Genomic DNA, 57,671 nt, shown 5'->3' with positions numbered 1-57,671 from the left:
CCATCCCACTGTTTATTGATGACGATGACTTTCGGGCGGTCCACGCATGCTGGGACAGCGAGCTCATCGAGAAATTCAAACAAATTCAGGGCGGCGCCTGTATTGATGAAGATTTCCTTCATGCGTCTGCAGCAATCGACTCCTTTGCTGGACAGGTTATGGATACGCTGTTGCGAGGCACGGATTTGCGCCTTCCCCAGGGTATGGCAATAACAGGACGAGACGGATACGTTCGAGAATTTTTCCGAACCAAGTTCTGGGCGGATAACCCGCGCACCTACGCAGATGTTGTATTTCAGCCAGATCCCTTGCCGCCAGAAGTGGCGGGCCGAGCTCTTACAGAGGCCGAGCGCAAGCAGCTGATCAGCTACCCGCTGGATGCACCCCCGGTGTTTGTGGGCCACTACTGGATGGATAGCGAGCCGGCGCCACTGAAATCCAACGTTGCCTGTATTGACTTCAGTGCCGTGAAATACGGCAGGTTGGTGGCGTATCGGATGGACGGCGAAAAGGCACTTTCCCGGGATAAGTTTGTCTGGGTTAATGTGGCGCGGGATCACTACGATTCCCCGGATTACCCCACCAGCGAAGACAGCGTTGCCCGCTAACGTGTGCAACCTTCAGCCGGAATACCCTGTGAGGCGAGTTAGATTGTGTATCGAGTAAAACAGTTGGATACCAGCATAGATCTGAGTGGGTTCAGTCAGTGGTTGAAAGGCCGGGGTGTTCCCCACACGATCAGCGTGGAGAGTGATTTTCAGGTGTTATGGCTGGAAAGCCCCGAACATGCAGAACCTGTTCTTGAGGCTCTGGATCGGTTTCTGGCTGAGCCTGACATTCGGCAGGCCGTAGAGCAGCAGAACCGCTCTCCGGTGTTTGTGGCTGGCCGTTGGCAGCCTTCCCCGCGCCATGCACCGCTGGTGTTGGGAATGATCATTCTGGCTGTATTGATGGCCTGGTTTACCAGTCTGGGGAGCAACCAGTTTACGGCCAATCTATTAATTGTTGATCCCCGGGCATACGATTGGGGCAGCATGGCAGCGCGTCTCGATGCGCTCTCTGCCACGCTTGCCAGTGGCCAAGTTTGGCGGCTATTCACGCCGGACTTCCTGCATTTCAGCTGGACTCACATTATTTTTAATTCTGTGATGCTGTGGTTTCTGGGTAGCCAGATTGAGTGGTTTGACGGCCGTGGCCGGCTGGTTCTGCTTTTTATCATAACCAGCCTTGTCTCTAATGGGCTGCAATATGTCGTTTCCGGACCGTTCTTTGGCGGCCTTTCTGGAGTTGTTTATGGCATTCTTGGCTACTGCTGGCTTAGCCAGCGAACGCTTCCGCGTTTCCAGTTTCCGCCGGCGCTCGTAACCTTTGCCGTGGTGTGGATGGTGATCGGGTTTACACCCTTACCTGAGATGCTGGGCTTGGGGCGCATGGCAAATGAAGCGCACTTGGGAGGCTTTGTCGCCGGCTTGGCTATGGCCGCCATTTTACCAGCCCGGAAAAAACAGCAAGCATAAAAAAACCCCACCAAAAGGTGGGGTATAAAAGAAGCGTATAGCTCCTGATGAGAGAGACCAAATGATACGACCGTCGTCATTTGGTGGAGCAATGATAATCATTATCGTTTATGCCTGTCAAACGATTCCTCTACTTTTATAATGAAGGTTTTTTCAGGAGAACCGGATGACCTACGAAGAACTTATCGAGCGGCTCGACCCTAGTGTTTACCAAAGCCTGCGCCAGTCTATAGCGCTTGGGAAATGGCCTGATGGCCGAAAGCTCACACCGCAGCAGCGCGAGATCAGTCTGGAAGCCGTTATTTATTATGAAAACCTGCACCAGATTCCAGAGCAGGAGCGGGTTGGGTTTCTCGATCGCGGTAGTAAAGCGGGCACAGAGTGCGATCCGTCTGTACGTCGGGGTCAGTTGGGCGGTACCAACGTTGACCCCAGTCAGTTTGATGAGGTTAAGTCTTGAGCAAAACTGTTGATGTAACTGGCCGGCTCAGAAAAATGCCGGCCGATGCGGGTGATCCCGTATCTTATGTTTTGGCCGTGGGCGATGCCCGTGTGCCATTGAACGAGCTGATTGGCAAACCCTTGCGTTTCGATTTTGAGGGAGTAATCCGCTGTATTAACTGTGACCGCATAACTAAAAAGAGCTTTAGCCAGGGTTTCTGTTATCCCTGTTTTCGTAAGCTGGCGGCGTGTGATACTTGCATCATGAGCCCGAGAAGTGCCATTATCATCTGGGCACCTGTCGTGAATCAGAGTGGGGCGAGACCCACTGCATGATTGAACATGTGGTTTATTTGGCCAACTCCTCAGGCTTGAAGGTGGGCATTACCCGAGGCTCTCAGGTACCAACACGCTGGATTGACCAGGGTGCGGTTGATGCAATCCCCATGCTGAGAGTGGCGACCCGATACCTGTCTGGTTTGGTTGAAGTGGCCTGCAAAGCGCACGTTGCCGACCGCACAAACTGGCGTGCCATGCTTAAGGGCGATGTTGCCGAGTTGGATCTGGCGCAGGAGCGTAAAAGAATACTGGCGCTCATCGCAGACGATATAGCTGCGCTGAGGGAAGAGCATGGCCAGGATGCCATCCGCGAAGTGGATGAGCAGGGGCTTGGCCTGAGTTATCCGGTTCACACCTGGCCAGAAAAGATCAAAACCCACAATCTGGATAAAGCGCCAGAAGTGGAGGGAGTTCTAGAGGGTATCAAGGGCCAGTACCTGATCCTCGACACCGGCGTAATCAATATTCGTAAGTTTACCGGTTACGAAGTCCGTTTCCGGGTAATGGATGCTTAAGGCAATCGTTACCCGCCCGTTCTTATAATGCCTGCCTGGCCCACTCGGGACCGGTTGCAGGCTAAGAAATCTGGAGACAATTAATGCGCACCGAACAGCCAAAAACCATCCGCCTCAGCGAATACAAAGTGCCCGCATATCTGGTGGACACGGTGGATCTTCGCTTTGAACTCTTTGACGATGGCGCCAGAGTACACAGCACGCTGTCTGTGCGCCTTAATCCTGAATCCTCGGAGGTATCCGCACCGCTGGCGCTGGATGGCGATAGCCTGAAATTAGAGAAAGTCGCGCTGAACGGCAAAGAGCTTGCGGCGGGCGACTACGAAGAAACCGGTAAGCAGTTAGTGATTGCCAAAGTGCCGGACCAGTTCGAATTAACGGTGGTGACTTGGCTTGAGCCCCAAAACAATACTCGCCTTGAGGGGTTGTATAGATCTTCGGGCATGTTCTGTACCCAGTGCGAGGCCGAAGGCTTCCGCTGCATTACTTATTTCCCGGACCGGCCTGACGTCATGGCCCGTTACCGCACGCGTATTGAAGCCGATAAAAGCGCTTGCCCGGTGTTGCTGTCCAACGGTAACGATGTAGACCAAGGCGATTTGGAGAATGGTCGCCACTTTGTCACCTGGGAAGATCCGTTCCCCAAGCCGAGCTATCTTTTTGCCCTGGTGGCGGGTGACCTGGTGGAAAAGCAGGATACCTTCACAACGTGTTCGGGCCGGGACATAGATTTACGTATCTTTGTTGAGCCGCGTAACGCCACCAAGTGCGAACATGCCATGGATTCCCTTAAGCGCGCCATGCGCTGGGATGAAGAGGTCTATGGCCGCGAATACGATCTGGATATTTTCATGATTGTTGCTGTGGACGACTTCAACATGGGGGCCATGGAAAACAAGGGCCTGAATATTTTTAACTCGTCTTGCGTATTGGCCAGCCAGGAAACGGCAACCGATCTCGCGTTTCAGCGAATTGAATCCATTGTCGCCCATGAGTACTTCCACAACTGGTCGGGTAACCGGGTAACTTGCCGGGATTGGTTTCAGTTAAGCCTGAAGGAAGGCTTTACCGTATTCCGCGATTCCACCTTCTCGGCGGATGTGGGGTCACCCACCGTGAAGCGCATCGAAAATGTAACACTTCTGCGCACTGCCCAGTTTGCGGAAGATGCGGGCCCTATGGCGCACCCGATTCGCCCCGCGTCTTATATGGAAATTACCAACTTCTACACCCTGACCATTTACGAAAAAGGCGCAGAAGTTGTTCGCATGATTCACACATTGCTTGGGCCGGAATTGTTCCGTAAAGGCAGTGATTTGTACTTTGAGCGCCACGACGGCCAGGCAGTCACTACCGACGATTTTGTGAAAGCGATGGAAGATGCCTCCGGCCGGGACCTTACACAGTTCCGGCTCTGGTATGAGCAAGCGGGCACCCCGGTACTGAAAGTGTCGGATGAGTATGATGCGGAGCAGGGTGTATACCGCCTAACGATTCAGCAGTCTATTCCTGATACGCCAGGACAGACTGATAAAAAACCGCAGCATATTCCTTTTGCTCTGGGTTTGCTGGGAGCAGTGGTGAAGCCTTGCCGCTTATTTTTGAAAGCGGTCAGGATGCTGCGAGCTCGCCAACCGAGCGCGTGCTTGAGTTAACACAGGCAAGCCACACATTTGAGTTTTACGGGCTTACACAAAAGCCCGTGCCCTCGCTGTTGCGGCACTTCTCGGCGCCCGTTCGCGTGATATATCCATGGAGTCGCGAGCAACTGGTGTTTTTAATGAGCCACGACCCGGATGGTTTCAACCGGTGGGATGCGGGTCAGCGCCTTGCTGTTGATGTGATTCAGTCGATGGTTGGCTCCCCCGATGCTACGGAGGTTGAGCCGCGACTGGTGGAGGCATATCGCAGCTTGCTTGCTGACTCTGCACTGGATCAGGCGTTGGTGGCAAAAATGCTACAACTGCCCTCCGAAGCCTATTTGATTGAGCTGGCAGATAGCGCCGATGTTGCGGCCATTCATCGCGCCCGTGAGCGGGTGTTAGCCAGCCTTGCAACATCGCTGCGTGATGAGCTGATCGCTTGTTATCATCGAAACGCCGGGGTTGGAACCTACGAGGTTACACCGGAATCTGTTGCTCGCCGAAGCCTGAGAAACACCGCGTTGGCCTGGCTGCTGGTGATTAATGATGAAGCTGGCCGTGACCTGGCTCTTGTTCAGCTAAGCGATGCCGACAACATGACGGATCGCATGGGTGCACTGCGTGCCTTGGTCAACTCTGATTATGCCGCAGAACGAAGCCAGGCCCTGGCTGATTTTTATGAGCGTTTCAAGGACGATCCACAAGTCGTAGAACAATGGTTTTCAGTGCAGACATCCAGCGATCGCGCCGGTCAGCTGCCGCAGATTCATACACTGTTGCAGCATCCTGCCTTCGATTGGAAAAACCCCAATAAAATACGTTCCGTGGTTGGTGTGTTCGCAGGTCAAAATCTGGCTGCTTTCCATAATCCGGATGGCTCAGGCTATGAATTCCTGGCTGATCAGGTGTGCCGCCTCGATGACAGCAACCCGCAGATTGCTGCTCGACTGGTATCACCGCTAACCCGTTGGAAAAAGTTTGCTCCAGCCTACAGCTCGCAGATGCACTCGGCTCTGGAGCGGATCCGGGACAAGTCCGGGCTGTCCGCTGATTTGTACGAAGTGGTGTATAAAAGCCTCGAAGCCTGAGGGCGGGGAAAATAGATCCGGCTGTAATTGAAAGCTCTCAATTACAGCCGGATACAAAATCGCACTTTCGGTCGATAGACAACCTTGACGAATCGGCTAACCTGTCGGAAAGCCTGCCTTCCCAACAGGCAACAATAAAAAGCCTTCTCACAGGCTTCCAGTCGATTTCAGGGTTACATATGAACTATAAAAAGAGTGTGATACTCGGGGGTTTGCTCGCCCTCTCGGTAGCATCATTTTCTTCCTTGGCCGCCGTTTCTTCAAGTGAGGCTTCGCGTCTTGGCCAGGATCTTACACCGTTCGGATCCATCAAGGCCGGCAATGAGGCAGGTACTATCCCGGCGTGGACCGGGGGGCTTACAGAGCCTCCAGCCGGGTATGAGGGGTCGGGGCAACACCATGTTGATCCATTCCCGAACGACGAAGTGCTGTTCACCATTAACGCATCCAATAAAGATCAGTACGCCGAGCATCTTTCGGACGGTGTTCTGGCGATGCTTGAAACCTACCCAACCAGCTTCCGTGTACCGGTGTACAAATCCCGTCGTACTCACGCAGTACCCGACTGGGTTGCTCAGTACACCAAGGAAAATGCGGTAGACGCCGAAATTGTTGGCAAGGGCGAAGGTATCGAGGGCGCGTTTGGTGGCTACCCGTTCCCGATCCTGCACGGAAATAAGGAACAGAAAGCCTGGCAGGTAATCTGGAACCATCTAGTGCGCTGGCGCGGTGTTTCCGTTACCCGTCGTTCAAGTGAGGTTGCGGTACAGACCGATGGGGACTATTCCCTCGTGACCTCTCAGCAGGAAGGCTTTTTCAACTATTACAACCCTGAGGGTGGAGAAGGCGAACTTGATAACATCATTTTCTATTACCTTTCTTTTACCCAGTCCCCGCCTCGTCTCGCGGGTGGCGCTATTCTTATCCATGAAACCCTGAACCAGATTGTTAACCCCAGAAATGGCTGGGGTTATAACGCCGGGCAGCGCCGCGTACGCCGTGCCCCTAATCTGGGATACGATTCACCAATTGCGTCTGCTGAAAACCTCCGTACAGCGGACGATACGGACATGTTCAACGGTGCGCTGGATCGCTACAACTGGACTTATGAAGGTTTGAAGGAAATCTACATTCCTTACAACAACTATCGCATCGGTGAAAAAGGCACGCCTTATTCAGAAATACTTGGCATTTCTCACCTGAATCCAGATCTTACCCGTTGGGAGCTTCAGCGCGTTCACGTGGTGGAGGCGACACTGAAAGACGGCGCGCGCCATATTTATCACAAGCGACGTTTCTATGTGGATGCGGACAGTTGGAACACGGTGTTACTGGATCAGTACGACGGTCGTGGTGAATTGTGGCGTGTAACCATGGGTATCGCCAAAAATTATTATGAACTTCCGGGTGTGTGGACGGTTCTGGACGTTTATCATGATCTACAGGCTCGTCGTTATCACGTGCTCGGCCTGGATACAGAAGAACCCAACACCCGGGTCTTCACGGATGATGTACCAAACAAGCGCTATTTTTCTCCGGCCTCCCTGCGTCGCAGGAGTGTCCGTTAAGGCGGGCACTCTTCCCGTCATTGCCGGCATTGCCGGCCAGAGATTACAGTTCAAACAACATAATAGGCAATCTGAATGGCTAAAAGGTTGACGTGCAAGACAGTGGGGGCAGCCTGCCTCGGGCTTTCCATGGCTTGGTCTTCGCCAGCGGCGTTTGCGCTTGCGGATATCATTGAAACTCCCGCCCGGCAAACCGACCTGGCTACCACAAGTCTTCTGAATGACGCAGTGCTTGCGGGTGATCGCATTGTTGCGGTTGGGGAGAGGGGGCACATCATTTACTCCGATGATGATGGTAAGACTTGGGATCAGGGCAGTGTTCCCGTCTCGGTGACACTGACCGCTGTAGACTTTGGATCCGACACTCACGGCTGGGCCGTTGGTCACAGTGGCGTGGTGCTTCATACCGAGGACGCGGGTGAGAGTTGGAATCTGCAGTTAACTGGTATCGAAGCAACCGAACTGGCCATCGCCGGTAAAGAAGCACAGATTGCTGCAATGGAAGAGCGCGTTGAAGACGCCCCAGAATCTGAAAAGGAGGATCTGGAGTGGGCTATTGACGATGTGGTTTTTACCATGGAAAACATGCAGTCAGATCTGGACATCGGCCCTGTAAATCCATTGTTGAGTGTTTGGTTTAAGGATGACCAGTACGGATTTGTTGTAGGCGCCTATGGCATGATCCTGCGTACGGAAGACGGCGGTGAAACCTGGGAAGACTGGGCATCAAAAATTGAAAATGCGCAGAACTTCCACCTCAACAGCATTGCCAGCATAACGGGAGGCGCGCTGGCCATTGTTGGTGAGGCCGGGCAGATCCACGTTTCTGTAGATGGCGGGGATACCTGGGAGCGTCGTGAAAGCCCGTATCAAGGCTCTTTGTTTGGCGTGATTGGGACTGGCCAGGTCAATGAGATTCTGGCATTTGGACTGCGTGGCAATATGCTGTTCTCTACGGATTTGGGAAAGAGCTGGCGCATGGTTCCGAACAATGCAGGCGCAACGCTTAATGATGGAGTTGTGGCTGACGACGGCCGGATCACGTTAGTAGGTAATGGTGGCACGGTGCTTATGAGCAGCAATGATGCAGATTCATTTCGTGAGCACTTTCGCAGTGACCGGGCTGGCATCATGAGTGTGGTTCCGGTATCTGGAACCAATCTTCTTATCGTGGGCGAAAGCGGCGTAACAATTATCGATGCGCGCGGAAAGAACCTTCAATAACGCCCTGATGTGGCAACAACTGAAAAATAATAGAGGGGCTTTTGAATGTCCAACCCGAACCATGATAAGGGCGAGCACTACCTGACAACGCCCAAGGCGGAGCCTTTTTTGGAACGCCTGATTTTCAACAACCGAGCCGTGATACTTATCGGCTTTCTTCTGTTGACGGTGTTCTTGGGTTATAACGCTGTAAAAATCCAGCCGGATGCAAGTTTCGAGCGAATGATCCCGCTTGAACATCCGTATGTTATCAACATGCTGGAACATCGGAATGACCTGGAGAACCTTGGCAACTTTGTACGTATTGCTGTGGAGACCAAAACCGGCGACATTTTTTCTGCAGAGTACATGGAGACTCTTAAGCAGATCACCGATGAGGTTTTTTATCTTGACGGTGTCGATCGCTCGGGTCTGAAAACCCTGTGGACATCAAACGTTCGGTGGGTGGAAGTAACGGAGCAAGGCTTCCAGGGCGGCACCGTTATTCCAGATGGCTACGACGGCTCGCCTGCAAGCCTGGAGAAGCTACGCCAGAACATCCTCCGGTCAAACGAAGTAGGGCGGCTGGTATCAGATAACTTCCAGTCCACAATTGTGTACGCCCCGCTGTATGAAAAAAACCCGGAAACGGGCGAGCCATTGAATTACGCCACGTTTTCCCGCCAGCTCGAAGAAAAGATACGGAATAAGTACGAAGGGCAAAATCCGAATATCGACATTCATATTGTCGGTTTCGCCAAAAAAGTCGGTGACCTGATTGAAGGTATCGGGTCTATTGCCTGGTTTGCAGGCATTACAATTCTGCTGACCACACTGCTGCTGTTCTGGTATTCCCGGTGTATTACCGGCACGCTGGTGCCTGTATTCACATCGATCGTTGCTGTGTTCTTGCAGCTAGGTGCCTTGAGGCTTCTGGGTTACGGCTTGGATCCATATTCGGTTCTTGTTCCCTTCCTGGTTTTTGCTATTGGTATCAGCCACGGGGTTCAGATTATAAATGCCATGGCTGTTGAGGCCGGCAAGGGCTTTGATGCAGTAACTGCAGCCAGGCTGGCATTCCGTGCGCTCTATATTCCGGGCATGCTGGCACTGATTTCCGATGCCTTCGGTTTCCTTACATTATTCTTTATCGAAATCGACGTTATTCGCGATTTGGCCATCGCGGCCGGCTTGGGTGTGGCTTTCGTTATCCTCACCAATTTAGTGCTTCATGTGCTGATCATGTCCTACCTTGGCATCTCTAAAGGTGGTATTCGTCACGTACAGAACCACGGTGAAAAGCAGGATCGGAAGTGGCGTGTAATGTCGTACTTCGCTCACCCGGGCGTTGCACCGATTTCGCTGCTTATTGCTGTGATTGGTCTGGGTCTTGGTCTTTATTACAAGCAAGACCTGAAGGTGGGAGATCTTGACCAAGGCGCACCGGAGCTTCGTGCGGACTCGCGCTATAATCTGGACAACGCTTATATAATCGATAACTACTCTACCAGTGCTGACGTACTGGTAGTGATGGTCAAAACACCAGTAGAGCAATGTACCCAGTACAATGTTCTGCGCGCCATGGATTCATTGCAGTGGGAGCTACAAAACACGCCAGGCGTACAGTCTTCTGCTTCTCTTGCCGACGTTTCCAAGATCGTGACCAAGGCTCTGAACGAGGGTAACTGGAAGTGGTATGAGATTTCGCGCAACCAGACCATCATCAACGCGTCTATCCGTGAGGCGCCATCCGGGCTTATCAACACCAACTGCAGCCTGACGCCAGTGCTTGTGTTCCTTGAAGACCACAAAGCGGAGACGTTGGAAACCGTGGTCAAGAGGGTTGAAGTGTTTGCCAAGGCTAACAGTGATGACGAACATACTTTCTTGCTAGCGGCTGGCAATGCCGGCGTTGAAGCGGCTACCAATGAGGTTATCGCCAACGCCAAGGATATGATGCTTATCCTGGTATACAGTGTGGTAAGTTTGCTGTGCTTTGCTACCTTCCGGTCCATAAGAGCTGTGCTGTGTATCGTGATTCCGCTGGGCCTGACCTCGGTTCTCGGTGAAGCGATCATGGCGGTATCAGACATTGGTATCAAAGTAGCAACTCTGCCGGTTATTGCGCTTGGTGTGGGTATTGGTGTGGATTACGGCATCTATATTTACAGCAAGCTTGAAAAATACCTGTTGGAAGGCAAGACGCTTCAGGATGCGTATTTCGAGACCCTGCGTTCAACCGGTAAGGCTGTTATGTTTACCGGCGTTACTCTGGGACTTGGCGTGGTGACCTGGATCTTCTCACCAATCAAGTTCCAGGCGGATATGGGCTTCTTGCTGTTCTTCATGTTCCTGTGGAACATGGTTGGCGCAATCTGGTTACTGCCCGCGCTGGCGAGGTTCCTGCTGCGGCCGGACCAGATGATTGCAAAAGCACGCACTGCAAAATAGAGTTTGCAATGAAAACAAAAAAGCCCGAAGAGCGGGCTTTTTTGTTGCTTGTTCAACTGGTTAGCGAGCTAATACATACTTTATTTATAGGGTGAAGTGGTCTATGTTCTATATCGAGCGCGACACTTTCCCGCGAGCTCAGGCGGGCGGTTGATGACAACGATCAAAATAAGGAATAATTCACATGACATTGAAACTTAAAGCCTCCGCATTCGCAGTAGCAGCGGCTGTCAGCCTGGGTGCGGCCTCAACGGCTGTTTCCGCGCAGGAACAACGCTTCGTAACCATCGGGACAGGCGGTGTAACCGGCGTTTATTATCCAGCCGGTGGAGCCATTTGCCGCTTGGTTAACATGGATCGGAAAGAGCATGGAATCCGCTGCTCTGTTGAGAGTACGGGTGGTTCTGTATACAACCTGAATGCCATTCGCCAGAACGAGCTGGATCTGGCGGTTGCGCAATCCGACTGGCAGTACCATGCCTACAATGGCACAAGCCAATTCAAGGACGACGGCCCCAACAAAGATCTGCGGGCTGTATTTTCACTTCACCCAGAACCGTTTACCGTCGTAGCCAGCAAAGGCTCCGGTATCAAGAACTTCGAAGATCTTGCCGGCAAGCGGGTCTCTGTGGGTAATCCAGGGTCTGGCCAGCGTGCTACCGCCGAAGTGCTGATGGACGAAATGGGCTGGACCATGGACAAGTTTTCTCTCGCAGCCGAACTTAAGGCCGCGGAGCAGTCCCAGGCTCTGTGTGATGGCAACATTGATGCGTTCTTCTACACAGTTGGTCACCCATCCGGTGCCATCAAAGAAGCAACCACATCTTGTGACAGTGTTCTGGTAAACGTGAATAACGAGTCGGCCAAAAAGCTGATAGATGACAACCCGTACTACCGGAAAGCTGTGATCCCTGGCGGTATGTATCGTGGTTCTGATGACGATGTAACCACCTTCGGTGTAGCCGCAACGTTTGTATCTTCTACCAACGTACCCGACAAAGTAGTGTACGAAGTGGTCAAAGCTGTGTTCGAAAACTTCGACAGTTTCAAGCGCCTGCACCCAGCCTTTGCTAATCTGAAGAAGGAAGAAATGGTGTCTGATGCCCTGAGTGCGCCACTGCACCCAGGTGCCGCTAAGTATTACAAGGAAGCTGGTCTAATCGATTAATTCGGTTTCCGGCGATTAAATCAGCTGCGGGCAATCTCAGCCCGCAGCTTTAAATTATCTTACCGTTTTCCTCTGACAGGACTCTGCTATGACCAACAGCGACCCTAGTGCCGGGGATCGTATCGATAAGCAGAAGGTTGAGGAGTTTCTTCAGACCGAATCCGGTGGAAGGGCTGCAACCGGGTCTGCTGCGATCATTCTTTTTGTTGTTCCTTTACTCTGGTCTCTTTTCCAGCTTTGGATTGCATCTCCCTTACCGTACATATTCGAATTTGGTGTGTTCAACTCCTCGGAGTCGCGCTCGATTCACCTTGCTTTTGCCTCATTCCTGGCGTTTGCAGCGTTCCCCATGATACGGGGTAAGCACGCAAACGAAGTGCCCATTTATGATTGGGTTCTAGCGTTGGCTGCAGCGTTCACAGCATCATATTTATACGTTTTTTATGATCAGTTGGCCATGCGGCCTGGCTCGCCGAATACGCAGGATCTTATTGTCGCAATGGCCGGGCTAGTATTGCTTTTGGAAGCAACCCGCAGGGCGCTGGGCCTGCCGCTCACGATTGTGGCAGGTGTTTTTATTATCTACTCCTTGGCTGGCCCCTACATGCCAGACGTCATTTCCCACAAAGGGGCAAGTCTGAACAAACTGGCTTCGCACCAGTGGCTAGGTACCGAAGGTGTTTTTGGTGTTGCCCTGGGTGTTTCAACCAGCTTTGTATTCCTGTTTGTGTTGTTTGGCGCGTTGCTTGAGCGTGCGGGTGCTGGGAATTACTTTATTAAGGTTGCCTATGCCCTGTTGGGGCATATGCGCGGTGGCCCTGCAAAAGCTGCGGTGGTGGCCAGTGGTCTTAGCGGTATTATTTCCGGTTCTTCCATTGCCAACGTGGTTACAACAGGCACGTTCACTATTCCGCTGATGAAGCGGGTAGGTTTCCCCGCCACCAAAGCGGGTGCTGTAGAAGTTGCAGCCTCTACTAATGGCCAGCTGACGCCGCCAATCATGGGTGCTGCTGCATTTTTAATGGTCGAGTATGTTGGCATTTCTTACCTTGAGGTGATCAAGCACGCCATTCTGCCGGCGATGATTTCGTACGTGGCTCTCATTTACATTGTTCACCTGGAAGCCTGCAAGATGAACATGAAGGGCGTCGAGCGGCTGAACAAGCCAACCCTGGCCCAGCGTATGCTCGTCTGGGTGATGATGTTGCTAGGGCTAAGTGTGCTTACACTTGCAGTGTATTACGGCGTCGGTTGGATGAAGGACGTGCTTGGTAGTGGGGCTATGTGGGTTCTTACCCCGTTGCTGCTGGCCGCCTACGTTGCGTTGGTAGGCTATGGCTCGCGCTACCCCGAACTGGAAGAAGATGGCCCGGATTCAATAATGGACGAGCTGCCAGAGGTAGGTCCAACGGTAAAAACCGGTCTGTATTTCCTGTTACCTGTTGTGGTGCTTGTGTGGTGCCTTACGGTTGAACGCTTTTCGCCACAGCTGTCAGCCTTTTGGGCCACGGTGTTTATGGTGTTTATCATTATCACCCAGCGCCCTCTGAAAGCGTTTTTTAACGACCGGGGCAATTACTTCAACGGTCTTAAGCAGGGCGGGCTAGACCTTACCTATTCGTTGGTCACCGGCGCTCGCAACATGGTGGGTATTGGTGTGGCCACTGCTACCGCGGGGATTGTTGTGGGTACCGTTACCCTCACCGGCATCGGATTGGTTATGACTCAGTTCGTGGAGTTTATTTCCGGCGGTAACCTACTGCTGATGCTGGGCTTTACCGCTGTTATCAGCCTGATTCTGGGAATGGGGCTGCCCACCACCGCAAACTACATTGTGGTGTCTACCCTGATGGCGCCGGTTATTGTGAGCCTGGGAGCAGAAAACGGCTTGCTGGTGCCGTTAATCGCGGTGCACTTGTTCGTGTTTTACTTCGGCATACTTGCGGATGACACGCCACCTGTGGGGCTGGCGGCTTATGCCGCGGCGGCGATTTCGGGGGCGGACCCGATACGAACAGGTATACAGGGCTTCACCTACGACATCCGAACCGCCATTCTGCCGTTTATGTTCATCTTCAATACTCAGTTATTGTTGATCGGGCTGACCGGCTGGTTCGATTTGTTGGTGACGGTGTTCAGCGCGGTCACCGCCATGCTGGTGTTCTCTGCTGCCACTCAGGGCTTCTGGTTTACCAAAACCCGTTGGTGGGAAACCATAGGTCTGCTGCTTATTACGTTTACTTTGTTCCGTCCGGGCTTCTGGTGGGATGAGATCTACCCACCCACCAACGACCGCCCCGGCGCGGAGTTAATGCAACACGTAGACGAAGTTGCTGCAGACCAGCCTATTGTCCTTCAGGCTTCTGGCATGTCGTTGTCGGGTGATGATGTTTCCAAGTACCTGCAGCTGCCGTTGCCGGCAGGCGATACGCCTGAAAAACGGCTGGCGGCTGCTGGGCTGGAAGTGTCCAAGGCAGGTGACGTAATGAACGTTGAGTTCGTCAACTTTGGCAGTGATGCCGAAAAAGCCGGACTTAGCTTTGGCTGGACCATCGACGTCGTGCAGGTGGCAAATCCACGGCCACCAAAAGAGCTGATGTTCATTCCGGCACTGCTCTTGCTAGGTCTACTAGCCTTCGCACAGTTGCGACGCAGAGCAGGCGAGGGTGAACGTCCGGCTTTTGTGCCTTCGCAGTAATTCGGCGAGCGCAGCACGCAAACTGCCAAGCAAAGCTCTAAACAAACCCCGGCGTTAACTTGCCGGGGTTTTTTCTGTTAAACTGCGCCTCGAAACGGCCCGTGGTTTGTATCACGGAACGCCGTCAACATGTGATCTCTGGTATAGATCACCGCTGAGCAATCAACAGGAGCGCTTCATGCCCGTCATAACTCTGCCAGATGGCAGCCACCGTAGTTTTGCAGAACCCGTTACTGTGCACGACGTCGCCGCCGATATTGGCGCCGGCCTTGCCAAGGCAGCACTTGCCGGTAAGGTAGACGGAAAGCTTGTGGATACGAGCCACCGGATCGAGCAGGATGCAGAGCTGGCCATTATCACAGAGCGTGATGAAGACGGTGTTGACGTTATCCGCCACTCTACCGCCCACCTGCTAGCTATGGCGGTTAAAGAGCTGTTCCCGGAAGCTCAGGTAACCATTGGGCCGGTGATCGATAACGGCTTTTATTACGACTTCAAGTTCGACCGGCCTTTTACCAATGAAGATCTGGCTCGGATCGAGAAGCGCATGGAAGAGCTCGCAAAGCAGGATATTTCCGTATCCCGCTCTGTGCTTTCCCGCAGCGAAGCGGTAAAGCTGTTTGATGAAATGGGCGAAGAATATAAAGTTCGCATTATTGAAGATATTCCGGGCGATGAAGACCTGTCTTTTTACCGGCAGGGCGATTTCATTGATCTTTGTCGTGGCCCTCACGTGCCCAGTACAAGCAAGCTCAAGGCCTTCAAGCTAACTAAGGTGGCCGGTGCATATTGGCGTGGCGATACCAGTAACGAGCAGTTACAGCGGGTGTACGGTACCGCTTGGGGTAACAAAAAAGACCTTAAAGCTTATCTGCACCGCCTGGAAGAAGCGGAAAAGCGTGACCACCGAAAGATTGGCAAAAAGCTAAACCTGTTCCACATGCAGGAAGAGTCGCCGGGAATGGTGTTCTGGCACCCAGACGGCTGGTCGCTTTATCAGGAAATTGAACAGTACATGCGCGGGACTCTGCACCGTCATGGTTATAAAGAGATCAAAACACCTCAGGTGGTTTCCCGCAGCTTGTGGGAGAAGTCCGGCCACTGGGACAAATTCCGTGATGATATGTTTACCACGGAATCCGAAAAGCACGATTTCGCCATCAAGCCCATGAACTGTCCTTGCCATATCCAGGTGTTCAACCAAGGCCTGAAAAGCTACAAGGATCTCCCGTTGCGGCTCGCAGAGTTTGGCTCATGCCACCGCAACGAGGCTTCTGGTGCGTTGCATGGTTTGATGAGGGTGCGAGGGTTCACCCAGGATGATGCCCATATTTTCTGTGAAGAAGATGCGGTTCAGCCAGAAGTCTCTAAGTTTATCGAGCTTCTTCACGAAGTTTACGAAGATTTCGGATTTGATGAAATCCTGTATAAGCTTTCTACCCGCCCGGAAAAGCGAGTGGGCTCTGACGAAGTTTGGGACAAAGCTGAAGCAGCTCTGGAAGAAGCCTTGAACCGTGAAGGCGTCGATTGGGAGTTGTTGCCCGGCGAAGGCGCTTTTTATGGCCCGAAAATTGAGTTTTCTCTCAAGGACTGTATCGGACGGGTGTGGCAGTGTGGCACTATCCAAGTAGATTTTTCCATGCCGGGTCGCCTTGGCGCGCAATATGTCGCGGATAACTCCGAGCGTAAAACGCCGGTGATGTTGCATCGTGCAGTACTTGGCTCGTTTGAGCGGTTTATTGGTATTTTGATTGAGGAGTACGAAGGCGCGTTCCCAACGTGGCTGGCTCCAACTCAGGTCGCAATACTCAATATTACCGATAATCAGCGTGATTATTGTCAGGATCTGGCGAAAAAGTTGGATTCTTTAGGCTTTAGGGTTAATGCTGACTTGAGAAACGAGAAGATCGGCTTTAAAATCCGCGAGCATACTCTTAACAAAGTTCCCTTTCTTGCCGTTATCGGCGATAAAGAAGTCGAGAACAACACCGTTGCGGTGAGAACCCGCAAAGGTGAAGATTTGGGAACCCTATCGCTCGAAGCGTTCGAACAACTTCTGAAAGAAGATGTTGATCGCAAGGGCAGAATCAAGACGGAGATTTGACTATTAAACAGCGAACGAATCGGGGTGGGCGTACTCCTAAGGCGCCGATCAATGAGAATATTGATGCAACTGAAATCCGCCTGATCGATGCCGAAGGCAATCAGGTAGGTGTAGTTCCGATCGCAGACGCCCTCAAGATGGCAGAGGAGGCGACCCTGGATCTGGTTCAGGTTACAGATTCCGATCCGATCGTCTGTAAAATAATGGACTACGGCAAAAAAGTCTTCGACGAGAAAAAAGCGAAGGCTGCTGCCAAGAAGAAGCAGAAACAGACGCAAGTCAAAGAGCTTAAGTTCCGACCAGGAACTGAAGAAGGGGATTATCAGGTAAAACTACGCAACCTGGTACGTTTCCTTGAAGGCGGGGATCGCGGCAAAATCACTATCCGCTTCCGTGGCCGTGAGATGGCACACCAAGAAATTGGTATGAAACTCATGGAGCGAATTGAAGCAGACATTGACGCGCTGGCTCAGGTTGAAATGCGGCCGAAAATGGAAGGCCGTCAAATGACCATGATCGTGGCTCCCCGCAAAAAGAAGTGAATTTGATTCAGTGATGAATCCCCTGCCATAAGCGGGGGTTTTGTCGTTCAGGTTCACATTGATGTCATTAAAAACGAATGCGGAGTTTTAAAAATGCCTAAGATGAAAACGAAAAGCGGAGCGGCCAAGCGGTTCAAGAAAACTGCTACCGGCTTCAAGCACAAGTCAGCCTTCACCAGTCACATCCTGACCAAGAAGAGCCCTAAGCGTAAGCGTCAGCTGCGTGGTACTTCATTGGTTGCCAAGTCTGATGTGGCATCCGTAAAGCGTATGCTCGGTAAGTAACGCAGCAATACACTCACAACGGTTTTAAGGTAGAAGGATTAAGGTATGGCTCGTGTTAAACGTGGCGTGGTTGCACGTCGTCGTCACAAGAAGGTTTTAAAGCAGGCCAAGGGTTACTACGGAGCTCGTAGCCGTGTATTCCGCGTTGCCAAGCAAGCGGTTATCAAAGCCGGTCAATATGCGTATCGCGACCGTCGTAACCGTAAGCGCGCATTCCGCGCACTGTGGATTGCCCGTATCAACGCAGGCGCTCGGGTTAACGGCCTGTCATACAGCCGTTTGATCGCTGGCCTGAAAAAGGCAAACGTTGAAATCGATCGTAAGGTTCTGGCAGATCTGGCCATGAACGAACAGCAGGCATTTGCCGCTGTTGTTGAGAAAGCAAAAGCATCTCTTTGATCGCTTAGCTCTTTCATCGATTACGAATCGATCCGGTGCCAGTTGTTGATAAAGCAACAGGCATTGTTTAATAGGGGAAGGGCACGCTCTTCCCCTATTTTTGTTTAAAGATTTCAATTTTGAAATCCTCACTTCTGGTTTGGAGCAGGGTCAATGGAAAACCTGGAGCAACTGGTTCAGGACGGTTTAACGGCGGTCGAAAAAGCCGACAGCTTGCAGGCGCTTGATCAAATTCGTGTGGAATACCTCGGCAAAAAGGGCATTATTACTCAGCAGGCAAAAACGCTGGGCAAGCTCTCCGCAGAGGAGCGCCCCGCAGCCGGCCAGAAGATTAATGAGGCAAAAGGACAGGTTGAGCAGTCGATTAATGCCAAGCGTAGCTCTCTTGAACGAATTGCCATTGAGCAAAAGCTTGCCAATGAATCCATTGACGTAAGCCTGCCTGGCCGCGGTCAGGATCTTGGTGGCTTGCATCCGGTTACCCGTACACTGCAGCGTATCGAAGAGTTCTTCTCCCGTGCGGGTTACACCGTAGAGCAGGGGCCAGAGATTGAGGACGATTACCACAACTTTGAAGCGCTGAATATTCCAGGCCACCACCCGGCTCGGGCTATGCACGATACCTTCTATTTCAACCCGGGTACGCTGTTGCGCACCCATACCTCCCCGGTTCAGATCCGTACGATGGAAGCGGCAAAGCCTCCATTTCGTATGATTTGCCTGGGCGGGTTTATCGTTGCGACTCTGACATGACCCACACCCCGATGTTTCATCAGGTTGAAGGGTTGTTGGTAGAGAAAAATGTCAGTTTTGCGGATCTGAAAAGTACCGTTGAGGAGTTCCTGCGAGTGTTTTTCGAGCGCGATCTTCAGGTGCGTTTTCGCCCATCTTACTTCCCGTTTACCGAACCCTCTGCCGAGGTGGATATCGAGTGGGGTCGTGAAGCCGATGGAAGCATTAAGTGGCTGGAAATCATGGGGTGCGGCATGGTGCACCCGAAAGTGTTTGGATACTGCGGTATTGATGCCGAGGAATATCGTGGTTTTGCATTTGGCATGGGTGCCGAGCGCCTGGCCATGCTCCGCTATGGCGTAGATGACCTGCGCATGTTCTTTGAGAACGATCTGCGCTTTTTGCGTCAGTTCCGTTAACACAACGTTTACGGCATCCAAATCAACAGTCGAAACCGCATCAGGACAAGGCAATAACCATGAAATTCAGTGAGCAGTGGTTGCGCGAATGGGTTAACCCGGACATCAGCTCTCAGGAGTTGATGGATCAGATTACGATGGCAGGGCTGGAAGTTGATGGCTTCGAGCCCGTGGCCGGCAAGTTTCAGGGTGTGGTCGTTGGGGAGGTTCAATCGGTTGAACCTCATCCAGACGCGGACAAGCTCCGTGTATGTCAGGTGAATGACGGCAGCCAGGTTGTGCAGGTTGTGTGTGGTGCGCCCAACGTACGCCAAGGCTTGAAAGTGCCTTTTGCGGTGATTGGCGCAGTATTGCCCGGCGATTTCAAAATTCGCAAAGCCAAGCTGCGCGGCCAGCCTTCAGAAGGGATGCTGTGTTCTGAATCCGAATTGGGTTTGTCTGAAAGCCATGAAGCTTGATGGAGCTGCCATCCGATGCACCGGTCGGCTCAGCGTTGAGCGATTACCTCAAGCTGAACGATGTGGCCATAGATGTGGACCTGACCCCCAACCGCAGCGACTGCCTCTCTATTAAAGGGATTGCGCGAGAAGTGGGCGTGCTAAACAGCTTGGTTCCAGAAGCACCGCAGATCAATCCTATTGAAGCTGTGCACTCAGAAGTACCTAATATTCGCGTGGATGCACCAGAAGCTTGCCCGCGCTACTTGGGGCGGATTCTTCGCAACGTGAATCTTCAGGTAGAAACACCTCTGTGGATGCGGGAGAAGCTCCGCCGTGCAGGTGTGCGCTCAATTGATGCGGCGGTGGATGTTACCAACTACGTGATGCTGGAGCAGGGCCAGCCTCTGCATGCGTTTGATCGTGATGAGATAAATACCGGTATTGTCGTACGCATGGCCAAGCCAGCGGAAAAGCTGGTGCTATTGGATGGCCAGGAAGTTGAGCTGACCCAAAAGACCCTGGTGATTGCCGATCATGAGAAGGCCATTGCCATTGCGGGCATTATGGGTGGTGAGCACTCGGGCGTTAGCGCAAAAACCCGTGACCTGGTGCTTGAGTCTGCTTATTTTGAGCCGATCTCTCTCGCGGGTAAGGCCCGCCACTATGGCCTGCACACAGATGCGTCCCATCGTTTTGAGCGTGGCGTGGATTACGAGCTTGCTCGCGATGCCATGGAACGCGCTACAAAATTATTGATGGACATAGTAGGTGGTGAGCCTGGCGAGATAATTGAAGTCTCCAGTGCAGAGCATTTGCCAAAACCCCGAGTAATTGATTTGCGGGCAAAGCGCTTGGCGGATGTGTTAGGCCTGGAAATTGACCGTACTACCGTTGAGGAAATCCTGACCCGCCTTGGTTTGCGCGTTGATAAGCTGTTGAAGGATGGCTGGCGTATCCTTGTGCCCAGTTTTCGGCCGGACATTTCGATCGAAGAAGACTTGATCGAAGAGGTGGGGCGTATTTACGGCTACAACAATCTGCCGGTTACTGAGCCAACGGGCTCCTTGGGCCTTCGGCTAAATGACGAGGCGACTCGCCCGTTGTCGGCTATACAGAATTATTTTGTGTCTCACGGCTACCAGGAGGCGATCACCTACAGCTTTGTGGATCCGAAGGTGCAGGCTCAGATCGACCAGAGCGTGAAGGCATAGCCTTGGCGAACCCCATTTCGTCGGATCTGTCAGTCATGCGCACAAATCTCTGGAGTGGCTTGCTGAAAACAGTCGCTCATAACCAGAATCGACAGCAGCCGCGCATCCGCCTGTTCGAAACAGGTTTGCGCTTTCTGCAGGACGACCAGCGTATCGACCAGCAGCCCATGTTGGCAGGCGTGGTTGTTGGTTCACAATATCCTGAAAACTGGGTAAACGGTCGCAGAACGGCCGATTTCTTTGATGTAAAAGGTGAGTTAGAAGGCTTGTTCAGCTTGCTGGGTATTGAAATCGGGTTTGTTGGCAGCCGGCATCCGGCGCTGCACCCCGGCCAGACAGCCGAACTCCTGCGGGATGGTGAGCATGTGGGGTGGCTAGGTACGCTGCACCCACAAGTGCAGAAAAATCTTGAACTTAATGGCACCATCCTGATGTTTGAGCTATCCTTGAATTCGATCGTTACTGGATATGTGCCTAATTTCAAAGAAATTTCGAAATTCCCGGAAGTTCGTCGGGATTTGGCTATTATTATTGGTGGCGAGGTCGCGTTTTCCGACGTAGAGCGTGTAACCCGAAAACACGCCGGTGAGCGCCTGACAGCGTTGCGCGCGTTTGATGTATATGAAGGGGAGAGCTTGGGCGAGGGCAACCGGAGCTTGGCTCTCAGCCTGTTCTGGCAGCATCCCGAGCGTACGTTAAACGAAGATGAAGTGCATTCGCTCTTCAACGGTGTTATCGACGCACTGAAAGATGAGCTGGGAGCAACACTAAGGAGTTGAGACATGGCGGCTTTGACGAAAGCGGAAATGGCAGAGCGCTTGTACGAGGAATTGGGCTTGAACAAACGCGAAGCCAAGGAAATGGTGGAAGCTTTCTTCGATGAGATCAGAGGCGCACTCAGCCATAACGAGCAAGTAAAACTGTCGGGTTTCGGTAACTTCGATCTGCGTGATAAAAAGCAGCGTCCGGGGAGAAACCCAAAAACTGGCGAAGAGATTCCGATAAGCGCACGACGTGTTGTTACGTTTCGCCCGGGACAGAAACTGAAACAGAAAGTAGAAGCGTATGTTGGAACCCAGTCATAACAACGAACTCCCCGCTATTCCCGGGAAGCGCTACTTCACGATAGGTGAGGTAGCGGAACTGTGCGCGGTAAAGGCTCACGTTCTGCGCTATTGGGAGCAGGAATTTTCGCAGCTATCGCCGGTTAAGCGCCGGGGTAATCGCCGCTATTATCAGCGTGCCGATGTGATCACCATCCGCCAGATACGCAGTTTGCTCTACGAGCAGGGTTATACCATTGGTGGCGCCAAGCAAAAGCTGAGTAGCCATGAAGTAAAAGATGACACCACTCAGTACAAGCAGCTTATCCGGCAAATGATCACCGAACTGGAAGAGGTTCTGGACGTACTTAACGCGCCAGCAAAATAGACAACCCCTTCTGACACAAAAAAGCCGAAGTGATTCGTCATCACTTCGGCTTTTTTGTGTCTAGGTTAACTCGTTGCTTTTTAAAGGTTTGTATACCTTGCAGCGAGTAAGAGGGTTACCAGTCAGTGACCGATTTAACTTCCAGGAACTCTTCCAGGCCCCAGACGCCACCTTCCCGGCTGCCATTGCCAGACTGTTTCATGCCGCCGAATGGGAAGCCGGCCGATCCGGATTTACCGTTGACCTCCACCATGCCGGACCTGACTTGCCTGGCGAGCCTGCGAGCCCTGTCTTTATCAGAGGTCTGGATGTAGTTGGTAAGCCCATAGAGGGTGTCGTTAGCCAGCTCTATAGCCTCTTCTTCGGTTTCAAAAGGTGTGATGACCAAGACTGGGCCAAAAATCTCTTCACTCCAGATTGTCATTCCAGGAGCGACATCTGAAAAAACCGTCGGCTTTACGAAATAACCTGTTTCAAAACCTTCCGGCCGCCCTTCGCCGCCGGCAACCAACGTGGCACCTTCTTCTATGCCCTGCTTAATCAGCGCCTGAACCTTCACAAACTGTTGTTCGGAGACCACTGGCCCGATATGTCGGCCCTCTGTGCCTGCATGGCCCACATCAGTTTTGCTGGCAATCATCGCGGCAGTTTCAACGGCCTGCTTGTATACAGACTTTTCCACCAGCATTCGCGTGGGTGCGTTGCAAGACTGGCCTGAGTTAGCAAAGCAGTGGCGTACACCACGAGTCACCGCTTTTTCATCGGCATCCGCAAAAATGATATTGGCGCCTTTGCCGCCTAGCTCCAGACCCACTCGCTTCATGGTATCGGCGGCTGCAAGTGTGATCGCTTTGCCGGCACGGGTAGAGCCGGTAAAACTCACCAGGTCAATATCTGGATGCTTGGAGAGTTGCGAGCCAACACCCGCGCCATCTCCGTTAACCAGGTTGAAAACGCCTTCCGGGAAGCCTGAGCTGTCTATCATCTCAGTAAGAAGCATGGCCGACAGAGGCGATATCTCAGATGGTTTCAGGACTATTGTGCAGCCTGCGGCCAGCGCTGGTGCTACTTTCAACATCACCTGGTTCATCGGCCAGTTCCAGGGTGTGATCAACGCGCAGACACCTACTGGCTCGTGCAGAATGATGTTATCCGGTGCGTGATCACCAAGGGGGTGTTCAAAGCTAAAAGACTTCAAAGCACGGATGGTATTTTTCAAATGGGCTGCACCGGCGCCAACCTGTGCGCTTCTTGCAAGATCAATGGGCGCGCCCATTTCCTGGCTGATGGTTTGCGCCATTTCTTCCGCGCGCGCCTTGTAGGTTTCGAACAGGCGCTCCAGCAGCTCAATACGTTGTTCTTTGGTAGAAGCCGCCCAAGCAGGGAGAGCTTTCTTTGCAGCACTGACAGCGTTATCTGTATCAGCTTGCGTACCCAGAGTAATCGTGGAAAACCCTTTTTCATCAGAAGGGTTGATCACTTCCAGGCGCTGGGATCCGTCAGGCGTGACCCATTTTCCATCAATGTAAAACTTGGTTGCATCCATCATGATTCAGCTCTTGGTTGGAAATTTGGATTATGGTAACAGATTGATGGGGTGTTGCGTCTGGGCAGGCGAATCCGTGAAGTTATTTCATATAAAGTGTGGGTGCGGGTTGAATTGAGCGAGTGTTGCACTGATCTATCAAAGGTAGCCATCAAGAATAGCCAACCAGGAGAATCGCCATGCATGTATTCATTGCAGGAGCCAACGGGCAGATAGGGCAACATTTGTTGCGGGAAATGGCAAACAGTGATCATGAAGCCCGTGCTCTTGTCCGGCACTTGGAACAGGGTCCTGAATTGCAACAACTGGGCGCCACTGAGACCGTGCTGGGGGATCTGGAAAAGGATTGCAGCGAGGCTATGAGAGGCTGTGATACGGTCATCTTCACCGCTGGCTCAGGCCCGCATATCGGGCCGGACAAAACCATTAGTGTAGATCAGGATGGCGCCATCCGGCTGATTGATAGCGCCAAGGCCACCGGCGTAAAGCACTTTATCATGGTGAGCAGTATAGGTGCCGAGGAGCCAGGTAATGGCCCTGAAAAACTTCGCCATTACCTTCAAGCAAAGCACAACGCCGATGAGCATCTGAAAAAGAGCGGTCTGCACTACACCATTGTTCGGCCGGGTCAGCTCACTAGCGATGAGGGCACGGGCAAGATCTCTGTCAGTGCAGAGCAGCAAGGCGGGGGCAAAATTCCACGGCAGGATGTTGCTCGCGTTCTGTTGGCCGCGCTGGAGGCGAATACCACCTCTGACCGGGTTTTTTATGTGGTATCTGGTGATACCCCAGCGAATGAGGCACTGGCAAAACTGTAACGCTATCGAGGTCTGAGCCTGTGTCGCCACCGGGCCTGTGAATTGCTCAGCCTTTCCCCTAAGCTTGAGGTAGTCATTAGCCGAACGAGGCGGTTTGCAAAAGCACATGTCCGACAAAGAGCTCCGTACTAAATCCGATAAACAGTCGATCGACCAGTTTATCCACCAGGTTCGCAAACTTCCCAAAGCGAGCGGTGAGCAGGGGCGGCTGATTTTTGCTCTGGATGCCACTGCCAGCCGGGGTGCTACGTGGGATCAGGCTTGCCACTTGCAAAGTGAGCTTTTCCTGGCGACCAAGGATTTGGGCGGCCTGGCTATCCAGCTATGCTACTACCGAGGTTTTGGGGAGTTCAAGGCCACAGGTTTCGTCAGCAAGACCGGGCAGTTGCTTAACTTGATGAACGGCGTTTCATGTCTGGGCGGACGTACTCAGATTAGCAAGGTGTTAACACACGCCAGGAGCGAAACCCGCGCAAAAGCCGTCAAGGCCGTGGTGTTTATCGGGGATTGTTGTGAGGAGTCTGTGGATGAACTTTGCCATATTGCCGGGGAGTTAGGCATGTTGAAAACCCCGGTGTTTATGTTCCACGAGGGTGCCGATGCACATGCAAAAGCGGTATTCCAACAGGTAAGTAAGCTGTCGGGCGGCGCCTATGCACCCTTTGATCGCAACAGCCCCCAAGCACTTAAGGATCTTATGGCCGCTGTAGCGGTCTATGCTTCCGGGGGAGTCAAAGCCCTGCAGGACTATTCGAGTGGCAGCTCGCCGGAGGTTAAGCGTTTGTCTCAACAGATCAGGTAGCGCTTATGTCAATCAACCAGTGGGCCAATCGGCCCGGAGTATCTGAGTGCCACTAACACTTCTGGTTGTCGTAATGACGGCTATAGCTTGGGTCTGGTTACGTAGCCAGCCACCCAGCCAACGAAAACCGGCTATTCTCAAACTGGCGTTGATAGCCGGTATTTTGATATTGGTTCTTCTGGCCATTACCGGGCGTTTGAGCCTGGTGTTTGCCTTGCTTGTGTTTCTTTTCCCCTTGTTGCGCCGTGTGCTGCCATCTTTGCTATCGGGTCGGATGCCGGGCTCAGGAGGGGATGAGGCAACCGTGAAGCAGGGCAACCAATCTCATGTATCCAGTGATATTCTCAGTATGACGCTGGATCACGATTCTGAAACGATGAGTGGAGATGTACTGAAAGGCCCTATGGCCGGACGAGGCTTGGCGGATCTTGGCGAGAGTGAATTCATTGAGTTATTGCAATACTGTCGGGCCCATGACGAAGATTCCGCGCGGCTCTTGGAAACCTATTTAGATCGCCGCTTTGGAGATTCCTGGCGCACTGACGACCCAGCTGGTGATGACAGCGAGGAGAGTAGTGAGCGTAAAAATCCGGGCCATGGCGGATCTCTGACCGACCGCGAAGCTTTGGATATCCTCGGGCTAGAAGCTGGTGCCAGCCGCGATGAGATTGTTCAAGCTCATCGTAGGGTGATGCAAAAGATACACCCGGACCATGGCGGGAGTAACTACCTTGCCGCCCGTGTGAATGAAGCCAAAGAGCAACTGATGAGCTGAGACGCTTTAGGGTATATTCTGGATCGCCAAAGGATAGCAAAATGCGTGACGAGGAAAACAATCGGAATACCTCCTCCGAGAAGCAAGCTAAGGAGGCCGCAGACGAACAAGAGACTCGCGCTAAGGTTCAGGATCGGGAATCCCGCGAACAGACACCGACGTCGAGCGAGAAGTCACTGACTACGAAAGAACGTAATTCCGTTGCCGAGCATGGCAACCTATCGCCGCTGACTGTTTATTCTATTATCCTGCGCGAGGGCGAAGATGAGCTTCACCGCCCGAAAGTCTCGCTCTGGTGGTCGGGTGTGGCGGCGGGCGTCGGGATTTCGTCCTCGGTTCTTGTAGAGGGAGTTATCCGATCTAATCTTGGTTCGACTCACCCCTACTTAACGTTGATTGAAAGCCTGGGGTATTCGTTCGGGTTTGTCCTGGTCATCCTGTGCCGGCTTCAATTGTTCACCGAGAATACCATTACAGTTGTGCTGCCGGTTTTAGCCGACCCGACGCGCAATCGGTTCTATTGCGCCGCGCGCCTATGGGGTCTTGTACTCGTGGCCAATCTTGTTGGTACGTTTTTAACCGCCGCCATCGGCGTCCACGGCAGTATTTTTCCCGTCGAGACTCTCACAGCTATCCTCGAGATATCACGCCACTTGGCGGAGCTGACCCCGGCTGAGACGTTTTTGCGTGGTATTCCCTCAGGCTTTTTCATAGCGGCAATGGTGTGGATGTTGCCTTCGGCGAAGGGATCCGAAGTACTGGTAATTGTGATGTTTACCTGGCTGATCGCGGCGGGTGATTTTACCCATGTGATTGCCGGGTCAAACGAAATTTTCACTCTGGTGCTCAATGGGGAAATGAATATCTTTACCGGCTTGATCTACCATATTTCACCGGTGCTTCTCGGCAACATTCTCGGCGGTACCGGCTTGTTCGCAATGCTAGCCTATGGTCAGGTGCATGAAGAAATGTGATGTTCTGCCCGGGCCAAAAATTCTCCGATATGCTCGAACGCTTCTTCCGCCTCTGGTAACAGGGGCGTAAAAAGGTGCCACACATGAACCATGTCGGGCCAGGTTTCCATTTCTACCGGTGAGCCAGCTGCCTGGGCTTTTGCAACGTACCTTTGGGCGTTTTCCAGCAGTAGCTCCGATTCACTGGCGTGAATGAGTGTTGGAGGGAGATTATGGAGGTCTCCTCGCAGCGGAGATGCCATTTTACTGGTGGGCAATACTCGCATACCCAAAACCGTCCCCCACCACAGTAGCGGTAGGGGTATGCGCGCCAGTTTCTCAATGGTTGGTCCTAGCATGACATCGGTGTTGAGGTTAGATCGCCTGCCCAGAGATGTGAGCATGAGTTCAGTAGAGGGCGACAGGGCAATAGCGGCAGTTGGTGGCTGCAGCCCTTGGTCCCGTACCCAGGCAATCAGCCCTAAGGTGTGGCTGCCGCCAGCGGAGTCCCCGGCGATCACCACAAATTTGGCCGGTGCCTTTCCATCTGGGCCGTTCTCAAGCATCCAGAGGTAAGCCCGCTGGCAGTCAATAATGCCATCCAGATAGCGGTTTTCGGGCATTAGCCGGTAATCAATGGCGAACACACAGGCGTTGGCCAGCCTCGACAACCGGTCAGTGATAGCGCGATGACTTTTGGGGCTGCCGGCGATCCAGGAACCACCGTGAATGTAGAGAATCCGGCGATCGGGTTCTGAGCCCGGTGCAATCACCCATTCCCCTTTGGGGGCGCCGTTTGCAGAGGGGCGAATTTCCGAGACGTACTCTAGACCGTCATTCATGCTATCCATGTAGCCCCGCAGAGCCTTCACACGAGCCCGGCCACGGAGGCCTTCGGCCGCGGCGTGCATCCCTTTTATTGTTTCAAGCACTTGCTGGCGAGCTTCGTTTTGTGGCTGACGGGTGGCCGCTTTGTTTTTACTCCCGGCCTCGCGTTTTCGACGCAGTACAAATATCACGGTGGCTGCCAGCGCGACTGTCATCAGGCCAAACCACATCATCGAGAACCATGCGATTCCGAAAATCATGTGTAATCCCTTTGTGATGTAAGGTCACCTCGCCTATGAGCCTACCACGCTGGTCGATTCATGGCGCTCACGTTTGTTGTGGTCGGTGCAGGAGGTCGGGCCAACCGATGTGATGCCCACAATCTGAGAGTTAAACCTCGAATCTACCTGAGTCACTTTTAGATTTGGGTAACTCGGGTAGCTAACGCCGTAAGTGGCGGTGTTGGCATCATGCCTGCGTTAGATGGCTCTCTGACTGATCTGCAGATCACGGTGGTGGCGCATTACGTTGAAAGGCGGCGTCAAAAAAACAGCCTGTAACAGGTGACGTCTGTTTTCCAGAAACAAAAAAGCTCGGACCTTGCGGCACCGAGCTTAAATGTTGAAATATGGTCGGGACGGAAGGATTTGAACCTTCGACCCCTTGCACCCCATGCAAGTGCGCTACCAAGCTGCGCTACGCCCCGATTTGCTAATTTTGCCTTTTCAAAGCCTAGCTTTGATGGCTAGTACCAAGGAGACTTAAAGAGGAATCTCAGTGGCTTAGCGGGAGCGAAGTCTACACTAGCCCAGATCAAAAATAAATAGGTTTTGGTGGTTTCGCTCCCACATAGTTTACCGAAGCTTTGTTTCTCTAAGTTGCTGAACGAATTCTGGCGGGTCAAAGCTATCGGGTTGTGATTCGGCCCAGTATTTATCGAAGACCGCCATTCCGGTCTTGCCTTCAAGTAGGGAGCCGGGGGCCAGGAAAGGGAACAGGTCGATGTACGAGTGTACTTCGGTTTTTGATACCCGGCGTACAATGTGTTCTGGGCCCAGTTCGCCAGGGTGACGTAGCCCCGAGGCTTCCAGCAGGTTCTGTAGGGCGTCCAGGGTGTTTCTGTGGAAGTTATATACCCTATTGCTCTTATCTTCTACGTCGAGCTTGCTGCTTCGTCTGGGGTCCTGAGTTGCAACACCGCTGGGGCAGCGGCCGGTATGGCAGTTCAGGGCTTGAATGCAGCCTAGTGAGAACATATAGCCGCGTGCGGCGTTGCACCAGTCGGCACCCAGCGCCAGAGTGCGCGCAATGTTAAATGCCGAGGTGATTTTGCCCGCTGCACCAATGGATATATCTTCCCTGAGGTTGGTGCCCACCAGTGTGTTGTGCACCAGAAGGAGTGCTTCCGTCATGGGTGTGCCAATGCGGTTAATAAACTCCAATGGTGCGGCTCCTGTACCGCCTTCACCGCCATCTATCACAATGAAATCCGGTTTGAGGCCGGTTTTAAGCATCGCTTTAACAATCGCAAACCACTCCCAAGGATGGCCAATAGCCAGCTTGAAGCCCACCGGCTTGCCGCCAGACAACTCGCGGAGCTGATCGAGGAATTCAAGCATCTCAATGGGTGTGGAAAAGGCAGAATGCTGTGCAGGAGAAATGCAATCTTCGCCTATAGAAACACCTCGGGCTTCGGCAATTTCCGGTGTTACTTTGGCGCCAGGAAGAATGCCTCCGTGGCCGGGTTTTGCCCCTTGAGATAGTTTGACCTCTATCATTTTTACTTGGTCGAGGGTGGCGTTTTTCTCGAACATGTCAGGGTTGAATGATCCGTCTTTGTTACGACAGCCGAAGTAGCCGGAACCAATCTCCCAAACCAGGTCGCCGCCGGGCTGCCTGTGATAACGAGAAATGGAGCCTTCCCCTGTGTCGTGATAGAAGCCGCCCATTTTTGCACCGGTGTTCAGGCTTAGAATGGCGTTCGCAGAAAGTGAACCAAAACTCATGGCTGAAATGTTGAAAACACTTGCACTGTAGGGCTTGGCGCAACGCGAGCCGATCTGCACGCGGAAGTTGCTGTCGGGAATTTTAGAAGGCTTCAGTGAGTGATTGATCCACTCAAAACCCTCGTCGTACATCTTTAGCTGCGAGCCGAAGGGGCGTTTATCCAGCACATTCTTGGCGCGCTGATAAATGATGGTGCGCTGATCCCGGGAAAACGGCTGTTCGTCGTTATCAGACTGAATAAAGTACTGCCGAATCTCGGCCCTATGGATTCGAACAGGTAACGGAAGTGCACCATGATGGGGTAATTACGACTGATGGTGTGTGTGGTTTGCAGAACGTCGTAGGTCCCCAGAATGACTAAGGCGCCGAATAGGCCCGGTATCAGATACCAGGTTTCGTAGTGCAGGCTCAGAGCCAGCGAGGCAATAAAGCCGGTAATACTAATAACGTAAGCTGAGTAGCGCATCGGGAAAGTGGTTGTTTTCTCCATGAATATCTCGTGTGGCTCCGTGGATGTGGTGCGTGGTTTGCTTCATTTTTTTAGCGCCTAGTATATCGATACGGCGCCTGACTGATATCTGATTGCTTGGGTTTTTGGCTTTGGGGCACCGACGTTGGTCTATGCTAAGTGTCGATGCATTAAATTATTGCGCTTTTGATGTTTTGAGTTCAAAACATTATTATGGCGCGCTTGTAACGTTTTGACCCAGATTGCGAAGGGTTTTTCGGTATTAAATTCAGAACTAGGAGGCGCCAACACGTGGGCGACGTAATTAAAGACGAGTATCAAACGGATTACGTAGCTGGCCAGGATAATATCAGACCATTCGGGCTGGATCTGCACGCACCGGTATTTCCGATTACGGCAATATTGGTGGTGGTGTTTGTTATTGGGACGTTGATGTTTCCGACAGTAGCTAAAGACTTGTTGGACGGCGCCAAGAACGACATTATCGAAACTTTTGATTGGTTCTTTCTGCTAAGCGCCAATGTTTTTGTCATCGTGTGTATTGCGTTGATTTTTATGCCAGTAGGTAAGATTCGCTTGGGTGGCATGGATGCGAAGCCCGAGTTTTCCACCATCTCCTGGTTTGCGATGCTTTTCGCAGCCGGCATGGGTATTGGCCTGATGTTCTGGGCTGTGGCAGAACCGGTGGCATATTACACGGGCTGGTTCGGCACACCGTTTGGCGTAGAGGCGAATACGCCAGAGGCGCGTAACCTTGCCATGGGTGGCACCATGTATCACTGGGGCCTTCATCCGTGGGCTGTGTACTCGATTGTTGCGCTTTCTTTGGCCTTCTTTGCGTACAACAAGAACATGCCGCTAACCATCCGCTCGGCGTTCTTCCCGCTGCTAAAAGACAAAGTGTGGGGCTGGCCTGGTCATATCATCGATAGCTTGGCGGTTGTGGCCACCATTTTTGGTCTGGCGACTTCGCTCGGGTTTGGCGCGCAGCAAGCAGCTTCAGGCCTTGATTATCTGTTTGGCATGGGCTCAGGCATCAACGTACAAATGGCTATCATTGTTGGTGTAACAGCTGTTGCGCTTCTCTCAGTGCTACGAGGCCTTGATGGTGGCGTTAAGGTGCTGAGTAACATCAACATGTCGCTGGCAGGCATTCTGTTGTTCTTCGTTATTTTTGCCGGCCCCACCATGAGCATACTGGAAAACCTGTGGGTGACGAGCACCAGCTATGTAACCAACGTTGTGGCATTTAGTAATCCGTTTGGTCGTGAAGATGAAGCCTGGATGCGCGGCTGGACTGTATTCTATTGGGCCTGGTGGATTTCCTGGTCACCGTTTGTAGGTATGTTTATTGCGCGAGTTTCCAAGGGCAGAACGGTTCGTGAGTTCATATTGGCGGTTCTTATTATCCCGACTGTGATTACTGCGGTATGGATGAGCTCCTTTGGTGGCGCGGCACTTGAGCAGATCGACCAGGGTGTTGGGGCGCTTGCGGAAGATGGCATCACTGAGGTTTCTCTGGCGACCTTCCAGATGTTTGCAAACCTTCCAATGACTGAGATCCTTTCGTTTATTGGTATTGTGCTGGTATTGGTATTTTTTATAACCTCTTCGGATTCGGGCTCTCTGGTTATCGACAGCATAACTGCGGGTGGTAAAACCGATGCGCCCACCGCACAACGTGTGTTCTGGGTTGTTATGGAGGGGGCTATTGCGGCTGCGCTGATCTTTGGTGGCGGCACCGATGCTCTGGGTGCTATCCAGCGACTGCAGTGAGTGCAGGCTTGCCATTTACGGTGATACTGCTGGTTATGACTTGGGGCTTGCTGAAAGGCCTGACCCATGAGCGGAAGCTGCTGATCGCCAGGGGCGAGATGACTTAAAGCAGTGGAGCATAAAAAAACCGGAGCTTTGGCTCCGGTTTTTTTATGCTCGTTACTTAGTAATTTAGTAATACGGAAAATCTAACGCAGGTATAACTGAGCCTTCCGTCCTAGAGCTTAGCGAAAGTTTCCATGGCGTAGTTTGCACGCTCTGCGGGAGTGAAGTGAGGGCGTTTTAAGCCTCAACCGCACGCAATCTTGGCAGCAGGCCACGGCCGTTAGCCATTTGGATGGCCAAGCCAGGCCGGGCGTTAAGCTCAAGCAGAAGTGGGCCTTCGTTGGCATCGACCACAATATCTACGCCCATATAGCCCAGACCCGTTGCTTCATAACAACGCGAAGCCATTTCAAGCATCTCACCCCAGGCATCAATATTTATATTTCCCAATGCCAGGCCGGTATCCGGGTGGAGTGTGATCGGCCTGTTGAACTGCACAGCGTTCAGGCTTTTGCCCGTACTTATGTCCAAGCCTACGCCTACCGCACCTTGGTGCAGGTTAGCTTTGCCATCAGAGGCGGTAGTCGCAAGCCTCAACATGGCCATAACAGGGTAGCCCTGGAACACAACGATGCGTATGTCGGGCACGCCCTGATGGGAATAGCGGGCCAGTGACGGCGACGATTCCACCAGGTTTTCCACAATGGCTACATCGGGTGTGCCGGCCAAGGAATAAAGGCCGGCCAGAATGTTGGTTAAGTGCCGCTCCAGCACAGGTGCACCCACGCGGGCCCCGGATGCTTTTACAAAGAAGTCCTCATCCCGGCCGGTGATCACAGTAATGCCTTTGCCACCTGAGCCTTTTGCGGGCTTGATGGCAAAGCCTGCAAGCTCTTCAGCCATTTCCCTGAAACGGGAAATCTCGTGCTGTTGTTTTACAACCTGCAAGAGCTTTGGCGTTTTTACGCCATATTCGGCAACAACCAGCTTCGTTTTGAGCTTGTTATCTACCAGCGGGTAGGACGCGCGCTCGTTATAGCGCGCTATGTAGTCTACATTGCGCCGGTTCATGTTCAGCATGCCCAGCCGCTTTAATGAGCGTGGAGAGATCCAATCCATATCAGTCGTAGGCCTTCATTGGCGTGAAGCGTTTAAGCTCGGTGAGCTTATAGCCGGTGTATTGGCCCATCAGAAGAATCAGTCCCAAGACTGCAAAGTGCAGTTCTGGGAAGTTGAACGTCAGGTGGCCCGCCAACGGAGCACTCATCAACAAGTAGGCACAGATGGCAACGAACAGGCTGCCAGAACCTTGAATCAGAACTTCTTGGCCGCTTTCTTCTTCCCAAAGAATGGACATGCGCTCAATCGTCCAAGCGATGATGACCATAGGGAAAAAGGTAACGGTCATGCCTGTGTTAAAGCCCATCTGGTAACCGAAGATACTCAGGCCTGCAGTAATGAAAATAACCAGAATAATGAGGGCTGATATTCGCGATACCAGGAGGAGGTTCAGGCTTGAGAGGTATCCCCGCATCATCAGGCCGATTGAGACCACGGACAAAAAGGCTATCAGCCCGGGTATCAAGGTGGTTTGCACAAAGGCGACTGCAATCAACACAGGCATGAAGGTACCGGAAGTTCGAATGCCAATCACGATGCGCATAAACGCAACCACAAGCGCCCCAAGCGGCAGCAACAGTAGCATGCGGAACATACTCTGCTCTTCAATGGGGAGTTCGTAAAAGCTCAGGAAGCCCAAACCATTTCCTTTAGACTGCATGGCCGCAAGCTGAAGCGCGGGCACCGTCTGGCGAAGCATGGAGAAACTGATCTCGGAATTGTCGCCACCAACAACGTCAAGTAGCGATTCCGGGCCTTGTCGCCAAAGCAGAATATCGTCTGGAACCCCTTGGGCAGCCGTTTTCGGGTTAAGCGTGAGCCACTGCTCGCCATTATAGATCTGTAGAAAAGGGGTCAGCTGTTGCCGCCGGCGGGCATCTTCAAGCTTTAGGCCATCGGCCGTTCTTGCGGGGATACCTGAATGGTTAAGCATGTTAACCAGCAGTTGCAGATAGTTCTCCTCGGAAACGAGAAGCGTCGTGTTCTGCACCCGAGTGTCTGGCTGCATCAGGCGGATCAGCTCCCGTGTCATGCTTTCTGGAGTGCTTGAGCGAGCTTCAGCTTGAGCCAGAATTTCCCGCACCGCGGTTGCCTGAGGCTCTTCCCAGAACAATCGCTTGGTTTCGGGTGGCTGAGCTGGAGGGGTTGGCTCTGCGCCTGGGTCGGGTACGAACTGGGCTTTGAAATAGAGAGTTTGTGGGCCTGATACTTCTCGCTTGGTCCACTCTGCGCGCCGGCTGCCAGCTTTATCGATAATCGAAAAGCCATAGCCAGGTGATGCGGCTTGTTCTGTCAAAATACTAAACCCAGGTGGTTGCCCGGGTACGTTCAGGCTCGCTACAACGGGGTCACTTGCGCCATCAAAATCAACGCGGGCTTCCACCATCCAAACCGGGCGCTGGTCGCCGGTGAGCCAAGGAATACCAAGTTCTATGTGTCGCCATACGGCGAGGGAAATGCCTGCTGCAATGAGAAGGAAAACAGCGATATAAAACGGTAGGCGGGATGGGCTGGTCACTATTATTTCCCGTTGTCATTGTCGGTGCGGATGGATTCAGGCAATTCTGTTGCATACTCTTTACCGACATCAATCAACATGACATCCCGGAGTACGTTTCGGCCAATGAGGGCTTGGTAAGTAAGGTTGCTTCGGTCTGAAAGGGTAAATTCCGCCACTTGCTCATGGTCGCCAATAGAGAACTGAAGCTCTACCACAACTCGCCGCTCGGCCTCGTCTGTGCTGGCTTGAATCACTTTCACGCGTCGCGAAATTTCTTTCTCAAGGGTGACGAAGTCTTCTGTGCCGGGTACAGGTACATCGAAGCGCACCCAGTTGCTTCCATCACGTTCAAAGCGGGTAATCTTGCGGGCGTCGATGGATGAGGTTTCGGCACCACTATCAATCCGTGCTTTGTAGACGAGCTCCGGCCCTGCCAGGTAAAAGTTTTCAACCTCACCAACAACCACTTTTCCTTTGAGCCGGTCAGCCCGGCCTTGGGTTTTCTCAGAAGCGGGACAGGCCTTCTGAGCGGGCATGGGTGGGCAAGAGGGCTTTGCAACCTGGGTAGTGATCGCATTCAGCACTTTTTGTGTAACCGCTTCGTTCTGCCTCAGAATCGTTTCATGCCGAACTGTGGCGTTGTTCTCCATGGCGACCAATGTTGCACGCTGGCTCTGAGACGACGCGTTCAGATCGCTCAGGTCGGACTTGGGAACCATGAAATACCTGTCTGCCGAGCACCCCGTCAGCAGAACTGTGCCTGCAATAACCATGATGGAGAACGTCGAAAGACCAGCTCGCAATCGTTTAGAATACATGAAAAACCCCTGAGCCGGTTGCCGGTCACATACAGAATAAAATAGATGTGACGGTCTAAAAGTGTATGACGGAGAATATCTGGAGCGGAAGTATACAACAATCCAGCTGTGTATTTGTTTTACAGTTGGTTAAGGGGTGATTTTTATACGTGTTTTTTGCCTATATGTAGCGCGGTAGGAAATGGCTTGTCCCAAGAATCTCGTGTGAGCGCAGGTATTCCTGAATCACTGGGGAGCAGTTCAGGTATAGCAGCAACAATTCCCGTTGTATGTCCTGATCCTGAATTCGGGCTGCAAAGACAATCAAGTCGCGTACAGCATCATCACTGCTGGCCTCGACTGCCACTGTGCTCCTGCCATATCGGCTGTTGAGCAGGGACGTTAGCCGTTGCAAATGAAACTCACCGGTGTGAGTGATATGAGGAAGAATCCTAAAATCGGCTGAACCATATAATCCAGACGTGCTTTCTCTGCACTCACTATAAGAGCTGTCAGCCTGGAGGAAATCTGAGCCTAGCTTTCGCCAGAGTTCTTTCAGCATGGTCAATTGTCCGTTTTAGCTCTATGTCGACCCGAAAGCCGTTAAAAAAGCGTAATGCCATTAATCGCGGGTGACCTTTACTCTTTTAATAGATATTACGTTGCGCGTCCAGAGTCGGATTCGATCGCATTACCAAATTGCCAAACAGTCGTGATACAGGCTGTGCTTGCGTCTCATGGCAAAACGGCCGGCGAAAAGGCCGTTATGTTCCTATAGAATGTAATGCGTGGGTAAGCTCACGTTAATCCAAATAAATACTGAAAACCCAGAGGAGTGTTGCCTGTGCCTGAGGCCGTCAGCGAATTTATGGTTTCCCGGCCGGAAGTGGTGGTGGCATTGGTTGCTCTGCTGTTAGTTATCACGGCTGTGATTACGGGGCTGCTGGCAAAGTCCAGGGGAGACAGCCGGGCTGCAGGCCTGCAATCTGATGTGGCAGCGCACAGCCGGCGGATCGAAGAATTGATAGAAGAGCGCACAAGCCAACGAGTGAAGGTTGATGAGCTGGCAACTGAGCTGAGCGAGGCCCGTGCTGTGCTGCGGGAACAGCAGGTGATGCTGAAAGAAGAACGGCGCTCGGCTGCAGAGAAGCTCGCACTGCTGGAACACAATCGGGATGCCTTGAAACAAGAGTTCGAAAATCTCGCCAATCGAATTTTTGAGCAAAAAAGTGAACGCTTCACCGAGCAGACCCGCACAAGCCTGGATTCTTTGCTTAACCCCTTTCGGGATCAACTGCAGGATTTTCGCAAACGGGTGGAAGATGTGTACACCACAGAAACCCGAGACCGACAGGCACTTCGTAGTGAGATAAAATCCCTTCAGGATCTGAATCGGCAGATCACTGAAGAGGCAGCCAATCTTACCCGGGCTCTAAAGGGTGATAAGAAGATCCAGGGAAACTGGGGTGAATTGATTCTTGAGCGGGTACTGGAGAAATCCGGGCTACGCAAAGGCGTTGAGTATGAAACCCAGGGCAGTTACAGAGACAGTGAAAATCAGTTGTTGAGGCCAGATGTAGTAGTGAATCTGCCCGACAGCCGCAATCTGGTGATCGATTCAAAAGTATCGCTGCTGGCTTACCAGAAGTGGGTTACGGAAGAAGATGACGGCGCCCGGGAGCAGGCCCTTAAAGATCACGTGGACGCTGTACGCAATCACATTCGCACCCTTAGCGAGAAAGACTATAGCCAATTAGGTGGCCTGCACTCGCCAGATTTTGTGTTTCTGTTTATGCCCATAGAACCGGCATTTGTGGCAGCTTTTCAGCAAGACGAGACCCTTTTCTCAGAAGCCTTCGAGCGAAAGATTATTGTAGTAACACCCACAACACTGCTGGCAACCCTGCGCACGGTTGAAAACATCTGGCGCTATGAACGCCAGAGCCAAAACGCGCGGTTGATAGCAGAGCGCGCAAGCGCGGTTTATGACAAACTAAGAGTGTTTGTAGAGGCCATGGAGCGTCTTGGCGGGCAGCTTCACACTGCCCAGGTTACCTACGACTCGGCTATGAACACCCTGACGAGAGGGCGAGGTAACCTTATTTCCCAGGCTAACCGGTTTGTTGAGCTTGGAGTACGGGTAAAAAAAGAACTGCCGAAAGCTGTTACAGATCAGGCAGAGGTAGATTCTGATGAAGAAGTACAGAACAACGAACCGGATTTCGAAAAACAGGCAATTGGTGCAGCTAACGAGCAGGAGTAGGTGCCATGGCAATATGTTTTGGGGAAAGCCGTTTATCGGCCTGGAAATTAAAAGGCCGCCAGCTGGCCCGGGTGGCCATTGTCACTTCGGCGCTGATAGCAGGGCAGGCTGCCGCACTGGCGCCGGAGCACGAAACCCGCCGGTTGATGCTGGCTACTGAAGAGGCGGTAACTGCTGAAAACTGGGGCGAAGCCAGCGAGTACCTTAATCGCCTGCAACATCTGGACGTGGAAAAGCCCGCCGATTACCACTATTACCGTGGCCGAGTGATGCTTCAGTCTTCTCATTTCAATGAAGCCCAAGCGGCACTTGAAGCCTACGTGACCAAGGCCGGTGCGGAAGGCGATCATTATCAGAATGCCCTGAAGCTGATCACCGAGATTGAGCGAGCAAGAAAAGAGAAGGCTGTGGCGCCACAGGTTGGCGACGAGGCAAAAATTGCCGTGATTGAGCCTGCGGGTGATAGGCGAGTCGCTTCTTTACGTAAGCTGTATCTGGCAGATACTGATCGTGAAGCCCTTGTTTTGCATCTTAACAGCCTGCTTGGGGTTGCAGGATGGAGGCAAGACCAGGCAATTGTGCGTCTCGATCAACCCGCAGACATAGAATACCGCCTGACAAGCGGCAGTGACGCTATTTCAATACAGGAAATCAAGCGTGACAGTTCAAGTGGTGTTACTCGTAAAACCGCGCAGATTCCGGTTTTTGGTGTAAACCCCCAAGTAGAGTGGGGGTGTGAAACGGCTGTGGCTGCCTGCTGGGTATACGACCCACGAGATGGCTCGCGCCTGTTCCAGCTGTCGCCGAACCGAAGCCAAACTGAAGAAATAGCGCAAACTCTGGGCAAGCTGATTCGCAATTTGCAGGCCCCGCCGGGCTCCTAGCGTTCAGTTTTCAGGTTACCCCGCTCGCCTTCGCGATAGGCGCCCGGGGTAACTCCTGTCCACTTCTTAAAAGCCCGGTGAAAAGTAGAGGGCTCTGTAAACCCAACTTTTTCGGCAATGTCGTTAATAGACAGTTCCTGCCGGCCCAGGTAGTAAATCGCCATATCCCTGCGTAGTAAATCTTTGATCTCCTGAAACGACGTGTTTTCCTGCTTCAACCTGCGGCGCAGTGTTTGTGGACTTGTGTGCAGTTCGCTGGCAATCCATTCAAAATCGGGCAGGGGCTGTGAAAAATCCCGACCAATGAGTGCCCGAATTTTTCCGGTAAAGGTATTGCTCTCGTCTGGACGGGATAACAGATCTGCCGGTGAGGTCTTCAGAAACTGAAGCATTTCCGGCCTGTCTCTGATAACAGGTGCCGACAGAAAACGTTTATCGAACGTCAACGCTGTGCAATCAGAATCAAACTCCAAAGGGCAATGAAAAATGTGGCGGTACTCATCGCCATGAACCGGTCGGGGATAATGGAACTCAGCTTTTTCAAGTTCTACCGGCTGCCCCACCAGCCAGCACCCTAGCCGGTGCCAGATAACCAGAATGCTCTCGCGCAGAAAATAATTGGGGTCATGGATATCGCCTTCCATACGCGTAACCAGTCGAGCCTTTTGCTTGTCGGTTTCCAGTTCCATGGCAGCCATAGGGTCAAACAGCCGGGAAAACTGATAGGCTCGGCGATAAACCGCCTCCAGCGTTGGGCAGTCGATAACCAGGGCACACATAGTGGCAAACGTGCCGGCCGGGCTCGCCGTGGCCCCATGCCCAAGAATTCATCATCCATGCGGTTCCAGGCAATCTGTAGCAACAAGCTGAACTGATCGCTGTTCACCCTCGCCATCTCAATGCGCAGAAGATCGGGAGATATGCCTGCGTCCTTGAGCATTTCTGAGGTATCGAGCCCCAAATGTTCAGCGCCAGACAGGGCGGCCTGCACAAAGTGCCTTGAAACTGTCAGATCAGACATTTATCTCGCCATCCCGTAAAAACCAGACCCATCATAAAACCCCCAAGCCACAATGCAACCGAAGCTACTGTAACAATCGGCTAATTGTAATGGCGTAACAGGCAGTTGGCCCTATAGGCAAAACCGTGCAGCATGGGGCGAGCAAGAACAACACATCACACACAAGGAGAACACCATGGCAGGTCCGTTGACCTCAATGAAAATTCTGGATTTCAGCACCCTGCTTCCCGGGCCATACGCCACCATGCTTTTAGCCGACATGGGCGCGGAAGTATTGAGAGTTGAGGCGCCAGACCGGGTAGACCTCACCCGTGTGATGCCGCCTCACGATGCGGGTGTGAGCACGGCCCATGGGTTTCTTAACCGGGGCAAGCAGTCTCTTGCGCTGAACCTGAAAAAGGAAGGCAGTAAGGAAAAAATTCTGGAGCTGATAAAGGATTACGACATTGTGATCGAACAGTTCCGCCCCGGTGTGATGGATCGGCTTGGCATTGGCTATGACACCCTGAAAGCGATCAACCCAAAGCTTATCTACTGCGCCATTACCGGCTACGGCCAAACTGGCCCATACAAAGACCGGGCAGGGCACGACATAAATTACCTCTCCATAGCCGGCGTAAGCAGCCATTGCGGCCGTGAAGAAAGCGGCCCCCCGCCTGTGGGTATCCAGATTGCAGATGTGGCAGGCGGTTCTCACCATGCGGTAATGGGCATACTCGCAGCGGTGATTCATCGCCAGCAAACTGGAGAAGGGCAGTTTGTTGATATCAGCATGACCGACGCCGCGTTTGCACTTAATGGCATGGCCGGCGCTGCTTGCCTGGCCGGTGGCCAAGAGCAAAAGCCGGAAACCAGCCTGCTGAATGGCGGATCTTTCTATGATTACTACCAGACCCAGGACAACCGCTGGCTTTCTGTAGGAAGCCTGGAGCCCCAGTTCTCCGCTAGGCTGTGCGACATCCTCGAGCTGGCCGATATGAAGAGCTTTGCTCTGAGCCAGAACCCGGAGCACCAGAAAGCCTTTAAAGCCGCGCTCGTTGAAAAAATACAGCAGAAAACGCTAGAGCAGTGGCAGGTCATTTTTGCTGATGCGGACGCTTGCGTGGAGCCGGTTTTGGGCATTGCTGAGGCGGCGGAGCACCCACAGCTAAAAGCCAGGGATATGGTGATTGGAGTTGATCGGGGTGATGGCACACTGCAGAGGCAGATCGGGTTTCCGATTAAGTTTGAAAAGACGGCTTGTGGTACTTCTTTTATTGGGAAGGGGTTAGGGGTTGATAAAGATATTGTTGGGTAGGCGGATTGGTTCATACCTCAGTGTCTGTTCACAAAAAAACCTCGCCGGTCTGGCGAGGTTTTTTTGTGAACAGAACTCCGGAAGACCGAGGTTCTGTTCATGTGCAATAACACTCCATATTGTAGTTGCTTAATTAATCTGGATTAGTTGGATCACCGTCGACTACCACAGGTGCGGCCCCCGCGAAACCAATGCTTTCACCGTTCGAACCAAAGAACGAGATTATATTGGCAGCCATATCAGCAAACACGGCCGTTTGTGTCAGGCCTTCTGGCTTGATGATAGTGGTATGGGTTCCTGCGCTGAAACGCACAGCGATATTGCCACCTACCGCCCCGTCGACACTATAGGCAGTGGTATTTAGCAAGTCGAGTAATGGCTCAGTACCTGATAGAGGCGCGGGTTTGGCCATGCCCAGTGGGCGCGTGTAGTCACCTGCATAGAGTTCATCTGCCGCAACAGGAATCGTTTGATCCTGGGTTGCACGTGAGGATCCATCCCCGAAGATCTCGTTTGCATAAACTGGAGTTGGTAGCTCCGCTAAGCCCTGAGCAAAGTTAATTGAGTCTGAAGAATCCAGGGTGGCTTGAGCAACATTCAAGTAAATCTCAAAAGACGAGGTACCTTGTGCCACACCTTTTTTCGCTAGGCCACCAAGAACTGTCGGCCCGATGTTCGGAGAATTCTCGAGAAGTCGCGCAATGCCGCCGCCAGATGTGACTAAAGCCGTTGCGTTAATGGCATTTAGCGCTGTGTTACTGTCATTAGCTACTGCTTTGTTGTTGGTGGCAACAAAAGCCGTACCGATGATTCCACCCAGTGAGTGCCCTACAAAGTAAACCTTGGAAGGGTCAAGATCCGGAGTGCCATCACCATCGAAGTCAATGTCTGCAATCGATGCGTTCAGGTTCATCAAGTCAACAACAGCCTGCCGCGCGGCGTCACGTGGTAAAGGCAAAACTCCAAGGTTCAGGTAATTTGCTCCTGAGGTACCGTTGGCATTGGCTCCATAGTTGATGGGGGTAATTTCGCCTTTTGCGTTTGTAGCATATCCGAAATGACGCTCTTTAAGATCTTTAAAAGTCGGGATCGCTTTAAAGGCAGGCTTATTGTCCGCAGTGTCGGCATTGTAATCAACGCTCAATCCCAGCAGTGGGTTTGCGGACTGGTCGCTTGCTAGCAGCGGTGCAACGCCATGCATTGGTAGATCTATGGCAAGAGTTGCGTAGCTTGGGCCTGAGGTTGGGTTCGCAAGTTGATTGCCTAAAGACAGAGAATGGCCGCGTTCGCCAAAGATGCCGTGCAGGTAGATAACAACTGGTAATCCGTTGGGTGTTCCACCGGCCAAAGTTCCTGCGCCAGATGGAGTTTGTAAAAGAACTGGAGTCTGAACGGTTGTGCCACCAGTTGTGCCACCAGGGAACGGATAGCGGTACGTCACCTTGTTCGTAGGTGGTGTAGTGCCGGCATCGTTGCCCTGACCACCATCAATAGCACCGCCTATGATTTCGTTGGCCTGCCAAGCAGTTGTCAGAGCGGATGGTGCGTTGGCATCTGAGCTGGGCACCTGAAGATAGTAAGGAAGTTCAATTTGACCTAGGTGAATATCGGCCGGGTTGGGCTGGCCAAATTCTGTTGCAGGTTTAGAGTTGCCTCCAGCTGTATAGAAAGCTGTGTCACGACTTTCTGGCTGAGGAAGCAAGGTCTCCAGATCGTCCTCTGTAACTCCTGCTGTTTGGGCAAAGGTTACGCTGTTGTCACAGTCGTAGCCCCCAACATCAGCATTCGTAATAAGACCTTGACCGATCATCTCGCTAACGGCAGCTACAGTTAGTTGTGCCTTAGCCTTCAGGGCGTTTTCGGGCAGTTGCGCAAAATTAGTTATGTCTGCGTCATAGCTGGGAGCGCCAGGTGTTAATTCCGGAATGAATGAAGCCTTGCTTGAATCTGTGACGGCCCCAATGAGAGCAGTGTTTAAGCAGCGATTCTCGGGCGTTACCTGGTTGTTGGGGTAAGCACCACCAACCTCCATTGCTGAAAGAGTTAGCTGGCCTGTGACCAACTTATATATGGCGTCTTGTTTGGCTTTGGTTACTAGCCTTTCTCAAAGAAAGAGGCCGGGTTTGCAATGCTGTCTAGCACCGTGCTGGTGCCGCCCGTGGTTGCAGTGTAGGCCAATGCTACGTTAGTTCGATCAATGGCAGGCAGGCCCTGAGCTTGGCGAGCTAGGTTAGTGGCGCCATTGAAGTAGGCTTCAGCCAATGACTGCCAGCCCAGCGCCGCATCCCGAACCGGCGCGAGAGAACTGGGGTTCCCCAGAACAGCATCTTTGTCCGAGACCGTAGCGAATAATGGATCTTTGATGATTTTTTCAGCATTGAGGTCTGTAATACTGTCAGTAACGACTACTAAGTAGCGTGTTTGCGGCTTAAGAGGTTTTAGCGGTGTAATGCGCAGATAGTTTGCAGTTCCACCGTCAAGTCCTATAACTTCGGCTCGAAAATCAACGGGAGTAGCTCCCGTAGAAAGGGCTGGAATCGGAATTTCTACGCTCTTGGTTTGCGGCAGCTTAGTTGATGGATTTATTCTGGCCTCACTTTTAAGCGGAGTCAGTTCATCACTGCTAATGCCATCAGCGTAATCTGCTGACTCTAAACCGTCTTTGACGAATAGACTGGTTGAACTTACGGCATCACCGCCCGGATAAGCGAGTTCGAGTAAAAATACGTTCTGTTCCGCATTAGGAACCCCAACAGCAACAAACTGAGTATCATTTACTGTTGACTCTTTGATTGAGCCTTCAAACGGAATGTCGATTGGTGCGACTGTCGAAATGCCGTCTAAAAAACCAAGAGCGTATTCTACAGCGTTAGGGTCGGAAGACGTGCTGTCAGAAAAAGTCCCGTCTGCTTTTGTTGGTGTATCCCCAGCATTGCTGGTTTGCTGGAACAATAAGTCGCTTGGGATTGGCAATTGCTTTGTGACCGGATTGAAACGCGGCCACGTTTTTCCGTCAATGTCTGGGTTAGAAATATTATATTCCGGATTAGCATTCGACCCCTCGTCAGCGCCACTAAGGCAGCCTGTTAGCCCAAGGGAAGACGCCACGGCAAGACTTATTAGAGTTTTCTTGAACATGGGTGGAACCTTTTCCTGTTGTTGTATCGTTATGTTCGGCAACTAACGGGGCCGGTCTGGTGCGGTAAACCCGATGTCAGTGGCCTGTTCTGCTTAAACTGTTGTTTGAAATTGTAGCCAGCGCTTGAAGCCAATTTCTATACCTATGACTATAGCGCCACTATAGTCAGTGTTGATCAGCCAAAAGTGTGATTTTTGCGGTTTGGATCCTCCATGCTCAACAGAGCTCGGCCTCAATGAAAACTAGTCGGCTGGTAGGCGTTTGTCGAGCCCAAGCTAAAGATATGCAGGGGTTTTTACAAATCGTATCAATTGCCCGCCGGAGTATGTTCCTCGGCGGGCGGGCGAATTATTTGAAGCCCGAGAAGTCCGGTTTGCGTTTTTGCATAAACGCTTGGAAGGCTTCTGCCGCTTCTGGCGATTTTAGGCGCTCTGCAAAGAGTGCCCCTTCAGCCAGCATGGTGGTGGTAAGTTCTTCGTGAGTCGGGCCGCTTAATAGCTTTTTGGTAGCCCTGATGGCAGCCGGTGGTTGGCTGGCGAGCTTCTGACAGGCTTCTAGTGCTGTTTTTTCTGTCTCGGCGGGCTCACACACACGGTTGATCAGCCCCAGGCGATAGGCATCGTCTGCACTAAAGGCGCCACCCAGCATTAGTAGTTCTGCTGCGCGCACCCGGCCAATCCAGGAGGGCAATAACAGGCTTGAGCCGCCCTCCGGGCACAAACCCAAGTTGGCGAACGGCATCTGAAAGCGCGCGTTGGTGCCTGCGAACACCATATCGCAGTGCAGCAGCATGGTGGTTCCAATACCTACGGCCGCACCGTTCACAGAGGCGACCACTGGTTTGGTCGCATTAGCCAGGAGCAGTAAAAAGCGACCCACGGGGGTTTCTTTGAAATCTCCCGGCAAGCCACTGGCAAATTCCCCCAGGTCGTTGCCGGCGGTAAAGCACTCTTCGCTGCCAGTAAACAGTACGCAACGAATGTCGGCATCTGTATTGGCCTGTTCAAGCGCATCGCCCAGGGCCGTATACATAGCGTGGGTAAGGGCGTTTTTGCGCTCTGGGCGATTGATGCGAACGGTCAAAACCCGGTTGTTGATTTTGGTTTGAATAAAGTCTGCCACGGTCTCTCCTAAGGTGCTTGCTGCGGTGTTTTTATCATTTCGTTAGGATGATACCTTTTTTGCAGCGCTTGTTAAGAAAAGCTTCCCCTTTTGCCGACTCCCTCGCGCTCGCGAATTTCTGGTAAACTGTGCCTCCTGTTTTTTTGACGATTCCATCATAACGAGACCAACCTGATGAGGCGCCTATGACCACCGTAATCCGCCAGGATGACCTGATTGAAAGTGTAGCGGACGCGCTGCAGTTTATTTCTTACTATCACCCGAAAGATTTTATTCAGGCTGTTCACGAGGCCTATCAGCGGGAAGAGTCGCAGGCGGCCAAGGATGCCATGGCGCAAATTCTGATTAACTCACGCATGTGCGCCGAGGGCCACAGGCCTCTGTGTCAGGACACCGGGATTGTTACGGTATTCGTGAATGTCGGCATGAACATTCAGTGGGATTGTGAGATGGCGTTGGACGACGTGATCAATGAAGGCGTCCGTCGTGCCTATACCCAGCCAGACAACGTGCTGCGGGCATCGATTTTGGCTGATCCGGATGGTAAGCGTCAGAACACCGGAGACAACACGCCGGCAATCATTCACTACAAGATTGTTCCGGGCGATACGGTTGAAGTGCATGTGGCTGCCAAGGGTGGTGGTTCTGAAGCCAAATCCAAATTTGCCATGCTGAACCCGTCGGATTCCGTGGTCGACTGGGTTTTGAAAATGATTCCGCAGATGGGTGCTGGCTGGTGTCCGCCCGGAATGCTGGGCATTGGCATTGGCGGCACGGCTGAGAAGGCGATGCAGCTGGCAAAAGAATCGCTGCTGGATCCGATTGATATCCACGAACTACAGGCGCGCGGTGCGTCCAACCGTGCCGAAGAGCTGCGCCTTGAGCTGTTCGATAAAGTGAATGATCTGGGCATTGGTGCTCAAGGCCTTGGCGGCCTGACAACCGTGCTGGATGTGAAGATAAAAGACTATCCAACCCACGCTGCAAACAAGCCGGTGGCGATTATTCCGAACTGTGCGGCTACTCGCCATGCGCATTTCACACTGGATGGCACTGGCCCCTCTCTGCAAACCCCACCAAGCCTGGACGACTGGCCGGAAATTACCTGGGAAGTAGGCGAAGGCGTGCGCCGGGTAAACCTGAATACGGTTACGCCGGAAGATGTAAAAGACTGGCAGCCGGGTGAAACGGTTCTGTTATCCGGCAAGATGCTGACCGGTCGCGACGCCGCGCATAAAAAGATGGTGGATATGATCAACAACGGCGAGGAGCTGCCGGTGGATCTGAAAGGTCGCTTCATCTATTACGTGGGCCCGGTCGATCCGGTACGTGAAGAAGTGGTTGGCCCTGCAGGCCCCACTACCGCTACACGTATGGACAAGTTTACCCATACCATGCTGGCGAAAACCGGCCTCACCGGAATGATCGGCAAAGCCGAGCGCGGTCAGGCGGGCATTGATGCGATTCGTGAATTTGGTGCGGTGTATCTGATGGCAGTGGGCGGCGCTGCGTACCTGGTGTCAAAAGCCATCAAGCATGCCGAGGTGGTGGCCTTCCCGGAATTGGGTATGGAAGCCATTTACGAGTTTGATGTGGAAGACATGCCGGTCACCGTCGCGGTGGACTCCCGTGGTTCTTCCGTGCACCAGACTGGCCCTGCTGAGTGGCACGAGAAAATCATTGCTGCCAAGGCAGTCTGAGGATACTTGAGCTAGTAAACCAAGGGCCAGGCTTTCAGCTTTGGTCCTTGGTTTAACCTTCCTGCTTCTTCTTCGTTAGCTTGAGCAGCTGATACTGATGTGTTTGCCCCAGTCCGGCGGCAGTGCAGCGTATTTTTCATGTTCCGGCTGCTCGTCATACGGCCTTTCCAGAACCTTGATCAGTTCCTTCATGGGCTCGTAATCACCGTTCTGCGCTTCCAGAATCACTTGCTGGGCCAGATAGTTTCGCAAGATATATTTAGGGTTTGCTCGGCGCATTTCGTGTTCCCGCTCATCATGGGTGCGGGTTTCGTTTTCAAGCCGCTGCGCATAGCGCTCCAACCATTTATCCGCCACGTCACGATCCACAAACAGATCTCTCACTGGTGCATGCCCGTGCGTGTTGAGATTCGAAAGTGCTCGGAAAAAAGCCGTGTAGTCGGTGTGCTGCTGGTTGAGCATGCTGAAGGTGTCCATAACCAAGCTAAGATCACCCTCGTTTTCCTGCACCAATCCAAGCTTGCTCCGCATGTTCTGTAAAAAGCGCCCATTGTAGGCGGCTTCGTAGCGCTGCAAACCCTTGCGAATGGTGTCCTCTTGCATTACCGGCAGTAGGGCATTGGCAAGGTATTGGCAGTTCTCAAAGCCAGCCTGGGGCTGGCGGTTATAGGCATAGCGGCCGCCTTGGTCGGTGTGATTACAGATATACCCGGCATCAAAATCATCGAGAAACGCGAAAGGGCCGTAATCGAACGTATCGCCGATGATCGACATATTATCGCTGTTCATCACGCCATGGCAGAAACCAACCGCCTGCCAATCGGCAATCAAGCGCGCGGTACGTTCCACCACTTCTTCAAACCAGCGGGCGTTGCGTTCCTCCTCCGCCAGGTTCGCCAGCTGTGGAAAGTGAAGTTCGACAACGTGTTCCAGCAGTGTTTTTACTGTTTCTGGGCCCTCATGGTGCGCAGCAAACTCAAAATGGCCAAAGCGGATATGGCTCTGGGCCACACGCACCAGTGCCGCTGCCGTTTCAATGGATTCCCTGCGTATGGGGTCGCGGGCACTGACCATAAACAGGGCGCGGGTGGTTGGAATGCCCAGTCCGTTCATGGCCTCGCTGCACAGGTATTCGCGAATGGTTGAGCGCAGAACCGCCCGGCCATCACCAAAGCGGGAGTAGGGCGTCATCCCAGCGCCTTTCAGGTGCCAGTCCCAGCGGCGGCCATCGGGGCCTATGGTTTCCCACAACAGAAGGCCGCGGCCATCACCCAGGTCGGGGTTGTAGCCACCAAACTGATGGCCGGTGTATTTCATAGCGACGGGGTCCATGCCCTCGAGCAATTCTGTGCCACCGCCAATTTTCGCCCAGTCGGCTTCATTGGTGGTGTGAAAGCCCATGTCCTGTGCCAGCTTGTGATTGAAACACGCCATTTTTGCGTTTTTAAGCGGGGTAGGCTGCACGCGGGTGTAGAAGCTGTCCGGGAGTTCCAGGTAGCGATGCTCTACACGAAAATCGTTGCTACTCATAAGCTGCTCGTACTCCCAATAGAAAATTACGCAGGCAAGCTTGTGCCCTGACAAGAAAAACGTCACGCCAAATTACCATTTTTGCATTACCCAGCCATGAAAGCATACACCCTTACAACCGCCCAGAGAGTTGGGGTATCCTGATGAGATATTCCGAGTGCTGAGATATAAAAACATGATGAAAGCGATCAAGGTAACCGGCGATTCCCTTAGCTGGGAAGACTGCGCGAGCTATGAAGAATTGCCTGCAGATCACGTTGAAATCGATGTTGTCTGGAGTGCCGTTAACCGTGCCGATCTGTCCCAGCGGGCTGGCGTGTACCCCCCACCTCCGGGCGCGTCCGACATTCTTGGCCTGGAAGTGAGTGGCCGCATTGCCGCGATAGGCTCGACCGTTTCGGGCTTTAATGTAGGCGATGAAGTGTGTGCTCTGCTTACCGGGGGAGGCTACGCAACCAAGGTTGTGGTTCCTGCCGCTCAGGTGTTGCCGGTACCGAAAGGGTTTTCATTGAAAAAAGCTGCGGCTATTCCTGAAGTGTTTGCGACAGCTTGGCTGAACCTATACCAGGAAGCCGACCTGCAGCCTGGTGAAAGGGTATTGCTGCACGCAGCAGCCAGCGGCTTGGGCACTGCGGTTATCCAGATTGCTACGGCTTTTGGTAACCCGGTTTTTGCAACCGCCGGCGATGACCAAAAGCTGGAAATTTGCCGCAAACTGGGTGCAACTGGCACCTGGAACCGCAAAAACGGTTCGTTTGTGGATGCGGTGAAGAGTTGGGGTGGCGTGGATATGGTGCTGGATCCGGTCGGGGGAAGCTACATTAAAGAGAACCAGAAAGTTCTGGGCGCCGACGGTCGGATTGTTCTGATTGGCCTCATGGGTGGGCGGACAGCGGAAATTGATCTGGGCCTTATGCTAATGAAACGTCACAGGCTGATCGGCTCTACACTGAGGTCCCGTTCTGTCGCCGACAAGGGGCGCGTATTGCAGGAGCTTTACCGTCACGTTTGGCCGCTGCTGGTAGCCGGGCAGATTGAACCTATGATCGACAGTACCTGGCCCATCGAGCAGGCTGAAGAAGCCATGGCGCATGTGGCGGCCAATAAAAATACCGGGAAGGTGCTCCTCAAAATAGGGGCGTAGCCTTCCCGGCGTTAGTCGCCATTTTGCGTTAGTCGGCGATATGCACCAGTTGCTTGCCGAAGTTTTTGCCGTTCAGCATGCCTTTGAAGGCCTCAACTGCGTTTTCGAGGCCTTCAGCAACCGTTTCACGGTATTTGATCTGCCTGATGCAATACGGCTGGTAAGGATGTCGGTAATCTCCTGGTGCTTGTCCTGCCACTCGGTTACCAAGAAAAAGCGGTGCTCCGGAACCGGATCCAGGCGCTTGAGAATATCGAACGGCGTCTCTACGTTGTCGGTACTCTTGGCATTATAGGCCGAGACAAAACCGCAAATAGGTACCCGTGCGCCAGCGTTCAATAACGGCGCAACGGCTCGGGTAACGTCGCCACCCACGTTCTCATAGTAAATATCGATGCCATCCGGGCAGGCGGCTTTCAGATCAGCTTCCAGGTTGCCTGCTTTGTAATCCACGCAAGCATCAAAACCTAGTTCATCAACCACATAGCTGCACTTTTCCGGGCCCCCGGCAACGCCGACGACGCGGCAACCGTTTGTTTTGGCGGTTTGGCCAACAACTGTACCCACGGGGCCTGATGCCGCAGAAACCACAACAGTCTCTCCTGACTTGGGTTTGCCCAAGTAGGTCAAGCCGCAGTAGCCGGTGCGGCCTGGCATGCCGGCAACACCGAGATATGTTTGCAGTGGAACGCCGTCTTTTTGATGGATTTTGTAAACCATCGGCGCGTCTGCCGGGAAGGTTACGTACTCCTGCCAGCCAGAGTAACAAGTGACCAGATCGCCAACTTTAAGCTTGTCTGACCGGGACTCGACAACCCTCGCCACGCTTTCGCCTACGATGGGTTCATCAATCTTGATGGGATCCATATATCCTTTGGCATCGTTCATGCGCGGGCGCATGTACGGATCCAGGGAAAGCCAAAGGATTTGCGCAACAACTTCGCCTTCTTCGGGGCTGCGCACTGAGCGCTCTTCCATAACCAGATCACCCTCTTGAATTTCTCCATTGGGGCGCTGCTTCAGCACAATGGCGCGATTTTGATATTGGCTCATGGTGTTCCTCTCTATCTGCAGTGAGGTGGTATGGGGCAGTTTAGCCCATTAGGTTGCGTAACGAAACCAGATTAGCGTGCAGCAGATTGCTCTTGTGGTCAACCTCTCATGTTTTAAGCGGTTCGGCGCAACGGGGTTACATTCCGGAACTTGGAGGTTATAATCTGGTTCCGGCTCAGGATGAGCACGAATAACACACTAATCTTCAGGGATCGAAGATATGCTCCAGACAAGCGGACTGCAGTTTACCGCCCGTGTTGGCGAACTCCCCTCTGATCTATTTTCCGTTGTTGGCTTTACGCTGACTGAGCGGCTATCCGAGCTGTTTCATGGCCGCCTTGAGCTGGCTAGCACCGATCCGAGCATCGATGCATCTGAGCTTTTGGAGCAATCGGTGGACCTGGTGGTTTGGCAAGATGGCACCCCTCTTCGCCGATTCACAGGCGTAGTGAACGAGTATGCCCGTGGCGACACCGGCCATCGACGCACCTGCTACGAATTAATCATTCAGCCGCCTTTGTGGCGCTTAGGGCTGATGCACAACAGCCGCATCTTCCAGACCCAGGCCACAGACACCATTGTGCGCACGTTGCTGGAAGAACGGGGCATTGTGAATTCGGTGTTTGATCTCAAACGTGCGCCCCAGAAGCGGGAATACTGCGTACAGCACCGGGAAAGCGATCTGGCATTTGTTGAACGGCTAGCTGGAGAGGAAGGTTGGCATTACCGTTTCGAACACGGCAGCGAACAGCCCGGATTGATCCTTGCCGATCACCATGGCGATGCGCCCCGGCTGGAAGCCGCCGAATACAACGGCAAAGCCGGCGGCAGCACCAAACAACCGGCCGTGTTCCGCTTCCGCTACGAAGAACGGGTGCGTGCCGCCTCTGTAGCCACCAAGGACTACACCTTCAAAAACCCGTCCTACGCCCTGATGCACGAACGCAGCGCAGCCAGCGCGAGCCAGCGCCAAGACTATCAGCACTTCGACTACCCAGCCGTTTCAAAGCCGACGCCAGCGGTCAGCCGTTTACCGAAGCAAGGTTGGATGCCCTCAGAAACGACGCCAGCACTGCCAACGGCGAAAGTAACCGTGCAGACTTTACCTGCGGCGCCAAAGCCGAACTTACCGAGCACGACAACCCCAGCTTGAATCGGGACTGGCTGCTGACCGCTGTCACCCACACCGGCAAACAACCCCAGGCCATGGAAGAAGAGGGCGGTTCTGAACCCACCACCTATCACAATACCTTCAGTGCCGTACCCGCCGACAAAACATGGCGCCCGAACATCACCCACCGCCCACTCATGGACGGCCCGCAGATTGCCATTGTCACCGGCCCCGAAGGGGAAGAAATCCACTGCGACGAATTTGGCCGGGTAAAAGTGCGTTTCCCCTGGGACAGATACAGCAAGAACGACGAACACAGCAGCGCTTGGCTGCGCGTAAGCCAGGGCTGGGCTGGCGGCCAGTATGGCTTTATGGCCCTGCCCAGAATCGGTAACGAAGTCATCGTCTCCTTCCTCGACGGCGACCCGGATCAGCCCATCATTACTGGCCGTACTTATCACGTTACCAATACACCGCCGTACGCGCTGCCAGAACACAAAACCCGCACCACTCTGAAAACCCAGACGCACAAGGGCGAGGGCAGTAACGAACTGCGGTTTGAGGATGAAGCGGACAAAGAGCAGGTATACATACACGCCCAGAAAGATCTGGACTTGCTCACCGAGAACAACCGCACCGAAGTCGTAAAAAACGACAGCCACCAGACCGTTGAAAATGACCGCTTCAGCCATGTAAAGAGCAACGACCATCTCACCGTTGACGGCGAAAAACGCCACAGCATCGGAGCCGATTGCAGCCAGAGCATCGGCGGCACCCTGCACCAGAAATCCGGCAGCGCGACACTGTGCGAGGCTGGGAGTGAAGTGCACCACAAAGCCGGTGCCAAAGTTGTGCTGGATGCAGGAGCTGAAATCACCATTTCCGGTGGCGGCAGTTTTATTAAGTTGGATCCCAGTGGGGTGACGTTGAGTGGGCCGGGGATCAAGATTAATTCTGGTGGGGCGCCGGGAAGCGGGAGTGGACAGGGTGTTGTCATGGCGGGAATGCCGCAGTCTATTGATGGCGACCAGCCTACAGCGCCCTCGAACGCGATATTGGCGGAAGTGGAGCAGCGAGAAAGCGCCCAGGCAATTAACGTGGAGTCTCAGGTGGCTGCGCTCAGGAAAGGCAATGCAACATGTCCTGTCTGTGAGGAACAGAACTTATGAGCCTGGAATCTATACCGATTTATGATTCGCCGTTCGATAAGCTTCACTGGCCTGATTATTGCGCAGTTGCACTTGTTTTGGATGGAACCTCAATTCCAGAGCTTGGTAAACAGATTTATCAGTGGGCTGGCGATCAGCCGATCAGTGCTGAGTGCTTGTACGTTGGAACTCGCTGGGAGGTAGTTTCGGATCTGTCTCCCTGGCTTGTATGGTTGAACGGGCCTGATGACCCGGTACTGGAAGGCTTCCTGGAGCAGGGGCCGATGCAAGAGCATGGCTATTTTCTGGTTTCTGCCACAGATCGCACTGCGTTGTCCCGTTGGATGCGGTCTCATCTACAAATCGAAACGGTGCCCGGCTATGAAGAGTTGATGCGGATTGCTCATCCGGCGCTGGCCCGGTCGGTTATCGGGAACAATCTGACTTGCTCTTCCAACAGTGTCGTCGATCGACTGATCGTTCCGGATCGTATCAGCGAGCAGTGGCATCTGGTTGAGCCGCCGGTTACCCGGCCACGCTCAACAATAGATCAACCTGAAAAAAAGATCGCCTCTCCAGAGCTAAAGGAGGCTTTCGAGGTTTTCAATCGGCGCAAAGACGCTCTGCAAATATGGAGTAAGCTTGAGGAGCCAGTACGCAAACAGTTAGGTGGCTCTCAATTGCCTGATGCCTATCCTGCACTCACGAAAACACTGGATGAGGCACTTGGTGATGGGTGCCGCAGTTTGCGAGAGGTGATGCAGTTCCTGTTCGCAACATTGTCCAGCCAAGCAGGCGGCGATGCCGCCACTGAACCCGCATTCCCGACGGATCGAGGATGAATGATGGCAAGGAAACAACGCCCCACTAATGACCGAGCAAACAACGATCTGTTGTGCTGGGAACAGCCAGGCACCCCTATTGATGAACCAGCCTCGTGTCCATTGCTAAAATCCGTTCACTTGCTGCCTATCCGCTACGGCAGAGTGGAGGCGGCTCCTGTCGATACCGACCCAGGTTATCCTTATTCGTTGACGTCCCGTCCCGTTGGTTATCGCCTTTTGAGGGATGGCTATATTTATATACTGGATGCCAATACGGAAGAGCTTCACGAATATCGACATGAAGACGGTAAATTGACGGGGGATAATGACGGCAAGCTGCAGTACCCAGCGTCTCACGCACTGTATGTGGCGTTTTCGGAGATGGCGTGGACGACGAAGAAAAAAGCGCAGGTATTGGATGATCCGGAAGAGCGCGATGCACTGTTGCAGAGGGTTGATCTTGCAGGTGCCTCGCCGTTGAATGGGGGTGAATTTTTACTCACTCCAGACCAGGCGAGGGTACGGGTAGCCGAATTTTCTGAAGACAATACTCCGGAGCCAGTCGGGGGTGGCCACCCTCAGGAAAGTGAACCCTATCACTGGGAAAATCAACCTTATTACCATAGAAGCCGGTTCGGCAAGCTGATAAAGCAACAAGGCATCGACGATACCTCTAACTGTCTCTGCCTCGTCTTAAGAGACGATATAGGCGTTATGCTCGATCTCGCCCAACATCAGGATGATGTAGTGGGGTGGATTGAGAGCTGGACAGAAGAAGGAAACAGTGAGCGAGACTATGTTCTTGGCTCGCTGATTGAATCCATGACCTTGTTGGATGAGCAGGGCTTGGATTCCATGATGGCCAGTTCGAACCATCCTGCCATTGCTTCCATGCAGCAGGATCTGGAGGCTATGTCGGAAAATGATCGTTCAGATACCCAGTCGGCCTTGCTGACCGCCTTGAGGCAGTTGGAAGATGAGCTCCGACCCGGCCCTAACGATGCCTCACTTCCTGCTGAGGTTAAATCCAGAGTGGAAGAGATTCGGAGCACAGCCAATAGGACAAATGCCTACGGCATTCTTCCCAAAATGCAGAGGGCGGTAGACGAGTGGTATCTGCGACAAGCCATGGATGGGGCGAAGCCGGATTTCGTGGACTCCCATATCGACGGTATCGTCGCATTGGAGAAGAACCACCGCGACCACCTGAAGACAATTCTGGAAGGGCAAGGCTTCGGTCACCGTGGGGTCAATGATCTCATTGATCGTGAAGCCATGGATCAGTTCATGGTTGCCCAGCGTACCAAGCTTGCTCGCTGGCAGGCGCTACTGACGGATATAACTAGTGATCGCGTTAAGTTACTGATCGACAATCGCTATCAAGATGCAACTTGGTATTTTGACTCGGAAGATGAGGTGCAGATCGAGGCAGCGCTGGATCTGGAGTATGCCTGCCGGAAAGACATCTGCCGTTCTGATGAAGCGAGCGAGGGTGTACTAGAGTGGTTGAAGCAGCATCCTCAATACAGTCGCCCACTTTTCCAGACTTTACCAAAGTACGACCGGTCAGCAGACGGTGAGCTGGCGAAAACCTACGTTCTGGTCGCCAACGCTGGCTACGCCGTGGTGACCCGCGCGTCGGATTGGGCGCAAAAGATAAGCGCAGCAGAAAATGGCAAGCTCCCGGATTTTTCTAACTACTCGCAGCTAATCCAACAAAAAGCAGATGCAGTGGGGGACACGATCGCGCCAGCTATTGCCTTGGCCAAGGGGCGCGCTATTGGGAAGCTGTATAAAGCGATTGAAAGCCAAACCTTGCCTGAGTTGGATGATCTTTTTCGGGATCTGCCGTATTTTTTCAAGCGAGGCATGTTGGACGCTATAGATCAGGGTAATGCAGAATTCCGCGTTGCTTCGCAAGACGAGCTGGCGACGTTCCGGAACAACCTCAGAAATATGCTGCAGCTTGATCAGCGAATGAAACAGCTTCAGAACGACCATGACGTTGCCAAATCAACCCACGGACATCGTTCCGAAAGAGCCAAAGGGCTGGTGGCTGAGTTCAAAGCCACCCGTGAAGAGCATCGAGAAGTCGGTAAACGTGTAGCAGCGGCCCTCAGCCCAGTTGAAGAAACCGACACTGGCCTGAAACTGGAACCAGCCGTCACCGGCCGTGCCGGTTTGACGTTGGTTATGCCTGCATTGCACCAGCAGGAACTGGGGCGATTGGTTGGGCATTTCCGGCAAGGTTTGGCCTCCGCCCCTCGTGTGAATTTGATGGGGGATGGGCTTGGGCTCTTGGTTTTCGGAGTTCAGTTGGCAATTTTTGGAAATGTTTTGGTCGAGCTTTACTCGTCAGATAACGAAGAGAAGTTTTCGCAAGACAACCTGACGCGAGTGGGTGAGAGTTTTGGTGCCACCTTAGCTGCAGGTTTTTTGGCAGCTCAGGGTATAATGGACACCGCCTATGGTGCCAGAGCGCAGGCACTGGCCAGTGCTTGGCAGCGCACCGCTTTGAAAGGCGTGCATATCCAGATGGGTAAACTGCATATATGGCTTGGTGGCCCTGCCTATCTGTTTGGTGTAGTCAGTGCCAGTATTAGCTCCTACAAACACCGCGAAAACTGGTTGAGAGCAGTCCAGACAGGAAATGCCGAAGCTCAGGCTGGTGCAGCGCTGGGCATGATTGGCAGCGGAGGACTGGCTGTTACGAATGCCTATGGGCTAGCTCGAACCGGTCAGTCGTTCTTTCAGACTCTTGCTGCGCGGGGAGTGGGGAGCAAGGCTATAGCTTGGGCCACAACAGGTCGGACCTTGTCCGGTCTTTTTGCCCGCTTGAATATAGCTGGATTGGTATTCACAGTTTTTGAGTTGGGCGGTACCTGGCTGTATAACCGTTATAATTTGAGCGAGCGAGACAAGTGGCTGCAAACGACGCCTTGGTCCCGCGAGATTGAGCATATCCACCATGGCTCGCTTGAAGCCTATGGGAGCGCCTTTGCCCGACTTGGCGACAGTGTCACCCTTGACGAAATCGCAATGGAAGGAGAAAAGGCTTCCAAGCTGCATCTAAATTGCCATAGGTTATCTTCGGACAGTTTGCAGGAGCCCTTGGATGGTCAAGCACCTTACCGGCTATCGGTTGCCGCATGGCGAATCCAGCCAGGGCAGCGAGGGATGTTTTCTATGCATCCGGAAACCTGGGTACCTTGTACTGGTGCCATCCTAGCTAGCCTCGAGCAGCCAGATGGTGTCGCGCATTTGCAACTGGTCTTCAGACCACCAGTCCATGATAAAACTAAACATGGTATCCGAACCCGCGACCTTGGTTTGATGATCAAACTGGAAACTCTGCAGCCAAATGGGTTATACACAGGTGCTGTGTATATGCTGAAGACCACCCCAGACAGTCGGTATCCTTTGACTCCTGTTCAAGAGATACCGAAAGCTAAGATTTCCTGGTGGCAGCTTCATCAACCACTCATTGTTATGGATAGTCTCGAATGAAGCAGGAAGCGAACCGTCTAGAACAGTCACCCCGCGCGGGGCGTTCCGTGCCTTTTCCGAGTGGCCAACTGACCTTTTTATCACCCAGGCCAATGCCGACCGGACTGTCGCCAGTGGACCATGGTCGTGCGGTGGGAGAAGTGAATGACGGGTATCTGGATTTTGGGATGGGGGTGACTTCGGTATTTGGCTGGCAAGCCACACTCGGCATACCTTTTTTTTGCTTTTGCTTTTGCTTTTTTTTTTTCCCTTTGTTGTTTTTCTTGGAGGGTTTGCCTTTGGCAATGGCTGGGAAGAT

The 57,671-nt window shown here is 52.8% G+C and carries 35 protein-coding genes, 1 tRNA gene and 10 pseudogenes (1 of these 46 running past the window's edge); 32 read left to right on the top strand and 14 right to left on the bottom strand.

Translation table 11 applies throughout. The features are described from left to right. From BCA33_RS08025 to BCA33_RS07940, 18 genes and pseudogenes are all read left to right on the top strand, one after another. A protein-coding gene (locus BCA33_RS08025; protein WP_071264821.1) for a metallophosphoesterase crosses the window boundary here: on the top strand, positions 1 to 608 show its 3' portion. The gene continues 412 nt to the left of window position 1, outside the view; 608 of the gene's 1,020 nt are visible here — the last part of the coding sequence; its start codon lies beyond the left edge, outside the window; the stop codon is at positions 606 to 608. Between the two features lie 45 nt (positions 609 to 653). Then, entirely contained in the window at positions 654 to 1,517 is an 864-nt protein-coding gene (locus tag BCA33_RS08020; protein ID WP_071264820.1) for a rhomboid family intramembrane serine protease, read from the top strand. Between the two features lie 166 nt (positions 1,518 to 1,683). Continuing rightward, a complete protein-coding gene (locus BCA33_RS08015; RefSeq protein ID WP_071264818.1) occupies positions 1,684 to 1,977 on the top strand; it encodes a YeaC family protein in 294 nt (97 codons plus the stop codon). Between the two features lie 35 nt (positions 1,978 to 2,012). Next, positions 2,013 to 2,812 (top strand): annotated as a pseudogene (locus BCA33_RS08010) (DUF2797 domain-containing protein). Between the two features lie 83 nt (positions 2,813 to 2,895). Continuing rightward, positions 2,896 to 5,543 (top strand): annotated as a pseudogene (gene pepN / locus BCA33_RS08005) (aminopeptidase N). A 179-nt stretch (positions 5,544 to 5,722) separates the two neighbouring features. After that, complete coding sequence (locus tag BCA33_RS08000; RefSeq protein WP_071264816.1) at positions 5,723 to 7,111, top strand: DUF1329 domain-containing protein; 1,389 nt, start codon at positions 5,723 to 5,725, stop codon at positions 7,109 to 7,111. Between the two features lie 75 nt (positions 7,112 to 7,186). After that, positions 7,187 to 8,335 carry a YCF48-related protein gene (locus BCA33_RS07995; RefSeq protein ID WP_071264814.1) on the top strand — a complete coding sequence of 383 codons (1,149 nt, stop codon included), beginning with the start codon at positions 7,187 to 7,189 and terminating at the stop codon, positions 8,333 to 8,335. Positions 8,336 to 8,380: 45 nt separating this feature from the next. Further along, a complete protein-coding gene (locus BCA33_RS07990; protein WP_071264812.1) occupies positions 8,381 to 10,765 on the top strand; it encodes an RND family transporter in 2,385 nt (794 codons plus the stop codon). A gap of 184 nt (positions 10,766 to 10,949) precedes the next feature. Then, positions 10,950 to 11,933, top strand: coding sequence for a TAXI family TRAP transporter solute-binding subunit (locus BCA33_RS07985; RefSeq protein ID WP_071264810.1), 984 nt, complete (start codon positions 10,950 to 10,952; stop codon positions 11,931 to 11,933). Between the two features lie 88 nt (positions 11,934 to 12,021). Then, positions 12,022 to 14,631, top strand: a complete 2,610-nt coding sequence (locus BCA33_RS07980) for a TRAP transporter permease (RefSeq protein WP_071264808.1) — start codon at positions 12,022 to 12,024, stop codon at positions 14,629 to 14,631. A 178-nt stretch (positions 14,632 to 14,809) separates the two neighbouring features. Further along, on the top strand, positions 14,810 to 16,735 hold the full coding sequence (gene thrS, locus BCA33_RS07975; protein ID WP_071264806.1) for a threonine--tRNA ligase: 1,926 nt from the start codon (positions 14,810 to 14,812) through the stop codon (positions 16,733 to 16,735). Beyond that, positions 16,732 to 17,277 carry a translation initiation factor IF-3 gene (gene infC / locus BCA33_RS07970; protein WP_083394675.1) on the top strand — a complete coding sequence of 182 codons (546 nt, stop codon included), beginning with the start codon at positions 16,732 to 16,734 and terminating at the stop codon, positions 17,275 to 17,277. Before thrS ends, infC begins: the two co-directional genes overlap by 4 nt. 93 nt (positions 17,278 to 17,370) lie before the next feature. Continuing rightward, positions 17,371 to 17,562 (top strand): 50S ribosomal protein L35, encoded by a 192-nt coding sequence (rpmI, locus tag BCA33_RS07965; protein ID WP_071264804.1) that lies wholly within the window; start codon positions 17,371 to 17,373, stop codon positions 17,560 to 17,562. A 45-nt stretch (positions 17,563 to 17,607) separates the two neighbouring features. After that, positions 17,608 to 17,961 carry a 50S ribosomal protein L20 gene (rplT, locus tag BCA33_RS07960; protein ID WP_071264802.1) on the top strand — a complete coding sequence of 118 codons (354 nt, stop codon included), beginning with the start codon at positions 17,608 to 17,610 and terminating at the stop codon, positions 17,959 to 17,961. A 153-nt stretch (positions 17,962 to 18,114) separates the two neighbouring features. Next, positions 18,115 to 19,112 (top strand): annotated as a pseudogene (gene pheS / locus BCA33_RS07955) (phenylalanine--tRNA ligase subunit alpha). 59 nt (positions 19,113 to 19,171) lie between these two features. Further along, positions 19,172 to 21,542: pseudogene (gene pheT / locus BCA33_RS07950) on the top strand (phenylalanine--tRNA ligase subunit beta). A gap of 3 nt (positions 21,543 to 21,545) precedes the next feature. Continuing rightward, positions 21,546 to 21,848, top strand: coding sequence for an integration host factor subunit alpha (gene ihfA, locus BCA33_RS07945; RefSeq protein WP_071264800.1), 303 nt, complete (start codon positions 21,546 to 21,548; stop codon positions 21,846 to 21,848). Beyond that, positions 21,829 to 22,194 (top strand): MerR family transcriptional regulator, encoded by a 366-nt coding sequence (locus BCA33_RS07940; protein WP_071264798.1) that lies wholly within the window; start codon positions 21,829 to 21,831, stop codon positions 22,192 to 22,194. Before ihfA ends, BCA33_RS07940 begins: the two co-directional genes overlap by 20 nt. Before the next feature lie 115 nt (positions 22,195 to 22,309). On the opposite strand, the gene BCA33_RS07935 is transcribed toward BCA33_RS07940, so the two are convergent. After that, positions 22,310 to 23,743: an aldehyde dehydrogenase family protein gene (locus BCA33_RS07935; RefSeq protein WP_071264796.1), complete on the bottom strand. Its 1,434-nt coding sequence runs from the start codon at positions 23,741 to 23,743 to the stop codon at positions 22,310 to 22,312. A gap of 176 nt (positions 23,744 to 23,919) precedes the next feature. On the opposite strand from BCA33_RS07935, the gene BCA33_RS07930 reads away from it, so the two are divergent. From BCA33_RS07930 to BCA33_RS07915, 4 genes are all read left to right on the top strand, one after another. Continuing rightward, the gene (locus BCA33_RS07930) at positions 23,920 to 24,558 is read left to right on the top strand and encodes an SDR family oxidoreductase (RefSeq protein ID WP_071264794.1); all 639 of its coding nucleotides are present in this window, start codon (positions 23,920 to 23,922) and stop codon (positions 24,556 to 24,558) included. A 106-nt stretch (positions 24,559 to 24,664) separates the two neighbouring features. Beyond that, positions 24,665 to 25,360 (top strand): hypothetical protein, encoded by a 696-nt coding sequence (locus tag BCA33_RS07925; RefSeq protein ID WP_071264792.1) that lies wholly within the window; start codon positions 24,665 to 24,667, stop codon positions 25,358 to 25,360. Between the two features lie 46 nt (positions 25,361 to 25,406). Continuing rightward, the gene (locus BCA33_RS07920) at positions 25,407 to 26,135 is read left to right on the top strand and encodes a molecular chaperone DnaJ (RefSeq protein WP_071264790.1); all 729 of its coding nucleotides are present in this window, start codon (positions 25,407 to 25,409) and stop codon (positions 26,133 to 26,135) included. A 41-nt stretch (positions 26,136 to 26,176) separates the two neighbouring features. Continuing rightward, positions 26,177 to 27,109: a formate/nitrite transporter family protein gene (locus BCA33_RS07915; protein WP_083394674.1), complete on the top strand. Its 933-nt coding sequence runs from the start codon at positions 26,177 to 26,179 to the stop codon at positions 27,107 to 27,109. Here the strand turns inward: BCA33_RS07915 and BCA33_RS07910 are convergent. From BCA33_RS07910 to BCA33_RS07900, 3 genes and pseudogenes are all read right to left on the bottom strand, one after another. Next, positions 27,088 to 28,176 (bottom strand): alpha/beta hydrolase, encoded by a 1,089-nt coding sequence (locus tag BCA33_RS07910; protein WP_071264788.1) that lies wholly within the window; start codon positions 28,174 to 28,176, stop codon positions 27,088 to 27,090. The two genes, BCA33_RS07915 and BCA33_RS07910, sit on opposite strands and share 22 nt — an antisense overlap. 369 nt (positions 28,177 to 28,545) lie before the next feature. Beyond that, positions 28,546 to 28,622 (bottom strand) — tRNA-Pro (locus BCA33_RS07905). 148 nt (positions 28,623 to 28,770) lie between these two features. Next, positions 28,771 to 30,413: pseudogene (locus BCA33_RS07900) on the bottom strand (FMN-binding glutamate synthase family protein). A gap of 270 nt (positions 30,414 to 30,683) precedes the next feature. Here BCA33_RS07900 and BCA33_RS07895 point away from each other — a divergent pair. Further along, positions 30,684 to 32,275, top strand: a pseudogene (locus tag BCA33_RS07895) (BCCT family transporter). A gap of 110 nt (positions 32,276 to 32,385) precedes the next feature. Here the strand turns inward: BCA33_RS07895 and BCA33_RS07890 are convergent. The 4 genes and pseudogenes from BCA33_RS07890 to BCA33_RS21555 all read right to left on the bottom strand — a co-directional run bounded on the left by BCA33_RS07890 (position 32,386) and on the right by BCA33_RS21555 (position 35,997). Then, a pseudogene (locus tag BCA33_RS07890) lies at positions 32,386 to 33,332 on the bottom strand (alpha-L-glutamate ligase-like protein). Position 33,333: 1 nt separating this feature from the next. Then, a complete protein-coding gene (locus BCA33_RS07885; protein ID WP_071264786.1) occupies positions 33,334 to 34,851 on the bottom strand; it encodes an inactive transglutaminase family protein in 1,518 nt (505 codons plus the stop codon). A 2-nt stretch (positions 34,852 to 34,853) separates the two neighbouring features. Beyond that, positions 34,854 to 35,651, bottom strand: coding sequence for a RimK/LysX family protein (locus BCA33_RS07880; protein ID WP_071264784.1), 798 nt, complete (start codon positions 35,649 to 35,651; stop codon positions 34,854 to 34,856). A 160-nt stretch (positions 35,652 to 35,811) separates the two neighbouring features. Beyond that, positions 35,812 to 35,997, bottom strand: coding sequence for a hypothetical protein (locus BCA33_RS21555; RefSeq protein ID WP_254774264.1), 186 nt, complete (start codon positions 35,995 to 35,997; stop codon positions 35,812 to 35,814). A 477-nt stretch (positions 35,998 to 36,474) separates the two neighbouring features. Here BCA33_RS21555 and BCA33_RS07870 point away from each other — a divergent pair, with 477 nt between their 5' ends. Together BCA33_RS07870 and BCA33_RS07865 are read left to right on the top strand one after the other, a co-directional pair. Beyond that, positions 36,475 to 37,893, top strand: a complete 1,419-nt coding sequence (locus BCA33_RS07870; protein WP_071264779.1) for a DNA recombination protein RmuC — start codon at positions 36,475 to 36,477, stop codon at positions 37,891 to 37,893. A 5-nt stretch (positions 37,894 to 37,898) separates the two neighbouring features. Next, positions 37,899 to 38,777 carry a hypothetical protein gene (locus tag BCA33_RS07865; RefSeq protein ID WP_254774263.1) on the top strand — a complete coding sequence of 293 codons (879 nt, stop codon included), beginning with the start codon at positions 37,899 to 37,901 and terminating at the stop codon, positions 38,775 to 38,777. Here BCA33_RS07865 and BCA33_RS07860 read toward each other — a convergent pair. After that, positions 38,774 to 39,798, bottom strand: a pseudogene (locus BCA33_RS07860) (AraC family transcriptional regulator). The gene BCA33_RS07865 and the pseudogene BCA33_RS07860 sit on opposite strands and share 4 nt — an antisense overlap. 175 nt (positions 39,799 to 39,973) lie before the next feature. On the opposite strand from BCA33_RS07860, the gene BCA33_RS07855 reads away from it, so the two are divergent. Further along, positions 39,974 to 41,095 (top strand): CaiB/BaiF CoA-transferase family protein, encoded by a 1,122-nt coding sequence (locus BCA33_RS07855; protein ID WP_071264777.1) that lies wholly within the window; start codon positions 39,974 to 39,976, stop codon positions 41,093 to 41,095. Between the two features lie 133 nt (positions 41,096 to 41,228). Here the strand turns inward: BCA33_RS07855 and BCA33_RS07850 are convergent, their stop codons facing one another. From BCA33_RS07850 to BCA33_RS07840, 3 genes are all read right to left on the bottom strand, one after another. Next, positions 41,229 to 43,127 carry a hypothetical protein gene (locus BCA33_RS07850; protein WP_071264775.1) on the bottom strand — a complete coding sequence of 633 codons (1,899 nt, stop codon included), beginning with the start codon at positions 43,125 to 43,127 and terminating at the stop codon, positions 41,229 to 41,231. Positions 43,128 to 43,189: 62 nt separating this feature from the next. After that, complete coding sequence (locus BCA33_RS07845) at positions 43,190 to 44,233, bottom strand: hypothetical protein (RefSeq protein ID WP_071264773.1); 1,044 nt, start codon at positions 44,231 to 44,233, stop codon at positions 43,190 to 43,192. Positions 44,234 to 44,582: 349 nt separating this feature from the next. Next, positions 44,583 to 45,356: an enoyl-CoA hydratase gene (locus tag BCA33_RS07840; protein ID WP_071264771.1), complete on the bottom strand. Its 774-nt coding sequence runs from the start codon at positions 45,354 to 45,356 to the stop codon at positions 44,583 to 44,585. A gap of 185 nt (positions 45,357 to 45,541) precedes the next feature. On the opposite strand from BCA33_RS07840, the gene BCA33_RS07835 reads away from it, so the two are divergent. Then, on the top strand, positions 45,542 to 47,056 hold the full coding sequence (locus tag BCA33_RS07835) for a fumarate hydratase (protein ID WP_071264769.1): 1,515 nt from the start codon (positions 45,542 to 45,544) through the stop codon (positions 47,054 to 47,056). A 75-nt stretch (positions 47,057 to 47,131) separates the two neighbouring features. Here BCA33_RS07835 and BCA33_RS07830 read toward each other — a convergent pair whose 3' ends face one another. After that, the gene (locus BCA33_RS07830; RefSeq protein ID WP_071264842.1) at positions 47,132 to 48,586 is read right to left on the bottom strand and encodes a YdiU family protein; all 1,455 of its coding nucleotides are present in this window, start codon (positions 48,584 to 48,586) and stop codon (positions 47,132 to 47,134) included. 157 nt (positions 48,587 to 48,743) lie between these two features. Between BCA33_RS07830 and BCA33_RS07825 the strand changes: the two genes are divergently transcribed. Then, positions 48,744 to 49,730 carry an NAD(P)H-quinone oxidoreductase gene (locus tag BCA33_RS07825; protein WP_254774262.1) on the top strand — a complete coding sequence of 329 codons (987 nt, stop codon included), beginning with the start codon at positions 48,744 to 48,746 and terminating at the stop codon, positions 49,728 to 49,730. Between the two features lie 72 nt (positions 49,731 to 49,802). Here BCA33_RS07825 and BCA33_RS07820 read toward each other — a convergent pair whose 3' ends face one another. Beyond that, positions 49,803 to 50,783, bottom strand: coding sequence for an NADP-dependent oxidoreductase (locus BCA33_RS07820; RefSeq protein WP_254774261.1), 981 nt, complete (start codon positions 50,781 to 50,783; stop codon positions 49,803 to 49,805). Positions 50,784 to 51,003: 220 nt separating this feature from the next. Between BCA33_RS07820 and BCA33_RS07815 the strand changes: the two are divergent. The 4 genes and pseudogenes from BCA33_RS07815 to BCA33_RS20755 all read left to right on the top strand — a co-directional run. Then, positions 51,004 to 53,063 (top strand): annotated as a pseudogene (locus BCA33_RS07815) (type VI secretion system Vgr family protein). Continuing rightward, entirely contained in the window at positions 53,060 to 53,884 is an 825-nt protein-coding gene (locus BCA33_RS07810; protein WP_071264767.1) for a DUF4123 domain-containing protein, read from the top strand. Before BCA33_RS07815 ends, BCA33_RS07810 begins: the two are co-directional and overlap by 4 nt. Next, a complete protein-coding gene (locus tag BCA33_RS20475; RefSeq protein WP_175469730.1) occupies positions 53,885 to 57,373 on the top strand; it encodes a toxin VasX in 3,489 nt (1,162 codons plus the stop codon). Beyond that, positions 57,370 to 57,671 (top strand): annotated as a pseudogene (locus BCA33_RS20755) (hypothetical protein); the annotation flags it as partial. The gene BCA33_RS20475 and the pseudogene BCA33_RS20755, both read left to right, overlap by 4 nt.

Origin of the sequence: Marinobacter sp. AC-23, from assembly GCF_001858325.1 — a bacterium.
Lineage (GTDB): Bacteria > Pseudomonadota > Gammaproteobacteria > Pseudomonadales > Oleiphilaceae > Marinobacter.
This window is presented reverse-complemented; position numbering and strand designations above follow the sequence as displayed.

Excerpts from the sequence above, each read along its gene's own strand:
- BCA33_RS07865 (WP_254774263.1), top strand. The coding sequence starts at position 37,899 with ATGGCAATATGTTTTGGGGAAAGCCGTTTATCGGCCTGGAAATTAAAA.
- BCA33_RS07810 (WP_071264767.1), top strand. The coding sequence starts at position 53,060 with ATGAGCCTGGAATCTATACCGATTTATGATTCGCCGTTCGATAAGCTT.
- BCA33_RS07980 (WP_071264808.1), top strand. The coding sequence starts at position 12,022 with ATGACCAACAGCGACCCTAGTGCCGGGGATCGTATCGATAAGCAGAAG.
- BCA33_RS07995 (WP_071264814.1), top strand. The coding sequence starts at position 7,187 with ATGGCTAAAAGGTTGACGTGCAAGACAGTGGGGGCAGCCTGCCTCGGG.
- BCA33_RS07990 (WP_071264812.1), top strand. The coding sequence starts at position 8,381 with ATGTCCAACCCGAACCATGATAAGGGCGAGCACTACCTGACAACGCCC.
- ihfA (WP_071264800.1), top strand. The coding sequence starts at position 21,546 with ATGGCGGCTTTGACGAAAGCGGAAATGGCAGAGCGCTTGTACGAGGAA.
- BCA33_RS07850 (WP_071264775.1), bottom strand. The coding sequence starts at position 43,127 with ATGGAGGTTGGTGGTGCTTACCCCAACAACCAGGTAACGCCCGAGAAT.
- BCA33_RS07985 (WP_071264810.1), top strand. The coding sequence starts at position 10,950 with ATGACATTGAAACTTAAAGCCTCCGCATTCGCAGTAGCAGCGGCTGTC.
- BCA33_RS07835 (WP_071264769.1), top strand. The coding sequence starts at position 45,542 with ATGACCACCGTAATCCGCCAGGATGACCTGATTGAAAGTGTAGCGGAC.
- BCA33_RS07830 (WP_071264842.1), bottom strand. The coding sequence starts at position 48,586 with ATGAGTAGCAACGATTTTCGTGTAGAGCATCGCTACCTGGAACTCCCG.
- BCA33_RS07930 (WP_071264794.1), top strand. The coding sequence starts at position 23,920 with ATGCATGTATTCATTGCAGGAGCCAACGGGCAGATAGGGCAACATTTG.
- rpmI (WP_071264804.1), top strand. The coding sequence starts at position 17,371 with ATGCCTAAGATGAAAACGAAAAGCGGAGCGGCCAAGCGGTTCAAGAAA.
- BCA33_RS08015 (WP_071264818.1), top strand. The coding sequence starts at position 1,684 with ATGACCTACGAAGAACTTATCGAGCGGCTCGACCCTAGTGTTTACCAA.
- BCA33_RS07915 (WP_083394674.1), top strand. The coding sequence starts at position 26,177 with ATGCGTGACGAGGAAAACAATCGGAATACCTCCTCCGAGAAGCAAGCT.
- BCA33_RS07820 (WP_254774261.1), bottom strand. The coding sequence starts at position 50,783 with ATGAGCCAATATCAAAATCGCGCCATTGTGCTGAAGCAGCGCCCCAAT.
- BCA33_RS07910 (WP_071264788.1), bottom strand. The coding sequence starts at position 28,176 with ATGATTTTCGGAATCGCATGGTTCTCGATGATGTGGTTTGGCCTGATG.
- BCA33_RS07940 (WP_071264798.1), top strand. The coding sequence starts at position 21,829 with ATGTTGGAACCCAGTCATAACAACGAACTCCCCGCTATTCCCGGGAAG.
- BCA33_RS07845 (WP_071264773.1), bottom strand. The coding sequence starts at position 44,233 with ATGTTCAAGAAAACTCTAATAAGTCTTGCCGTGGCGTCTTCCCTTGGG.
- BCA33_RS20475 (WP_175469730.1), top strand. The coding sequence starts at position 53,885 with ATGATGGCAAGGAAACAACGCCCCACTAATGACCGAGCAAACAACGAT.
- BCA33_RS08000 (WP_071264816.1), top strand. The coding sequence starts at position 5,723 with ATGAACTATAAAAAGAGTGTGATACTCGGGGGTTTGCTCGCCCTCTCG.
- rplT (WP_071264802.1), top strand. The coding sequence starts at position 17,608 with ATGGCTCGTGTTAAACGTGGCGTGGTTGCACGTCGTCGTCACAAGAAG.
- BCA33_RS07935 (WP_071264796.1), bottom strand. The coding sequence starts at position 23,743 with ATGATGGATGCAACCAAGTTTTACATTGATGGAAAATGGGTCACGCCT.
- BCA33_RS07925 (WP_071264792.1), top strand. The coding sequence starts at position 24,665 with ATGTCCGACAAAGAGCTCCGTACTAAATCCGATAAACAGTCGATCGAC.
- BCA33_RS07880 (WP_071264784.1), bottom strand. The coding sequence starts at position 35,651 with ATGTATTCTAAACGATTGCGAGCTGGTCTTTCGACGTTCTCCATCATG.
- BCA33_RS07855 (WP_071264777.1), top strand. The coding sequence starts at position 39,974 with ATGGCAGGTCCGTTGACCTCAATGAAAATTCTGGATTTCAGCACCCTG.
- thrS (WP_071264806.1), top strand. The coding sequence starts at position 14,810 with ATGCCCGTCATAACTCTGCCAGATGGCAGCCACCGTAGTTTTGCAGAA.